This is a genomic window from Flaviflexus sp. (assembly GCF_041440645.1).
Lineage (GTDB): Bacteria > Actinomycetota > Actinomycetes > Actinomycetales > Actinomycetaceae > Flaviflexus.
Window position 1 is genome coordinate 31,626 of the sequence record NZ_JASDVN010000019.1, and the last position, 57,671, is coordinate 89,296.

A 57,671-nucleotide genomic window follows, 5' to 3' on the forward strand; every position below is an offset into this window, starting at 1 on the left:
TCCAAAAGTGGTCGCTTGGAACCCGAGCACAGTGGCCAGTCACGTGCCAGCCCTCGGTTGTCTCCCGTTGCACTCTGGCCTATAGACTACCCTCCCCACCCCGTTCCATTGCCCCCTTGGGACAGATGTTCACGATGGGAACTGTGACTCTTATCCACGTCAAAAGGACAATTCAGGGCACTCCGGTACACGCACAAGAACCGTTCTATTGGGAAGTAATGATCAGCACGCGAACGATGACAACGTCATGGGCGGGAGAGCACTGCGAAGAGCGTCATGCACGCGCCCGCCATCGAGCATCGTGCACGGTTCTTCTCGAGTTCGCTGCTCGCTGCGGGGATCAGCGGGCTCCGGTTGCTCGCGCGTGCCCGCCACTCGTCCGGGAACGCGGGGCGGGCACGTTGGTTAGGCGAGGACGGTGACGACCTCGATGTGGGCCGTGTGCGGGAAGAGATCGAAAGATGCGAGCGACATGACGTTTCGTCCCTCCGCGACCATGGTGCTGACGTCGCGGGCCATGGCGGCGGGGTCGCACGAGACCAGGGCGATGGCCTGAGCGCCGGAGTTGGCGATGGCCTTCGCTCCGGGAATACCAAGACCTGCTCGCGACGGGTCGGCGATGACGACATCGGCGCCCTTGGAGCCCTCGGCAAGTGTCTTGGCGTTAATCGCGGCATGCGTGATTCGAGCATCGGGAGCGTTGCGCTTCGCGTCCCTGACGGCGGCGGCGTTGCCTTCCCACATGCGGACAGAACGTGCCTCCTTCGTGAGGGGAAGGGTGAACAGTCCAGCACCGCCGTAGAACTCGGCCACGCGGTCCTTGCTTTCGAGGCGAACGCCCTTGAGGACGGCATCGAGCAGCGTGACGGGTGCCTTCTCGTGGGTCTGCCAGAAGCCGGTGGCGCTGACCTCCCACGAATATCCGGCGGCACGCTCGAGAACGCGGGTGGAGGTCTTCTCCCCCGGTGCCCGATAGACGTCCTTGCCGACGGCAACGACGGTACCCTGACCCGAGGGGTCGACGATGCGGACGCGGTCCCCGGGCCGCCATGTGCCGGCCCACTCGTCCTGGTTCTCGATGATGGCGTTGATGTTCTCGGTTGCGAGCGGCATCGACTCTATGGCGACGAGGTCGCTGGAGGCGTACCCGTGCATGGCAAGCCTGCCATCGCCGTCCACATCGAGGTCGAGGCGAGTTCTGGTGCCAAGGCCCGGTCCGACCTCGACAACGTTGATGCCGAGTCCGCGGTCCTTGAGGTGCTCACCGAGCTTGCCGCCAAGGTGGTTGATGGAGTCCTCGAGAACAGCGGTCTTCCAGGCAAGCTGGGCGGAACGCTTGAGGTAACCGAGCTCCGCTCCCCCCGCCTCATTCCATACGTGATCAACACGATCAGGGGACGGCTCGAGAACGTTTGTGACCGTGCCCTTCCAGGTCTTTTGACTGTCGTCGATCTCGACCTCGACACGTTCACCGGGGACTGCCCCGGTCACGAGGATGATGCGGCCGTCGTCCCGCGCCAGCGTATATCCACCATGGACGGGATTACCCGCCACCAACTCACGTTTCACTGCTCTTCACTATCTTCCAACTGGTAGGGAACTTCAGCCACGATAACACCCGGCTCCAACTTCAACTCAGACAGGAGCGCAGGTGTTGAATGCCTAACAAAGAAGCGCTTCCACATGGCGTGGGAGGAGACAACGCGGGGCGCGTAGATGATGACGATGTCTCGTGGCGCCGCCTTCCGGAGGGAACGCACGTGGTCGATGACGGGGCGGCGTGCCGCTCCCCTCGGGGTGCCGAGGATGCGGAGCTCGACGGGCAATTCAGCGGCCCGCCAGTCACGGGTCAGTGCCTCGGTGTTGCTCGGATCAACGTCAACGACGAGTCCTGTCAGTGTCGACGGCCTCGTTGCCCTTGCGTAGGAGATGGCCTGAAGGGTGGGGCGGTCGAGCCGCTCAACAAGGACGATAGCGTGCACGCGGGTGGGCAGGATCCTGCCCTGCGACAGGTCGCCTGCCGCCAGGGTCTCGACAACCTTGCCCCTGCCCCTGCGGAACAGGAGCAGGATGATCGAGGGGACGAGTAGAACAACGAAAGCAACGATCGTGTAGAAGGGCTGAACGAGTGCCGCCAGCACCAACACCGCCACCGCCAGGAGACCAAGGAGCAAGCCAACCCTGATCGAGATCTTGCCGTCCTTGCGTTCCTCGAGGATCGTCGAGTCCCTCATGATCTTCCGGCCACGAGCAATGAGCCCAATCATGACGAGCAGGTAGGCCACAAAAAGTACCACCACGAGGCCCGTGGAAACCCCGAGGGAGGTCTCCATGAGCAGCGAGGCGGCCGAGCAGGCAACCGCGATCGCGATGATGACGATCCTGCGGGGGCGGTGAGCATCGGCGGGGGCCATGTTCTTCGGCAGGATTCCGTCCGTTGCGAGGGCACGCAGGTAGAGGGCGACCTGCGAGTAGGCGGCGAAGCCGATCCCCACCGCAGCAACAAAGAAGGCAATGCCGATGATCGCGGCACCGGTTGTTCCGAAGAAGATCTCACCGAGTGCGAGAAGCGGGGAGAGCCGAACGTTCGTTGGCATCTCCACCAGGTGCATCAGATAGAGGCTGGCGGCAATAACCAGTGTCGTGGGAAGGAGGACCGCGAGAACGGATTGGACCGACACGCGGCGCACCGATGCCTCGCCGAAGGAACGCTCCGTCAGTAATCCCGTGAGAGCGGCAGGAAGGCACGCCCCGACGGCGGCAATCACGAGCGGCCACTCGAGTCCCGTGCCGGCTCGTCCTTCAATGGTGCCGCCCGTGATCGCGTTGCCAACATTGATTCCATCGATGAGTTCGAGGAACAGTCCCGTGACGATGATGGCGATCATCCCAACAGCTGCGGGCACCATGGCGTACTTCAGCAGCTTCGCGTTCGGCTGATGGGAGAAGATGGAAGGTAGCGCAAGCACGAGAATCAGGATCGAGGTAATGATCGGGGTCGAGACAATGCGCAGGTCCAGGATCGGGATGAGAGAGTTGACGGCGATGACGGCCGCGAGCACAACGACGAACACGTAGGCCACGAGCTTGGATGCTGCCGTCACGACGGAGGGCACGTCCGACACGTAGCGGGCCACGAGGCGGTGATCCGCCGTGCGGGACACCATGCGTGCCAACAGGCCGTACCCGAGGCAGGTCGCGGCAAGGACAACGACGCCGATCGCGAGCACCTCAACATAGTTCACGCTGTGACCAACACCCATGCCCGCACGCAGGATTGAGTGCGGGGTTTGGATGAGTGCTAGGAAGGCAAGGCCACCCGCGGTTACGATCCGCAGCTGCCGATATTCACCCGGTGCGTGTACGACATTCATAATGGATTCAGGCTACGCCACGGAGCGACTTGGGGTAGCGTAACGTTCCGTGCACTACGTCATTATGGGATGTGGGCGAGTGGGTGCCTCCCTCGCGGTCGAACTCAGTAATCGCGGCCACTCCGTTTCCATCATCGATCAGGATTCCGAGGCCTTCCGCAGGCTCCCGGATAGTTTCGAGGGGCAGCAGGTCACCGGTGTCGGATTCGACCGGGAGGCCCTCGAGGAGGCCGGCATCGCAGAGGCGGCCGGCTTTGCCGCCGTCTCCTCTGGCGACAACTCGAACATCATTGCCGCCAGGGTTGTGCGCGAAACGTTTGGTGTCTCCAATGTCGTGGCCCGCATCTACGATCCCGAGCGCGCCGCGATCTACGAACGCTTCGGTGTCCCAACGGTCCCGACCGTGTCGTGGACGACTGATCAGGTGATCCGCCGCCTCATTCCCCTTCCCGCTCAGGTGGAGCTGCGGAACTCGACTGCTGAGCTGTCGATCTATCACGTTCAGCTCGGCACTCCCTGGCTGGGCAGGTCTGTGGCGGAACTGGAGAACCTTCTCCCCCTGCGGGTCGCGTTCCTCATTCGCGGCGGCGAGGGTGTCATTCCCCGCTACGACACCGTCCTCCAAGAGGGCGATGAGGTGCGTGTTGTTGCCGCACCCACCAACATCCGTCAGATCGAAGCCGTTTTGGCCGAGGGTCCTCGGGAGGAGTCAGAGTGAAGGTCATCATCGCGGGCGCGGGATCGGTTGGTCGCTCGATCGCGCGAGAACTCTCGAGTAAGTCTCACGACATCACCCTCATCGACAAGGAAACCCAGGCCATGAGGGTCGCATCCGTTCCCGACGTGGACTGGTTGCTGGGCGACGCGTGCGATCCACAGGCGCTCGCCGAGGCCGGCATTGAGGACTGCGATGTCATTGTCGCGGCCACGGGTGACGACAAGGCCAATCTCGTAACCTCCATGCTTTCCAAGCTCGTCTACGGCGTTCCCCGCGTCATTGCTCGCATCAATAATCCCCGTAACGAGTGGCTGTTTGATGAGAACTGGGGCGTGGACGTTCCAGTATCGACCCCCCGCATCATGACCTCACTCGTTGAGGAGGCCGTGTCCGAGGGCGATCTCGTGCGTATGACGAGCTTCCACAGGTCCGGCACGTCCCTCTACCAGACCCACCTGACCGACTCAGCTCCCGTGGTTGGCATGTCGATTGGCGAGGTCATTCTGCCCGCGGGCGCAGTGGTGACGGCAATCGTGCGCGACGGCACCCCGCTCAACGCAGAACGCGACCTCACCCTCGAGGGTGGGGATCAGATCCTCCTGCTGCTCTCCGAGGAAGCGGAAGTCGATCTCGACCTCATCGGTCAGCTTATGGGAGCGGACGTCACCGAACAGGAGTAGCCAAGCAGATGTAGTCCAGCAGGAGTGATCCTAGGTTCGTCGATCGGTTCTCAAACCCCGATCGTGGTGCTTCGGTATGTCCAAAGGCCGTCGATAATTCCAAAGGCCACAGAGATTTCCAAAGGCCTCCGACATTTTCCAAGTCAGTCGACACTTTTCAAGGACAGTCGACACCTTTCAAGACAGTCGACACTTTTCAAGACAGTCGACACTTTTCAAGGATAGTCTTGTGCAACTGCTGAGAGCAATGTCGTTGCGACGCTCCACAACGACGTGTCGAGGGATTGAAATCTACTGCTCTGACCGTTTCGCGTCGTTGCCTTCGGCTAGCGCGCCGGCTTCGGACGTATCCTCCTCGGCGTGCTCGCCGACGATGATCTTCTTGCCCGGTACACGGCACAGGACCCAGGTCAACCACGCGACCACTGCGAAGAGAAACGGTCCCATAAGGACGCGCGCGATGCCGAGGACCTCAACCTGATCGTCAGCAAGGTAGAGGGGCAGCTGGATGGCAAGGCGGAGGGCGAACATGCCGGCCCAGAGCCACGAGGCAATGTAGTAGCGGCGCTTGAGACCCGCCTTGTCCGGGTCGGTACGCCATGACTGGTCCTCACCCTTGAGGACCGCCACGGCCACGCCGATCAACGGCCACGTGGCGATGATGGAGATGAGGAACGCTGCAAGGTAGGCTCCGTTGGTCCATAGCCCCATGGCGAAGTAGTTCTCGGCCTCACCCGAGCGCCACGCCCACACGGCAGAAATGAGCACACCTATAGCTCCGCTTAGTGCCGGGGTGATGTCGATGCGCTGGATGAGGCGCACGATGAGGCAGACAGCGAACGTACCCACCGCCGTCAGCACGGCGGGGACGGTTTCACCGGTGATGGTGAAGACCACGACGAACAGGACCGACGGCAGGACCGTTTCGATGAGTCCGCGCACGCCACCGACTGCCTCCCAGATGGAGAAGTCGTCGGCCACGACGGACGCGAGACCGCCCTTCTTGGGAATGTCCGTGGGATCTGGTGTGGTCATAAATCGTCTGCTTTCAGCCAGTAGATCGGGTTGTACATCACCTGACGGGTGCTTCGTAGGAGCTTACCCCGTGCCGTGAGGTTCCGGCCCACCCGGAAGCCGGGCAGGTGACGGTGACCTACAAAAACGAGTTCTACCAGGTCGTCATCGCTGACGACCTGGACCTTGAAAGTGGGATGGGCATTCACCGCGGGGAGGGTGAGCGCCTGGATGCGTCCGGTGAATTCGACTTCACCGGTGACGTTCATGCAAGCTCCGGCAGTTCCGGGCCGCGGGTCTTGCCGGCCGGGATCTTCCCCAACTTGGCCTCAACGCGCTCCTGCGCCGACTCCGGCATCTCCAGCTCAAGAAGGTCACGCACAGGGTGGGGTTCCGCGCCGCGGTCGACGACGATCTCATCGAAGTACTTGTAGACCGTTTCCCGCACCTCCGCGCTCGAGACTGCCTCGCCCTCCACGGTGGCGCGCAGGAACCAGCGGGGACCATCGAAGCCGACGTAGCGGACGTGACGGATCTCGTTCACGCCCTTCTTGGGAACCATGGCCTCGATCTCGGGGCCGAAGGGTCCTTCACGGAAATTGGCTGTGCCACCATCACCCATCACGGTCTCGGCAAGTTCGTCACGAACGTCGGGCCAGAGAGCGGTGTGCTTGGGCGCGGCATACACATTGAGGGTGACAGAGGTGCCGGCGAACTGAACGAGAGCGCCGATCGCTGCCCTCGTGCGCTTGTTAATGGTGAACTGGACGCGAACACCGGACTTCTTGGGTAGGTGAAGTACTCCGAAGTTGTGCATGCCCTCAACGGACTCCACCTCGGAAATATCACGTGGTCCGCGCTGAGCGGGAGCGTCCTCGCCCGCGACCTCGGTGGTCTCCTCGACTACGTCGGTGGGTTCGGATTCCTGCTTCTTGCGTCGCGAGAAGAATGCCAATTCTTGCGCCTTTCAATATTGATCGATACCACCCTACCAAGAGATAGGTTTGTTGGATGCGCGGTATTGATGGGATGCTACTAGGGTGACCTACTACTCGGAGAAGCTCACCCCGAAAGCTTCAGTTCTTATTTCAGCAGCGGTTTTGTGCGGCATGTTTGGGCTGCTGGGATTGCCATTTTCTCAGCTCGTCACGCTCGTCGCCGTCACCACCTTGGCGATCGTGGGACCGCTCGTCATGTGGGCGATGGCTCCGAAGGTCTCAATCACGAAGTCCGGCGCTGGACCATCTGGTATTGAACTGCATTGCGGCAGGGCACACATCGACCTCGCCTACTTGGGCGAGGCCAGGGGTCTTGACGAGGACGGTCTCCACAAAAAGCTCGGGGTGGAGTCATCCGGCCGGGATTTTGTCTGCTACTCGCCTTGGATCAAGACGGGGGTAGCGATTGACAACACTGACGACAGCGACCCAATTGCGACGTGGGTGGTCTGTTCCCGTCACCCCGGCCGGCTCGTTGACTCCCTTAAGAAGCACACTCCGAGCAGATAAGCATGCCGTCCTTCTCGTACGCCAGCTGGCTACGGTGGTGAACAAGGAAGCACTCAGAGCACGTAAATTCGTCTTCCTGTGCGGGAAGAACTGCGACAGACAGCTCAACGTTCGACAGGTCAGCTCCGGGGAGCTCAAAGGAATCTGCGGCCTCAGCTTCGTCGACATCCACTGAACCAGACTGATGATCAGAGCGCCTGGTCTTCAACTGCTCGAGAGAATCCTCCTCGATATCTTCGTCCCGCTTGCGAGGTGCATCGTAATCAGTCGCCATTATGTACGCTTCCATACCCTAGGTTCGCTACCTACCTGGTAGCGGGGACATTATTGCCCCATTCGTGCGAATTATGCAAGTCCCTGAATGCTCCCGTCAAGGAGGCCAGCTAAACTAGTGAACACTCCGAGAAGATTGCCGGCTTTTTGCGCTACAAGCTGGCACCCTTGGTAGGAGATGTCATCTAGGAGGACACACATGCTCGAGCTCGAGTTTCTTGGGGTACAGCCCGATGGAAACCACATGACGCTGAACGATTCAGACGGTAACCGGTACTCCCTACCCATTACTGATGAATTGCGTGCGGCACTGCGCCGCGACCGTGTCGTGAGCCCGACAGAGGACCCCAAACCCATGTCTCCGCGCGACATTCAGGCCCATTTCCGCGCCGGCCGCACCCTCGAAGAGCTCTCCGAACTGACCTCCATGCCGGCCTCCCAGCTCTCCCCCTACGAGTTCCCCATCCTTGCTGAACGCGAGTACGCAGCCACCCAGGCACGCTCCTATCGGATCGGCCACGAGATCGGCGCACTCACCGTGGAAGAACTCGTCACATCGAGGCTTAAGTCCCGAGATGTCGCATCTGACAGTATCGCGTGGAGCGCAATCCGAGAACCAGGCAAGAACTGGCAACTGACCGCTACCTACACCGTGGCCGGCCGCGAGACCGTCGCAAGCTGGAGCATCAACCAGCAGACCAGCTCGCTGACCGCATTGAACGATGAGGCACGTTGGCTGTCCGAAACCGAGATCCCGATCAAGGATTCGCCGTGGCGTCCACTCTCCGTCTCTCCCCTCCACTCAGCAGAGGAGGACGAGGTCGTTCTGCAGAGCGCAGTCAGCGCCACCGAGACTCACGCATCCTCAGCTACCGTCGCATCCGCACCGGAAGCCACGGATCCTGAGCCGCAGGAGAGCAACTCCAAGGACTCCGACAGCTCGATCGTCTCCATGCTCGACACGCTCTCCGCGCGCAGGGGCACGAAGCAGGCGATCAGCATCGACGATTCGGATGATATTCCGCCCGCTGCTCATCCCCCGGCATCCCGCCCCGAGGAAGCAACGGACGCGACAGTCCTCTCCCTTCCCCCGCGTCCCTCACGCACACCCAACTTGGACATGGGTGAGTTTGATGGACCGAAGATGGCAAGGCCAGCTAGCTCGTCGGCGCGCAGCGCGGAACCGACCGCGAAGCCAGAATACGCTCCCTCATCCAACTCCTCTGCCGCAGTGTCGGCCGCGTCCTCCGCTAGCCCCTCCTCCCCCGCTCAGGCCACCAACACTGACTCGACTTCCGCGGATGTTGAGAAGAACGAGGCCACCGAGGACGACGGGCTGTTCAAGGATCCGGAGTCCAAGGCCCCGAAGCGCCGCAAGCGCGGTAGCAACCGTCCGGCCATGCCGTCGTGGGACGAGATCGTCTTCGGACAGTCGAAGGACTAGATCCCAGACCCACGAACTCGCCAGAGTTCCACACTTGTGACGTTGTGCCCCGATCGCCTGTTGGAGATCGGGGCACAGTTCATGAGGACTAAGGCAGAACTGTCAGCGACTGATCATTCATCGCCGACGATCAGTCGCCGACAAACAATTGCTTTTGCCATCAAGAATCTTCGGAGCAGCGGACTTAGCTGTCGGTTTCTCCGAGGGGCAGAGCATCCTCGGTGATGGGGGCGGCCCCAACCAATGCTGCGGTCATGGAGCGCAGGTGGTGCTTGCGGCACAGAACCTCGTAGCCGGTTTCTTCCTGGCTGCCCGTGTCTCCGACGACGATCTGTTCACCCTCAGTCACCATGAGGCCACCAACGGTGCGTGCGTTGTGGGTTGCGCGGGCACCGCACCAGCACAGTGCCTCGACCTGGAGCCTTTCAACCCGGTCCGCCAGCTCCATCATTCGTGCCGAACCAGCAAAGAGTTTCGTCCGGAAGTCCGTGGTGATACCGAACCCGAAGACGTCGATCTCGATCTCGTCGACGATGCGGGCGAGCTGCTCGACCTGCTCCACGGAATAGAACTGGACCTCGTCGCACACGAGGAAGTCGACGCGTTCGCCCCTCATCCTCCGATCGGTGATGAGCTTCCAAATGTTGGTGTCGGACGTGACCTCGATGGCAGGTACGTCAAGTCCGAGGCGGGACGAGAGTCGGCCCTCTCCTGCGCGGTCGTTGCGGGAGAAGATGAGTCCTTCGAGTCCCCTCGCGTTCCGGTTGTATGCGAGCTGGAGGGCAAGGGTCGACTTGCCGCAGTCCATTGTTCCGGAAAAGAAAACGAGCTCGCTCAAGACGTGACCTCCACTAGGCAGGGAATGTGCATTTCCTCATCGGTCAGCGAGCCGTGCAGACCGATGATGCTGAGGACGCCCGCGCTCATGAAGCGCGAATCGCCGATGCCAAGTCTGCCATGAGAGAAGGCAATGACGTCACCAATCACGGAGCGGGTCTGCTCACTTGCTGGACCAAGAAGTCCCGATTCTACCCACTCGTCCTTCGCCATGATGGTTGCGCGATCACCCAGGTAGTCCCGCCACCTCGCGGCCACGTCATTCGGCTTGTCCGTGTAGATCTGCGCGGCGCGCTCCTCACCCGCCAGCAGGGTGATGTCCGCCGCCAGCTCGGGAACGTCCGCGACATCGATGCGTTCCTCAACATCGATCATGCCGTGATCGGCAGTGACGATGATCATCGTGTCGGCAGGCACCTGCCGGGATAGACGAGCCAACCCGCCATCCAGCAACTCCAGTTCAGCAATCCACCGGTCCGACTTCCAGCCCTGACCGTGTCCCACGTGATCGACCTCGCCCCAGTACAGGTACACGAGATCCGTTGTCTTGAGCGCCCCGAGGGCGGCGTCGACCCTGTCGTCCAGTGTTTCTCCCACGACCGGCCTGCCGCCTCGCCACGCGGCGTTCGTCAGTCCCGAGCCAAGGAACTTGGCTGGCTGGACGATAGCCAACTCGCGGTCCTGTTCCAGGAGCTTTTCCCCGATGGTTTCCTGGCGCTGCCAGTCCTCGGCCCGCAGATCCGTGTTCCACGAGATGAGGCTGAAGGACTGACCCGTCTTCGGGTCCCGCAGCGAGTACCCCGCCATCGCGGTCTGCCCCGGAGGAAGTCCCGTCCCAAGCCCCGTGACGGCAGCCGCGGTGGTCGATGGGGACACGGTCCAGATCGGGTCGGGCCGATCAGCTAGCCTACGCCTGAGGTAGGGGGCGTGCCCGGTGCGAGCAGACAGGTTGTGGAACCCGAGGCCGTCAACAAGGACCACAACGACCTTCGACGCATCAGGCAGTTCAAGGACCGTGCGGGATCGAGTCGTATCCAAACCAGGGAGGTCGTAGCCGAGGACACCGGCGGCGCCGGCAAGGACGTCTGTCACGCAGGGTCTGAAATCTGTCATGCGTACCAGCTTAGTGGGTGACCACCTCCACGCCCCGAAGCGGCTCTGCCTCACAGATTCCCAAGGTGCGCCATGGAATAATGGCCCAATGGCAAAACCCAAGAACACGAGCATTCCCACCGATATTGCTGAGCACATCGTCGATATTGACGTATCGGAGGAAATGAAGGGTTCATTCCTTGAGTACGCCTATTCGGTGATCTACTCCCGCGCACTGCCGGATGCGAGGGACGGTCTCAAGCCCGTGCAACGCCGCATCCTGTTCCAGATGGACCAGATGGGATTGCGTCCCGATCGCGGCCACGTGAAGTCCTCCCGCGTTGTCGGTGAGGTCATGGGCAAGCTCCACCCCCACGGCGATGCCGCCATCTACGACACCATGGTTCGCATGGCGCAGCCGTTCACCCAGCGCCTGCCCCTCATCGACGGTCACGGAAACTTCGGCTCCCTCGACGATGGTCCCGCAGCTTCTCGTTACACGGAGGCCCGCCTAACGGCGGCCGCCCTTGCCATGACCCGGGATCTCGACGAGGACACCGTCGACATGGTTCCGAACTACGACAACTCCTACATGCAGCCCGATGTCCTTCCCGCTGCCATCCCCAACCTGCTCGTCAATGGCGCCACCGGCATCGCCGTCGGCATGGCAACGAACATGCCTCCCCACAACCTTGGTGAGGTCATTTCGGGAGCCAAGCACCTGCTGGCGAACCCGGATGCCACCCTGGACGACATCATGCGGTTCATTCCCGGTCCGGACCTGCCCGAGGGCGGCAAGATCGTCGGTCTCAGCGGCATCCGCGAGGCCTACGAAACAGGCCGCGGCACCTTCAAGACCCGCGCCACCACCCGCATCGAGAACGTCACCTCCCGCAAGAAGGGAATCGTCGTGACCGAGCTCCCCTACCAGGTGGGTGCGGAGAAGGTCATTGAGCGCATCAAGACTGCCGTGCAGTCGAAGAAGATCCAGGGCATCACGTCCGTTCAGAACCTCACCGACCGTCACCACGGGCTCCGCCTCGTCATCGAGGTGAAGAACACGGTCAACCCGGACGCGATCCTCTCAAAGCTGTTCAAGTTGACTCCGATGGAGGACTCGTTCGGTATCAACAACGTGGCCCTGGTCGACGGCAAGCCGCAGACCCTCGGCCTGCTTCCCCTCCTCAAGGTCTTTGTCGACCATCGCGTGAACGTCACGAGGCGTCGCAGCAGCTTCCGCCTCGGCAAGGCCAAGGACAGGCTCCACCTCGTCGAGGGCCTCCTCATCGCCATCCTCGACATCGATGAGGTCATCGCGGTGATCCGAACCTCGGACGATACCGCCGCTGCACGTGATCGACTCATGCAGGTGTTCGACCTGTCTGAGTTGCAGGCCGAGTACATTCTCGAGCTACGCCTGCGCAGACTCACGAAGTTCTCTCGTCTCGAGCTCGAGTCCGAGCGGGATGACCTGCTCAAGACCATCGGCGAGCTTGAGGAGATTCTGGCCTCCGACAAGCGCCTCAAGGAGCTCGTGGCCGATGAACTGACGGAGATCTCCCGCCAGTTTGCTACCCCGCGTCGCACGATCCTGCTCGAGTCCGACGGCACCGAGCAGATCATTGCCGATGAGGACGTTGAGGTCAGCGACGAACCCTGCCACGTGGCACTCTCCGTCACGGGACTCATTGCTCGAGCATCAGAGGTTCCCGAGAACCTGGGTCGGCAGTCACACGATGCGATCGTCTCGTCCGTGCCGGCCACCACCCGCGGCCAGATCGGTGTCGTGACCGCGACCGGTGAGGTTCACCGCCTCGACGTTGTCGACACCCCTGCGCTCCCCAAGGGCACAACGTCGCTCGCAGGTGGCGTCCCCCTCAAGGAACTCCTACCTCCGGGAAGCGAACCGGTTGGGCTCATCTCACTCGAGGAGGATGCTACCCCGGTGACTCTTGCGACTGCCCAAGGCAAGATCAAGCGGGTCACGCCGGGATACCCGAAGGCCGACGAGTTCGCCATCATCTCTCTCTCGGAAGGCGACTCGATCGTCGGAGTGGGTCATGCCGGTGACGATGCTCAGCTGGTGCTTGTCACGTCGGATGCGTACCTGCTTCGCTTCGGCGCCGACGCCGTCCGCCCCCAGGGTCGCACCGGTCAGGGCATTGCCGGCATCAAGCTCGCACAAGACGCTGTGGTCCGTGCCTTCGGTGTGGTGCCAGGTGATCTGCTGGCAGAAGCCAAGGTCGTCACGATTACCGGATCCTTCGGGGCACTCCCCGGAACGGAGACCGGCTCGGTGAAGGTCAGCCCGCTCGACCGTTACCCGGCCAAGGGACGCGGCACCCTCGGTGTCCGCACCCACCGCTTCCTGCGCGGCGAGGATATGCTCTCCCTCGCCTGGGTCGGACTCGATCCTCGCGCTGTTGGTACCGGTGGTCAGCCCATCGACCTTCCCGAGGTCAACGAGAAGCGCGACGCATCCGGTACCCCGCTCACCACGATCGTGGGCGGCATCGGCTAAGAACGTGCGGCGCAGGTCGCACCACTTTAGTGCCCCACGCTGGTGTCGCAGCGTGGGGCACTATCCTCACTTGATCCGCCCACATGACGTGTTCAGCTCACTTACAAGTGGTAAGCCCGGAAGTGAAGGACTTAGATTTCGCGGACTTTTGATCCATTGATCAACGTGAAAGTTTGAGAACATGGCCCTATGACCTCAATAGTCTGGGACATGGGCGGGACGCTCTTTGACACGTATCCATCGATCGACAATGCGTTCCGTGAGCTCCTGCTCGAACACGGCGTCGATGTCGAGTTCTCCGAGATCTCTGCCCTCACGAGGGTGAGTCGCGATCACGCCATCGAAACATTATCCGAACGCTCCGGGATCGCTGTTTCCCTCTTTGAGGAGCGCTACGAGCGGGTCAAGCAGACGTGGGAGGTTCATCCCGCTCCCCTCATGGCGGGAGCCCTCGATGTTGCCGCTGCATGCACCAAGAGCGGCGGCAAGAACCTTGTCGTCACTCACCGCGATCGAGAGTCAGCTCAGCAACTGCTCGACACCACGGGGTTCATCGCGGACGACATGATCTGCGCCTCGGATGGTTACCCGCGCAAACCTGATCCGACGATGATTCAGGTGATTCTCTCCCGTAACGACATCGAGGCACGGGACTGCGTGGCCGTTGGGGATCGTGGGATCGACATGGAGGCGGCGCTCGCAACTGGGGTGACCCCCTACTTTCTGGTGACTGCGGGAATCTCAACCACCTACGAGGGAGCCCAGCCCATCGGTTCGCTCTTCGAACTCCTGCCCCACATTGAATAACTGATAAAGCAAGGACCGACTAGAGCCAAGACCGACCAAAGCCACTGGTAAAGCTACCTGGAATGACGACGCCGCCATTTTCCATGGCGGCGCTGCCCTTGACTCTTGCGAGGGTCTAGAAGATGTCTCCGGGTTCGGGCTGCGGAGCCTCCCCACCCGGGAACACGGGCCGGGAATAGAGGATCGTCTTACGGACCGGCTCGTAGCCGAAGTGGGTGAACAGGTCCAGCATTGGTGAGTTTCCCTCCGCGTCAACGCTGATGTCCATCCCCGCGTACTCCACGCCGGAGTCCTCGTAGGCGTCGGCAGCTGCATTGAGGAGGACAGTCGCAAGGCGGAGGCCGCGATAGTTGGGAAGGACCACGAGTTCCTCCGTGTAGCCCTCGGACCAACCGAAGGCCGACCAGTCCTGCTGATACTTGTGGGACAGCAGGTAGCCCGCGAGCTTCGCACGATCGGAGCGACCATCGACCACGATGAAGGACCACTCGGGTGTAAAGAACTGGGATTCGACAGCGTCGCTCAACTCGGCCAATTGAGAACGGAAGGTTGCACCGAGCTCGGTGTCCTTCACTTCCGACCACGGGTGCAGTCGGAAGAAACTGGGAAGCTCAACGTGGGAACGTGGTCTGGCGAGGTCCCTGCGGAACTGGACGTAGCCGCCACCGGGTTCGAAATCGGCCCGTTCCAGAAGATCGATGAGGCCGTCGCGTCCCTCATCGACATGAACCTCCATGCGAGCGTCCGGACGGCCCTTCGCCAGCTTGCGTGCGGAGGCGTCAAAGAACTGGATGACCTGCCTGCCGAGACCGTATCCGCGGTAGTCGGGATGGGTGCCACCGGAGCAGCGGAGCGGTCCACCATCATCCGGTACCCGGACCACGCCGTAGCCCGCGAGGACACCATTAACAACAAGTCCCAGCGACTCCGTGTCCATGCCGGAATCAAAGTAGTCTTCGAGTTCGGACGGGAGTGTACGGAACGGTGAACGGTCGTGCTGTTCAATGACGGCGACCATGCTGACGAGTTCGGGCAGACGATCCCGAGTTAGTTCAATCCGCATCACATCTCGATGGCGTAGACGATGTCGGTTGACCGCGGGAAAAAGTCCCAGCGCGTCACCCAGGACTTGGAAGACTCGTTGAGCTTGGTATCGACCGTCGTTCCGGTCGCGCGGATCCCAGCTACGCTGCAGGCTTGCAGGTGGGCGGACATGAGGGCGTCCGCGATTCCACGGTTGCGCCAGCCGCGCTCTGTTGCGAGGAAGACGATTCTGGACTCCGCGCCAAACTCCCCTTCGTCGACTCGCGCGAGCAGGAAACCCACAACGAGGGGATCCTCGTTTGTTACGGCCACGAAGGACAGGGCGGGATCCATCTGGCCGGCTTCCCGAGCGAAATCGAGTGATGGGATGAGCCTGCCACCGAGCCTGTGCGACTGGGAGCGGTTGAAGACCGTGCGGATCTCCTCGCCCAGGGAGGGATCGAATGGAATGAGGCCCACGCGGGCTTCATCGAGCTTTGTCTGAATCGCTGAGCTCGGTTCCTCGTTCCGCTCAACAGTGCGCACGAGGTACTCAATGGTGCGGTTGGGGCTGAATCCCGCGGCGGCCAGGAGCCGGCGGCGCTCAGTCAGGTGCGAGACAACCCGTGACTCGATGGAGACGGGGAGGTCCCGACCGTCGGCCGAGATGAGCTGGCGTGCCCTGCCGTCCTGCCAGTCGATGAGGGCGCGGCCAATGCCTCTCCCCCGCCATGGCGGATCAATGAAGGCCTCGAGTTGGCTGACGTGCTCCGAATCGACACCCGCGAGAAGAGCCACCTTTGCCACTGCGCGGAGCTCGCCGTGGGAGTCGCGACCGCCGAGCATCTCGTACGTGTGAGCCGTTAGCGCCGCGCCGAGGAGTGGTTCGAGGTCCTCTTTCCGACGAACAAGGGAGGGGCGATCGTTCGGCCGGCACCTCATGTCCAGTTCGTAAACTTCGTTCACATCGTCAGCTCCGAGATATGCCCACGAGAGCCCCAGGTGGGATCCTGGGAACTCGAGATTGACGGGCACTCGCAAACGCTGATCGAGGGATCCAGCGCGCGCAGTCACGCGGTTCGACTCCATGCTCGACAGTTTACCAGGGCTCAGATGTCGATTCGGGCCCGATCCACGTCGCTGGAACCGTCGATGATGAACTCCTTGCGCGGGGCGACGTCGTTGCCCATGAGAAGTTCGAAGACGCTTTCGGCTGCTTGGATCGATTCCTCGTCCGCCATCGACACTCTGCGCAGGGTGCGCTGGGACGGATCCATCGTCGTCTCAGCAAGCTGATCCGCATCCATTTCACCCAGACCCTTGTATCGCTGAATGGGTTCCTTGTACTTGCGTCCCTGCTTCTCCAGCTTCTTCAGCAGCGCGGTCAGTTCGGCTTCCGAGTACGTGTAGACGATCTCGTTCTTGGCCTTGCCCCGGCCGATCACATCGACTCGGTGGAGCGGAGGGACGGCGGCGTAGACGCGGCCAGCCTCGACGAGGGGACGCATGTAGCGGAAGAACAGGGTGAGCAGGAGGGTGCGGATGTGGGCGCCGTCGACGTCAGCATCGGTCATGAGAATGACCTTGCCGTAGCGCGCCGCCTCCAGGTCGAACGTGCGACCGGAACCGGCACCAACCACCTGGATGATCGAGGCGACCTCGGCGTTCTTCAGAATGTCGGCCGGGGATGCCTTCTGAACGTTGAGGATCTTTCCTCGGATTGGGAGCAGTGCCTGGAACTCGGAGTTGCGAGCAAGCTTCGCGGTACCCAGGGCCGAGTCACCCTCAACGATAAACAGTTCCGTGTTCTCAACGGCCTCGGAGCGGCAGTCGGAGAGCTTCGTCGGCATCGTCGAGGTCTCGAGCGCGTTCTTGCGTCGCGAGATTTCCTTGTGGAGGCGAGCGGCAACCCGCGCCCTCATCTCCGCCACGATCTTCTCAAGCAGGCGGTTCGTTTCGTCTCGCTGGGACCGGTTCGTTGACGACAGGATCTCGATCAGACCATCCCCCACGACCTTGTTGACAATGCCGCGGACGGGTCCGGTGCCGAGGATCTCCTTCGTCTGACCCTCGAACTGGGGTTCCGGAAGGGACACGGTGACGACGGCGGTGAGGCCGGCGAGAATGTCTTCCTTCTCGATCTTGGGGTCCTTGGCTGTCAGCTTCAGCCTGCGGGTGTTGCCCTCGATCAGCTTTCGGAGCGCGCGGGTGAGGCCGGCTTCAAAACCCTGGACGTGGGTGCCACCCACGGGGGTGGCAATGATGTTGACGAACGACTTCATGGTTGTCTCGTAGCCCTGCCCCCAGGCTAGAGCCACATCGACGGTGCACACGCGCTCAGTCTCGACCGGGACAAGGTGCCCTGTCTTCTTGTCGAGGGTCTGGACGGTCTCGGTAAAGGAACCGCTCCCCTGCACGTGGATCGTGCGGGTCACGGCAGCGTCGGGGGCAAGTTCCTCAACGAAGTCGACAACGCCGCCATCGAACCTGAACTCTTCCTCCACGGGTTCCTCACCCCGTTCGTCACGAATGACGAGGGTCAGTCCGGGAACGAGGAACGCGGTCTGCTTGGCGCGGCCAAGAATCTGGTCGAGCGACATCGAAGTCGACTCGGGGAAGATCTGCGGATCCGGCCAGAACCGGACGCGGGTACCGGTCTTCTTCTTCGCAACCTTGCCCGTGATCTCGAGAGACGAATCAGTCGTGAAGGGAGTGAACTCGTTGTCCGGGGACTTCTTACGCCCATCCTTGAAGACGCCGGGCTCACCGCGGCGGAACTTCATGGAGTGGGTCTTGCCGTCCCTATCGACCTCGACATCGAGGCGCTGGGACAGGGCGTTGACAACGGACGCACCGACGCCGTGCAAACCGCCCGAAGCCGCGTACGAGCCGCCGCCGAACTTACCGCCGGCGTGCAGCTTCGTGTAGACAACCTCCACACCGGACAGGCGCACACCGGGAACTTCGTCAACGGGGATGCCACGACCATTGTCCTCAACGATGACAGAACGGTCGGGAAGAAGTGTCACACCAATGCGGTCGGCGTGACCCTCGAGAGATTCGTCCACTGCGTTATCGATGATCTCCCACAGGCAGTGCATGAGGCCGCGAGAGTCCGTCGAGCCGATGTACATGCCGGGTCGCTTACGGACCGCCTCGAGGCCTTCGAGGACAGAGAGATGACGAGCGGTATATTCAGGCACCGTTCGATGGTAGTGGAGTTTGCCCCAATAACCGCATATTGCCTCGCCAATGTGAAAAAGTGCGGGCTAAATCAACATGTGATTTAAGCCCGCACTCGTGGAAAGATTGCGTTGTCAGTTCACGCTTTCTGCCGTGAGCTGTGACCTCTCGTCAATAATGTTCTTTGCCGTTGCCGACAACTTGTCGAGGTGCTGGTTGGCGTGGTGACCGCAGAAAAGCAACGAGCCGGACTCGAGCTCAACCTTGACGTACGCGCGTGCACCACAGGCGTCGCAGCGGTCTGTCGCGGTCAATGGCGTTGGTTCTACTACTGATGTACTCACATTTATATACAACCACAGTTCACTTCGTTTTCATCCCAACGTCCGTGTGAGTTCGCTTGCGGCCCAAAATACCTCCATTTCCCGAGATCGACGAGACCTCTACATCCCCGACCAGCGCACTCAGTATGACAAACCGGACAATGGGCGCATTCGTTTCGTGGTGGTGACGGATCTGGGGGAGAATCGGAGCGTGGAATTTGCAGTAGTCGATCTCGAGACAACGGGCCTTGATGCCCGGGTGGATCGCATCATCGAGATCGCCATCATCATCGCCGATAATGATGGCGACGTCGTGCAACGCTGGTCGAGCCTCGTCCAACCGCATCGGCCCGTCGACGCCACACACATCCACGGCCTCACGGACGAAGACCTGACTGACGCCCCCTCCTTCCACGACCTGATTCCCACCATCCACGAACTCATCACAGGGCGAGTCTTTGTCGCCCACAACGTGCGGTTCGACCTCGACTTCCTCAATGCTGAGTTTGAGAGGAACGGTTTCCCCCTCGACCTGCCACGAGAGATCGGGGTCTGCACGATGGAGCAGTCATACATTTACTTGCCCGAGGGCAGGCACAATCTGGTTGCCTGCCTCGAGCGCGCCGGGATCGCACGACCCGTCCATCATCGGAGCCTCGGCGATGCCGAGTGCGCGCGCGAACTTCTCCGCTTCTATCTGTACGCAGAGGAGACTCGCCAAAGGTACATGCATGTCGCGACCAACAGGTTCGGTGACGAGATCCTACCCCTCGAGTGGGAACGTGCAACTCGTGCAGTAGGCACCCAGGCACCGCGCCCCATCAGGACTCGTTCCTAACGCATCTCACGCGTTCTACTTCCCAAGTCCCCCTCCCCAGACACCTGTGATTCCCTGAAAGCTGCTTCCGGGTACGACTGAGGCCCTCCTACGAGGGCCTCATGTCAGTGCGTACTGGTTAGGACGTGCCTCTTAGTCGAGGTAGTCGCGCAGAACCTGGGAGCGGGACGGGTGGCGGAGCTTCGACATGGTCTTCGACTCGATCTGGCGAATGCGCTCACGGGTCACGCCGTACTTCTTACCAATCTCGTCCAGTGTCTTGGGCTGACCGTCGTTGATGCCGAAACGCATCGTGATGACGCCGGCCTCACGCTCGGACAGGGTGTCGAGAACCTGGTGGATCTGCTCCTGAAGAAGGATGTGCGCGACGCGGTCGGTCGGCACAACTGCCTCGGAGTCCTCAATGAGGTCACCGAACTCGGAGTCGCCGTCCTCACCGAGCGGGGTGTGGAGAGAGATGGGCTCGCGGCCGTACTTCTGAACCTCGATGACCTTCTCCTCGGTCATGTCGAGCTCCTTGGCGAGCTCCTCTGTCGTTGGTTCGCGACCAAGATCCTGGAGCATCTGACGCTGCACGCGAGCAAGCTTGTTGATGACCTCAACCATGTGGACCGGGATCCTGATAGTGCGGGCCTGGTCCGCCATGGCGCGGGTGATGGCCTGGCGGATCCACCAAGTTGCGTAGGTGGAGAACTTGAAGCCCTTCGTGTAGTCGAACTTCTCGACCGCACGAACAAGGCCTAGGTTGCCTTCCTGAATAAGGTCAAGGAAGAGCATGCCGCGGCCGGTGTAACGCTTCGCGAGAGAAACAACGAGACGCAGGTTCGCTTCGAGCAGGTGGTTCTTGGCGAGCTGACCGTCGCGCACCATCCACTTGAGGCGGCGCTCGTAAGCCTTGTCCTTGATCTTGTCTCGGTCCTCGGTCAGGATGTAGTTCGCGTAGAGGCCAACCTCGATGCGTCGAGCCAGCTCAACCTCTTCCTCTGCGGTGAGCAGAGCAACCTTACCGATCTGCTTGAGGTAGTCCTTGACGGGGTCAGCCGTAGCACCAGCGACGTGAATGCGCTGGGCAGGCTCGTCCGCACTATCGGAGTCCTTGACAACGAACTGTCCGGTGCGCTCCTCGGCGTGACGCATGGAGCGGCGGGTCGGGCTGTCCCCGGCCTCGGCCTTGTCTTTCTCGGTATCGTCGTCCTCATCGTCTTCGAGATCGACGTCGTCTTCTTCCTCGTCGAGGTCGACGTCCTCTTCCTCGATGTCTTCAGCATCAAGGTCGGGTGAGATAGCCGAATCGAGCTCGTCAGGGGACTCAACGTCCGGCTTGACGACCTCGTCCACCTCGGACTCAGCATGTGCGGCGGCCTTCTTGGTGGCAGGCTTCTTCGCGGCGGTCTTCTTCGCGGGCGCCTTCTTCGTCGGAGCCTTCGCGGTAGTCTTCGTCGCAGCCTTCTTCGTGGTACGGCGCGCAGACGTCTCGACATCCTCCTTCACGTCTGTGTCGGGGGTTCTAGTCTTAGTCGCTTCAGACACTGAATACCTTCCAAATTAGAGGACGGTCTTCCAAAAGAGAGGACCTGTAGATAGACAACGCCAGAAAGCAAAGATTTGTTCCCATACCCGACTTTTACCGAAATGGGAACAGTGATCTTGAACTTCTGGAACGGACTAACCCACTATAGGTACTCCGAGACCGGCGGGCACGAACAGGCGAGGTTGCGATCCCCATATGCCCCGTCGATCCGCCGAACAGGCGGCCAGTACTTTGACGCAACAAGAGCCGACAAAGCCCCAGGATTAGCCAAAGCCTCTGAGGAGACCGCGGGATAGACGGCCGTTTCCCTCAAGTACGGATGTGACCATTCACCCACGAGAGCCGATGCGGCAGTGTGGGGTGCGTTGACGAGAGGATTGTCTTTCGCGGGCCACTCCCCTTCCGACACCTTCCGTGCCTCGTCGTGGATGCTGAGCAGAGCATCGCAGAGACGATCGATTTCCCCAAGGTCCTCCGATTCGGTGGGCTCGATCATGAGCGTGCCGGGAACGGGGAACGACATCGTGGGCGCGTGGAAGCCGTAGTCGATGAGTCGCTTGGCCACATCCTCAACGGTGATTCCTGTTTCGGTTCGGAGTGGACGCAGGTCGATGATGCATTCGTGACCAACGAGCCCACCCGGGCCGCGGTAGAGAACGGGCAGGATTTTATCGAGGCGGGCCGCCACGTAGTTCGCGGCGAGGACAGCCGACTGCGTCGCAAGGCGGAGCCCCTCCCCTCCGAGGAGAAGGATGTAGGCGTAGGAGATGGGAAGGATGCCCGCGGAACCGTAGGGCGCCTGAGCGACAGCACCACGTCCCGGCATTAAAGCGGACTCGTTACCGGTCCTCTCGTTATCCCGGTATGGGTGAGACGGCAGGAACGGAACAAGGTGCTCACGTGCCGCAACCGGGCCGACTCCCGGACCGCCCCCGCCGTGCGGGATAGCGAATGTCTTGTGCAGATTGAGGTGCGAGACGTCGCCACCAACGTCTCCGGGACGCGCCACACCAACGAGTGCGTTGAGGTTCGCGCCGTCGATGTACACCTGGCCGCCGGCCTCGTGAACGCGCGAGCACACGGCTCTCACCGAGTCTTCGTAGATCCCGTGCGTCGACGGGTAGGTGATCATGATCGCGCCAAGCTCTTCTCGGTTTGCCTCGATCTTCGCATCGAGATCGTTGAGGTCGACCGAGCCGTCGGCGGCGGTCGCAACGACAACCACCCGGAATCCCGCAAGAACCGCGGAGGCCGCGTTCGTCCCGTGAGCCGAGGCCGGGATGAGGCAGACTCGTCGTCCTTCGTCGCCACGGGAGTCATGGTACTTGCGGATCGCAAGCAGACCGGCCAGCTCACCCTGCGAGCCGGCATTGGGTTGGAGGCTGACACCCGCGTACCCGGTGGCGGCACTCAGCCAATCCTCGAGCTCCTCGATTAATTCAAGGTAGCCCGCCCGATCAGCTGCTGGCGCGAACGGGTGAATCGCGGCGAACCCAGGCCACGTGATGGCGGACATTTCGATAGCGGAGTTCAACTTCATCGTGCACGACCCGAGCGGAATCATGCCCTGATCCAGCGCGTAGTCCTTGTCCGCCAACGTCTTCAGGTACCGCATGAGCTGAGTTTCTGTGCGGTAGCGGTGGAAGGTTGGATGAGTCAAGTATTCGTCGCTTCGTTCCAGGGATTGGGGTAGCCCAATCGACGACTGCTCATTCTGACGATCATCAACGTCCCCCACGAGGTCGTTCTCGGCGCCACAAAGGATGGCGACGATCGCATCGACGGTCTCTGGCGTCGTCTTCTCATCGCAGGAGAGCCTGATCGTTGTGTCATCGACCCGCCATCCCGTGATGTTGCTGGCGAGTAGCAGGTCGAGCGCACGATCGGCGCCGCCCGGAAGGGTGAGCTCCACGGTGTCGAAGAATGACGTTGAGGAGAGTCCGACTCCCCGCGCTGAAAGCTCGGTAGCAAGACGAACCGCGTGTTCGTGCACCGTGGTCGCGATGTGTCGCAGACCTTCGGGACCGTGGTAGACGGCGTAGCCGGCCGCCATGACGGCAAGAAGCACCTGGGCCGTGCAGATGTTGGAGGTGGCTTTCTCCCTGCGGATGTGCTGCTCTCTCGTTTGAAGGGCGAGTCGGTAGGAGGTGGCACCATCGACGTCCTTGGATACACCAACAAGACGCCCGGGCAGCTGCCGCTTGTGAGCATCCTTGACGGCGAGGTAGCCAGCGTGGGGACCGCCACCCGCCATGGGAACACCAAAGCGCTGGGACGAACCCGCAACGATGTCGGCGCCCCACGAGGCCGGCGAATCCAAGATCGTTAAGGCCAACAGGTCGGCGGCCACGATGACCTGAGCCCCGGCGTCGTGTGCGCGCTGGGTGATGGCCTCGAGCTCGGACCGGTCCGGCACGTGGCCGGAGGCCGCGGGGTACTGCAGGATGATTGCGGCAACGTCGTCCTCAACGGCGCTGAGGTCCGACTCGACGAGCTCAATGTCCACGGCCGTCGCCCGCGTGTGGAGCACGGCCTTCGTCGCATCGAAGATGTCCGGGGAGGCAAGGACCTTGCTCCGGTTCTTGACGACGCGGTTGGCGAGCAGCATGGCTTCGGCCACGGCGGTGGCCTCGTCGAGCATGGAGGAGCCGGCGATGTCCATTCCCGTCAGATCGGAGACGATCGTCTGGAAGTTCAGGAGCATCTCCAGCCTGCCCTGACTGATCTCGGGCTGGTACGGCGTGTACGCGGTGTACCAGGACGGGTTCTCTAGGATGTTGCGGCGGATCGCGGCCGGGGTCACGGTGTCGTAGTAGCCCTGCCCAATCATCGAGATGCGGACCGTGTTCTTGGAGCTCAGCTCCTCGAGCCTTGTCAGCACCCGCTGCTCGCTGTGAGCCTCGGGTAGCCCCTCGATGGCGGAGCGGGTGAGCCCACCGGGCAGAGTGATGTCGGAGAGCTCGTCGAGGCTCTTGACCCCGATAGTGGCGAGCATGTGGTCGCGGTCGCTCCCCCACGTGCCAACGTGCCGCCTATCAAACCCCGTCATTTGGACTCCGCGATAAGCGCCTCGTACGCACTGGAGTCCATGAGGTCATCAGCAGTCTCGGAGACCTCGACTTCGTAGAGCCAGCCCTCACCGTGGGGATCGTCGGTTGCAAGCTTCGGATCGGCGACCACGGCCTCGTTGATGGCAACGACGGTGCCGGAGGCGGGCGCAACGAGGTCGGACACGGACTTGACGGACTCGATCTCACCGCAGGGTTCACCAGCGGTCACGGTGTCACCAACCTCGGGAAGCTCAACGTAGACGGCCTCATCAAGCGACGTTGCCGCGAACTGGGTGATACCGACACGCGCGGGTGCCTGGTCGGTCAGCCACTCGTGGTCGGAACTGTACTTGCGATCATCGGGGTACATGGTGCCTCTTTTCCTAGTTGGTGCTCTTGTAGAACGGGAGTGACGTAATGGTCATCGGCTGGTCCTTGCCGCGAACGTTCGCGGTCACGGGCTGTCCTTCTTCCAGTCCTGGGGGAAGGATCGCGAGCGCAATCGGATATCCGAGAGTTGGGGACAGGACGCCGGAGGTGATGACACCCAGCTCGGTGCCATCGATGGAGAGGACGGAACCCGCACGGGCTGCTCGCCTGCCTTCACCCTTGAGCCCATAGAGCGCTGTTTCGGGCTCTCCGGCCTCCCGGATCGCGTCGCCTCCGACGAAATCGTGATCGAGTTTGACGACGCGGCCCTGCCCAACGTCTGCGGGCTTCTGGGCGGCGGTCAGTTCGTGACCGTAGAGGGGCATGCCCGCCTCGAGGCGGAGGGTGTCGCGTGCGGCGAGGCCACAGGGCTGCATCCGCTCGCCCCCAGCCTCCGTCAGGAGGTTCCAGAGCTTCTCTGCCCCGTTGGCGTCGGCCATGATCTCGTAGCCACACTCGCCCGTGTAGCCTGTGCGGGCGATGTGGACGGGCATTCCGGCGATGACGAATTGGTCGTGGCGGTAGTAGCCGAGCTCGAGGAGGCGTTCCCTGTCGTCGACCACGGAGGCGACGATGTCGGCGCTGAGTGGACCCTGGACGGCGATGAGGACGCGGGAGTGCGTGTTGTCCTGGATCGCGACCTGCATGCCGTTCGACCTGCTGGTGAGCTCATCGACGATGGTGAGGCGGTTCGCTGCGTTCGCGATGACGAGGAAATCGGTCTCGTCGTTGCGGTAGACGATGAGGTCGTCGAGGATCCCGCCGTCCTCGTTCACCATGAGTGAGTAGCGTGCCCGCCCGATTGGCATCTCGGACAGAACGTTGACGAGCGCGTAGTCGAGGAGCTTGCCGGCGTCCGGTCCTTCGACGCGGACCTGGCCCATGTGGGACAGGTCGAACATTCCTGCCCGGTTCCGCACGGCCTCGTGCTCTTCCCTGTCGGAGCTGTATCGCAGCGGCATGTTCCATCCCGCGAAGTCGGTCATCGTTGCACCGAGGGATAGATGGACACCTTCCAACGCAGTCGTTTCAAGAGTCATACGAGTATTATTCCCATTTTCTGTGTGTGGTGGGCTGGTTTGAACCGTTCACCCCTGGGCAGTGTGGGTGGTCTGCCCGGGGTGGTTCCTCTTGAAGGACACGCTATCTCATGTGACGTGTTTCATCATCCCCAATCGCGAGCGCACGAGCGGCTCAGAACCTCATCCAGGGCGGGGTGATGTTCTGAGTCATGGCGGTCCAGACAAGCTTGGCAAGCCTGCTTCTCTGCCCCGTTGCTCGAGCCCTGTAATAAAGGTGGGTGGCGAGCCTGTCGTAGCCGCTCCACCACGCGAGATAGCAGGCATACCCGAGAGCGTGAACGGTATCGGTGTTGCCGACCCTGTTCGCGAGAACGGTGAAGGCCGCGTTGATGCGGTCGGGATCAGGTGGCGTTGTCGGTGGAATGAAGGTGCCGCGGGGTCCGAGGGTGTCGTTCCCGTCCTGTCCCACTGCCCAGACGATGACGGTGTCGCGGATGGAGCCAGCCTCGAGGGTTCCGCGTTCGGGAGTGACCATCGGTGGCCTTCCTTCGAGGCTGTCTGTCAGGAGTGCCCGCCACTGGTGGTGCGCCTCTTCGAGGTCGTGGACGCTGAAGGGGCGTGGGAACGCCTTGGGCGCGAAGCCGGAGAATGCCGCGATGTGTCGGTCGAGCACCTCGTTGTTCATGCCGTCGAGTTCTGGTTCGTCGAGCCAGCCGTGGCTGGAGTAGATCCGGAACCGGACTCCCCCGTATGCGACCACCGTGTCCCATGGTCCAGCATCCGTGCCGCGGGACCTGCCGATCTGGTCGATGAGTTCCGCCTGCTCACGGAGGGTGGTGCTCTCCAGGTCATGACTGTCTGGGAAAAGCAGGGCAACCGTGGAGGATCTTGGGTTTCGTCCAACAATACCGGGTAGGTGATCGAACGGCAGGATGAGGACGTCGACGGGCTTTCCCTCCTCGATTTCAACGAGTGCGAGCTTGCCATCTGTCTTGTAGTTGGCCGATTCAACGGCGATGTGTGCGAGTGTTGCGAGGGGCATGAGTCCATGAGTGACGTTGTTCATGAGCCGATCCAACACCGAACCTGCCCGCCATTTTCTCGGAGGAACCGAAGCTGTGGATGGAGCGGGCCCACAACTGCTCTGTGCTTTCAAGATAGAGTGAGGGCATGCATGAGTCGTTGCCCCAGATCATTTCCGAACGCGCCATCAACATCATTGATGGCTTCAGTTTTCCGGATGCTGATCGAGAACTTCTTCGTTCTTTCGTCGACCCGACTCGTTCCCTTCTGGGTGGCGGCAAGAGGGTACGCGGCCTCCTGTCTCTCGCCGGCGCCATGACCGCAACCGGTGAGGCGCCCTCCTCCGACTCTTTTGAGGTCGCTGCCGCCATTGAAGTGTTCCAGGGTGCGGCCCTCGTGCACGACGACATCATGGATGATTCTCCGACCCGCCGCGGGCAGCCTGCCGTCCACATCCAGTTCGCCAGCAACTTCAACGACTCCGAACTCGTGGGCAACTCCGCACTCTTTGGTCGGGATGCTGGCATCTGCTCCGGTGACTTCCTCCTCGCTGTAGCCTCGGCTCACATGCTCAAGCACGCCTCTCTCGAAGCCAACAGTCGCTTCCAGACCATGTGCGCTGAAGTGGCCTTCGGCCAATTCCTTGATATCAGGGCTGAGAACATCGACCTTCTCACGCTACTGAACGGACCGAACCCGCGTGAGGCGCTCCTGGCGGCCCGCGAGGATGCCTTCTCCGTTATCAGGCACAAGTCCGCCCGCTACTCTGTGCGCGACCCTCTCCTCATCGGTGCGGAGGCCGCGGGTGCGGATGCGGAGCTCCTTGTCCTGCTCTCCCGCATCGGCTCCCCGCTGGGCGAGGCATTCCAGATGAGGGACGATGCGCTTGGTGTCGCCGGCGATCCCTCGACGACCGGCAAGCCAACCGGTGGCGACCTCAAGGAAGGCAAGCGCACCGTTCTCATTCTGACCGCTCTCGCTCGCACCGCGGGAACGGATGATGCCCTCCTCATCGCTAACTCACTCGGCACGCCACTCACAGATGACGACGTCCGCCAGGTCACCGACATCATCACATCAAGTGGCGCCTGGGATGAGCACGAGGAACTCATTGCGGAGCGCGAGCAGGAGGCACTTGCCGCCTGGGAGGAACTACCCGAAGGCCCGGGCAAGGAGATCCTAGATGCGCTCATGGCTCGCCTGACCGACCGGCAGCACTGAACCGCCCCATCAGTAGAGGCCCCACGTCTACTAGGACCCGACGCCGTAGAGGCTTGCGGGAATGTGTGAAGGCTCCTTCGGGAGCCTTCATCCCTTTTCCCCAGTGCATCCCTCGGTCGCGGCTATCCATGTAGTTCCGGACTGTTCGGCTAATTGCCGCTAGCGGGCCTGCCTCGACGGGTGAGGTCGCTCCGGACAGCTCGTCGTCCACATACCTTGGTCACCCTGAAAAGAGCCCTCCCTTGTTCCCATTCGAGTGCCGGCGCGGCTGACCTGTAGGTCGCAACCTGGGGACGGCGCAGGTGCCCGATAAAGACGAATCGCACCAAACGTGTTGGTGCGATTTCGATTGGTCTTGTCGAAAAGCCGGAAGCTCAGTAGGCCAGACTGGAGGCGATGCGGCGGACGGCGCGGTGCTCACCGTTGCGCAGCGCTTCCATGGGTGTCTTGCCCAGCTCGGCGTCTTCACGGTGGAGCCAATTGTGCGCCTCGTCGTCGCTGAAGCCACTATCGGCTAGCAGGATGAGCGTTCCGCGCAGGTTGCCCAGCACCTTCCACTGACCGTCTTCTTCAATGAGCTGATCGCTGGTCACAACAAGAGGACCCACGGGACGGGTGGCCAGGAGCTTGTGTTCAGAGATGAGGGTGCGGACGTCACGAAGTCGAATATTGAGGGCTTCTGCGACTTCTGGAAGGGAAAGATTCTCAGGTAAGACAGAGTTCACGAAAAAATAGTAGGACCAATTTTTGATTTTGGTTGGCGACACGCCGCAATACCGACTAGTGTCACACTTGAACCATCTGTCACAAATACATCACGATTAACAACAGGATCATTAAAACCATTGTTCACGTGATTCCCATTCGGAGGATTAATGGCCTACTCGCGTCGTTCCATCAGCGCTTCAGTTGCCGTCACCGCAACCGCTGCCGTGGGCGTACTGGCACCCGTACCTGCCTCAGCATCCGACCTACCCCAGAGCCCGGCAGTCAAACTGCCCTCCGCCACCTATCAGGTGACTGGTGGCGACACGATCTGGGACATCGCTCAGCGTTTCGGCGTTTCGATGAGCTCGATCATGAGCGCAAACAACCTGGGTAACAATGCTGTGATCTACCCGGGCCAGCGCCTCGAGATCCCGAGCTCCAACTCAACCCCCGCGCAGTCGAATAGCTCGAGTTCATCCTCGACCAAGTCCAGCTCCTCGACCTCGTCCAGCTCGTCATCCGCGACCTACACTGTGGTCCGCGGCGACACCCTCTCGGGTATCGCCATCAAGAACGGCACGACTGTGGCGGCGATCAAGTCGGCGAACAACCTGTCCTCGGACCTTATCTTCCCCGGCCAGAAGCTCAACCTTCGTGGCGGATCCTCATCCGCGCCGGCATCCTCCTCCTCGAGCTCCAGCTCCTCCTCGTCGAGCTCCTCCTCTAGCTCGTCTGCCACCACCTACACGGTCCAGCGTGGCGACACCCTGTCCGGCATCGCCGCCAAGCACGGCACTACGGTTTCTGCGATCGTCTCGGCCTCCGGACTGTCGAACGCGAACATCATTTACCCCGGTCAGAAGCTGACGCTGAGCGGCGCGCCTGCCTCCTCGTCTTCGTCGTCGACCCCGGCTCCGTCCACTCCTGCGGCTTCGTCCTCGAACACCACGTACACGGTTCAGCGTGGCGACACTCTCTCGGGCATTGCCACCAAGCACGGCACCTCCGTGTCGGCGATCATGCAGGCCTCGGGCCTCTCCTCGACCGTCATCTACCCTGGCCAGAAGCTGACCGTGGCAGGGACCGCGAGCGCCCCCTCCAGCTCGACCGACCAGAACCTGGTCCCGAACACGTTCCTGCACTACACGTACCCGGATGCAACGGTTCGTTCCGCAAACGAGAACAAGGCGTACCTCAACTCGATTGCCGTTCCGTCCCGCGCCGAGACCCAGGCCATGGTTCGCGAGATCGCCATCCAGTACGGTGTCGATCCGGCCCTCGCTCAGGCTCACGCATTCCGCGAGTCCGGCTTCGACGCTCGCGCGGTGTCCCCCGCGAACGCGATCGGCACCATGCAGGTGATCCCGTCCTCGGGCGAGTGGGCTTCCGACCTTGTCGGCTACGATCTCAACCTCCTGAACCCCCGTGACAACATCATTGCCGGCGTTGTCATCATCCGTCAGCTCCAGTCCATGTCGGGCTCCCTTGACGTTGGCATTGCTGGCTACTACCAGGGACTCGGTTCGGTCCGCAGGTACGGCATGTTCTCCGACACTCAGGCCTACGTGCAGCGCGTCAAGTCCTCCATGGCGCAGTTCCGCTAAACATCACAGGTCAGCGCTCCCCAGCCCCGCTTCAGAGTGGGACTGGGGAGCGTCGTCTAGGCTAGATACGTGAATTCTGTGCCAGATCCTCTTCTCGGTACCGTCATTGAAGGGCGGTACCGTATTCGTGCACGCATCGCCCGCGGTGGAATGGCGACCGTTTACAAGGCGCAGGACGAGAAGCTGGACCGGGATGTTGCCCTCAAGGTCATGCATCCGCACCTGGCGGATCAGACGGAGTTCGTTGATCGCTTTCACCGCGAGGCCCTGTCCGCGGCAAAACTCTCCCACCCGAATGTGGTCTCGGTTTATGACGAGGGCACCTTTGAACTATCCGGTTCCGACAGGTCCGCCTACCTGGTCATGGAGTACATCAACGGGGACGATCTGCGGACCGCCCTGTCGCGCCGCGGTTCCTTCCCGCTCGGCATGGCACTGGAGATCACCCGTCAGGTTCTGTCCGGTCTCGGCAATGCTCATCAAGCCGGTCTTGTACACCGCGATGTGAAGCCCGAGAACGTCATGCTGGCACAGGGTGAGGAACTGACCGCAAAGGTCACCGACTTTGGTCTCGTGCGTGCCATGGCGGCGGCGCGAGCAACGAACTCCGGAACGGTCCTCGGCACTGTTGCCTACCTTGCCCCCGAGGTCCTCCAAGAAGAAATCTCTTCCCGCTCCGACGTGTACGCGGCCGGCATCATGCTCTACGAGCTCATCGCGGGTGACGTTCCGTTCCGCGGCGAGACCGCCATCGCCGTCGCCTACAAGCACGTGAACGACAACATGCCGCGGCTCTCGACGATCGCGCCATGGATCCCCTCCTCCGTCGACTCCCTCATTGGACTGCTGACGGCGAAGGATCCCGAGCAGCGTCCCGCGAACGGCAACGTGGCCCGCGACAGGGTTCAGGAGGTCCTGAGCAACCTCGACGACATCGTTGCCAAGCGCCGCATCGCCGTTACCCCCACGAATCTCGAGAAACGCCACTCGTCGCCTGGGCAACAGAGCCCCGAGGGTGCGCACGACACGCGCGCCTTCACTCCCGCCCACAAAACTGCCCTGCTCACGGCTCCCCCGGAGACGAAGCGCAAGCACTCCCGCGGTCACGAACTGGCGCGGCAGCGCTCCGGGTCGAACGAGGTCGACTCATCGACGTCGTCGAAGTTGTGGCGCTGGCTCATCATTCTGCTTCTGGTTGCCGCCTCAGCGGCGGGCATCTTCTGGTACTTCACGGCCGGTCCCGGCATGAGAATCTCCCTCCCCGATGTCACTGGCCGTCAGGAGCAGGCCGCGGTCGAGATCCTGGAGGAGCTCGAGCTCACTCCCGTTGTTGAGAGAGATTACTCCGACGACGTCCGGGAAGGTTTCGTCATCTCGACAGACCCAGCTGTTCCTGCGGAGATGGCGAGGGACGAGGAAGTGACGGTCACGGTCTCCCTTGGTATTGAACAGGTCGAGGTCCCGAGCGTCATTGGGCTCCCCCGCGACACCGCGGCCGACCTGCTCTCGGGTAGCCGCCTCGAGGCAGAATTCGAGGAAGACTATTCGGATACTGTTCCCGAAGGCAATGTCATTGAGCAGTCGATTCCTCCCACCACCGAGGTTGATCATTCCACGGTCGTGGTCCTCACCGTGTCGCTGGGTCGCGAACCGGTCCAGATCCCCAATGTCAGCAACCAAACTGCCGACGAGGCAACGCAGACCCTGACAGATCAGGGCATCGAGGTTGATATCGAGGAAGCGTACTCGGATGACGTTCCCGAAGGTGTCGTCATTTCCCAGTCCTCCCTCGGTTCCGGCTATCGCGGAGATACGGTCACACTGACCGTCTCGCTTGGGCCAGAACTCTTCGAGGTCCCAGACGTCTATGGCATGAACCGGGATGAGGCCACGCGTATTCTGAACGATGCTGGCTTCGAGGTTGAGTACGACAACTTCCTCGGCGGAGTGTTCCACCAGGTGCGAGACCAGTCCATCCCCGCGGGTGAAATGCATCCACGTGGCACAGTCATCACCCTCATCGTCGTCTAGTAGGCCAACCGAAAGAACTCACGGCTTCCGCCACGACTACCCCCACGACTACCGTTGCGCAGCTCTACTCACATCGCATCTTGTCGCACGCGAGTCAGAGCCATCCAGGTTGCGCGCCCCTGCCCGGGCTTTTCCTCAATCCCTTAGAACAGCACTGCGCCCCACCGAGGTGGGGCGCAGTGCCATGTGTTCAATAATTGCTTGAGCTCACGACTCTTAGTCGTTGTCCCTCAGCATCTGGGAAACAAGGAAGGCCAGTTCGAGTGACTGGCGGTGGTTGAGGCGCGGGTCCACGAGGGTCTCGTAGCGCTGGGAGAGGATCTCCTCGGAGAGCTCCTCGGAGCCACCGAGAACCTCGGTCACCGAATCACCCGTGAGCTCGATGTGCACGCCGCCGGGGATCGTGCCCTGCGCGATGTGAACGTCGAAGAAGCCACGGACCTCATCGATGATATCCTCCATGCGCCTCGTCTTGTAACCATTGGAGGCGGTAATGGTGTTGCCGTGCATCGGGTCCGTCATCCACGTGACCGGACGACCGTCCTTCGCGACGCCCTCGACGAGTGCGGGAAGAATGTCGCGGATCTTCGAGGCACCCATGCGGGTGATGAAGGTGAGGCGACCCTCCTCGCCCTCCGGGTTCAGCTTGTCCATGAGCCGCAGAGCCGTGTCCACGGTCGTCGTCGGGCCAAGCTTGACGCCGATGGGGTTGCGCACGTGCGAGAGGAGCTCAACGTGAGCACCATCAAGATCGCGGGTACGTTCACCGATCCACAGGAAGTGGGCCGACGTGTTGTACGGCTGGGTCGTGCGCTGGTCGATGCGTGTCATGGCGGTCTCGTACTCGAGCAGCAGCGCCTCGTGCGAGGAGTACATGTCGACGGTCCGCAGGGTCGGGGAATCGATTCCCGCGGCCTTCATGAACCGCAGAGCCCAATCGATGTCCTCGGCCATCTTCTCGTACTTCTTGTACGCCGGGTTCTCTGTGAAGCCCTTGTTCCACTCGTGAACCTTCGACATGTCGGCAAAGCCGCCGGAAGTGAAGGCACGAATGAGGTTGAGGGTCGTGGCCGAACGATGGTAGGCATCCACCATGCGCTCCGGATCCGGGATCCTCTGCTCCGGGGTGAAGTCGTGCCCGTTGACCGCGTCACCCATGTACGAGGGCAGTTCCACACCGTCGCGAGTCTCGAGCGGGTTGGAGCGGGGCTTCGCGTACTGGCCTGCCATGCGACCAATCTTCACGACGGGCAGTGCTGCACCGTAGGTGAGGATGATGGCCATCTGCAAGATGGTCTGGATCTTCGCGCGGATGCGTGCGGCGGAAATGGAGTCCGCAAACGTCTCTGCACAGTCCCCGCCCTGGAGGATGAAAGCTTCGCCGCGGCCTGCCTTGGCGATCTGCTCCTTCAGGGTGTCTGCTTCGCCAGCAAACACGAGGGGAGGCATCGAGCGCAGATAGTCCCCGACGCTCCGCACCTGGTTGGCATCAGGCCACGCGGGCTGATGCTTAGCGGGCAGTTCCCGCCAGTGCTCAAGCGACTGGTATATCTCATTCACTGATTGCGATTCCACGACACGATCCTATACAGAAGTGACCACGTGGCGGAATCTGTCCGGCACGTGGTCACTTTGGGGTAGTTTTGCCGGGGTAACGGAACGAGTGCTAGCGGTCCCGTGACCCCGTTTGACAGCCGTACCAACGGATTCGTTGGCACAGCCAATTGGTTGTTAGTCGGCCTTGAGGGGCTGACCGATGGTGTCCATAACATCCTCGAACCACTTGACGTTCATGTTGAACGCCTTGTGGCCGGCAATGCGCTTGAAGTCGATCGACTTCAGCTTGTTGTCGTCTTCCTCGTCGTGACCAACAACGCCGGAGTCGCCACGGAGAGCAGATTCGACAGCGAAATCAACGAGACCCTTGATAAGGCGGAGGTCTTCGTCGCGTGCACGAGCGGCGCGACTGTAGTAGCCGGACTTCTGGACCATGACCTTGGCGGCGCCGAGGCGGGCCGCGAACTTCTCGGCGAACCACTGTCCGGGGTTGATCTGGTCGAGCTTGACGTGGCCGAAGGGGTCGCGGGGAACCTCTTCGCCAGCGGCCTCCATCTCCTCGATGATCTCGTCGACGCCAGCGCCCTCGGAGAGGAAGATGTTGACGTTGCCGTTCTCATCCATGATGCTCTTGAGACGCTCAGCCTCGGTGTCGAGATTGATGTCCATCTCCGGCAGGTACACGGCGTGGATGTCCCAGCGTTCCTTCGACAGACCTGCGGAGGGCAGCCATTCCTGCTGATCGACCCAGCGACGGTAGTCGGCCGCGGCGCGTGCCGTCAGGTAGCCACAGTTGCGGCCCATGACCTCGTGGATGATGAGCATGCGGGGCGAGGAGCGGTGTTCGCCAATGATGTTGACGGCAAACTCTGCTGCCTCTTCGGCCGCGGTGAGGGCACCCATGGACTGTGCGATCGGAACGATGTCGTTGTCGATGGTCTTGGGCAGGCCAACAACGGTCAGTTCGTACTGGTGATCGTGCAGGTAGGCGGCGAGGTCAGCTGCGGTCGTGTTCGTGTCATCGCCACCGATGGTGTGGAGGACATCGACGCCGTCGGCGCGGAGCTGCTCTGCTGCGACCTCGAGCGGGTTCTCGCCTTCCTTGACGAGACCGCGCTTGACGCAGTCCTCAACGTTGGTGAGCTTGACGCGCGAGTTGCCAATCGGAGAGCCACCGAAGTTCTGCAGAATGCGAGCGTTTTCGCGTGCTTCCTTGTCGAACACGATCTTGTCGCCGGTCAGCAGGCCGTGGTAGCCGTACTGGTAGGCAATGATCTCAATCTCGGGGTCCAGTTCGCTGTAGCGCTCGATGAGACCGCCAACGGCGGACGACAGACAGGGGGCGAATCCGCCCGCCGTCAGGAGTGCAACACGGTTCAGAGCCATGGGTAACCTTCCTTATGTGGAACAATACGAAAAACATTCTATCTGGCCTACCATTTTATTTATGGGTCCAAGGAATGAAGATGACGGAACTGATGGCACCGATTGGGACAAGTACGCGGCGGAGCTCGAGGACGCATTCGACGGAACCGATTGGCCCATTTCTGCTGTTCCCCCTGGTGCTCGGCCCGTTGATCCGCGCAACTGGTCGCAACCGGACCTTGACGACGAGCAGCCGGAGGCCGCGGACGAGGTCTTAGACGCCACATATCGGGCAATGGGATAACGATCACTCTCAACACTTGAGAAGACCCTCCTCGCCGTGGCCGGTATCGGGCTCCTTCTCATCATCCTGTCCGAGATTTCCGTCATCAGTCTGTCCCCCACCCTCTTTATCGTTGTTGTCATCGCCTCGGTCGGGGCGCTCGTTGCGTGGGTCATTTCTTTCGCTACGGGTAAGGACAATGACGACGGGATGAGAATTTAGTGGCTGGTCGGCTGGTCTTAGAGGATGATCGCAGGGCACCCGAGGGCACCGAGGTGCAGCTCGCCTTCTCCGACCTGGGAACCGACCTCCGAGACGTCACCTTCATCGTTGTCGACCTGGAAACCACGGGCGGCGCGCCCGGTGCCGAGGAGATCACCGAGATCGGCGCCGTGAAGTCGATCGGTGGTGAGGTGGTTGGCACGTTCGCGACACTCGTGAACCCGAACCAACCGATCCCGCCCTCCATCACCGTCCTCACCGGCATCACCACCGCCATGGTCATGGACGCGCCACGAATCGCCCAGGTCCTACCCGCCTTCTTCGAGTTCGTCGGCAACTCCCCCGACACGGTTCTCGTCGCCCACAACGCACGCTTCGATGTTGGTCACCTCAAGGCCGCGGCGCAGGCCCTTGACCTGCCCTTCCCGAAGGTCATGACCCTCGACACGGTCCAGTTGGCACGTCGCACCATCTCCAAGGACGAGACACCCAACTACAAGCTCGGGACCCTGGCCCGGGTCATTGGCACCACCGTCTCCCCCACCCATCGCGCCCTCGATGATGCGAAGGCAACGGAGGAACTCCTCCAGTTCATGCTGGGCAGGCTCGGTCCCCTCGGGGTGAGCCACATGGAGGACCTGCGGACCGTCACGGACACCGTTCCCTACAAGCGGAGGGTGCGGGCCAATCTCGCGGACGGACTCCCCCGCACTCCCGGGGTGTATCGGTTCATTGGACCCAACGAGCAAGTTCTCTACGTCGGCACCTCCGTCAACGTCTACAAGCGGGTCCGCCAGTACTTCACGGCCGCCGAGAAGCGGTCCCGTATCGGCGAGATGGTGGACCTGTCGGTCCGCGTGGAGGCAACCTCGACGAAGACCAGGCTCGAGGCACAAGTGCTGGAGCTGCGCGACATCCAGATCTACGACCCGCCCTACAACCGCAGGTCGAAAAAACCCGAGAAGCGGCCCTGGCTCGTCCTCACGAACGAACCCCACCCGCGCCTCTCGATCGTCCGCACCTTAACCAACGATCAGTTCGCGTCAGCACTTGGGCCGTTCACAACCGCAAAGGCCGCGAAGCTGGTTAAGGAGCTTCTTGAACGCACCACGAACATCCGCACGTGCACAACCAACCTCCCCCTCGTTCCCAAGGCGAACGCCAGGGCCTGCTCGCTGGCAGAAATGGGCAGGTGTTCAGCCCCCTGCCTCACCGGCACTCGTCAAGGCGCCGTGCTCGAGACCGGCACCATCCTGCGTGGCCTCATCGATGACGCCGTGGAAAGGGCCATGGAGTCACTGAAGGAAATGTCGGAACGGGAAGAGTTTGAGAGAGCCGCGGAAGAGCGGGACAGGCTTGCCGCCCTTATCCGCGCCGCCACCCGCAAGGAACACCTCCAACTACTAACGAACATTCCCGAGCTGAGGGCCTCCCGTCCCGTAGTCAAGGGCTGGGACATCATCGTCGTCCGCTACGGCAGGTTGACAGGTAGCACCACCGCCACCTCGATGCACCAGGTCATGGGCCTGGCCGAGACACTCTCGGCCACCACTCCCCCTGTACAAAGGCCAGAGCAGGCATGTGGCGCGGCACCCGTGGAAGAAACGGAACTCCTCTTCTCGTGGCTGTTCAGCCCCGGCACCCGCCTCCTCAATAGCCCCGACGAGCCCGTTGCCGTGTCCCGCTATTCCCCGCAGAGATTTACGTTTGAAGAACCAGCGGAGCGCACGAGAACATCCCGGGAAGCGTAAACTGAAGCCATTAACGGTTGCGAAAGGATTCCAGAATGCTCACCGCCATTGTGCTCATTGATGCCGACAGCGCACGCGTCCCCGAGGTCGCGGAAGAAATCACCCAGATCAAGGGCGTGTCCGAGGTCTACTCAACGACGGGTGACCGGGACCTGATCGCAGTCGTGCGCGTGTCCGACCACGACAAGCTGGCAGACGTCATCGCCGACAAGATGGGCAAGGTTGAGGGCGTCATCGACACCGTCACCTACATTGCGTTCCGCGCCTACTCCCAGCACGACCTCGAGGCGGCCTTCCACATCGGCCTCGACTAGGACCCCAAGTCGCGACTAAAGCTTCATCAAGGACTAGATGAGTGAACCCCAACCCAAACGGTTGGGGTTCACTTTTTCCTATAATTGGCGGCTGTGAAGGAGGCCTTAGCTTTCCGAGTGGGACAGTGCCACCCAGCGACCAAGCAGGTCCTCTGCCTTGCCGGAGTCGATGGTCTCCTTGGCGATTTCGATGCCGGCGCGCAGGCGCTCAACGAGTGTGCCCGATTCGCGATCAACACCGGGAGCCTCGCCGTAGGCAACGAGAGCGCCGGCGGTGTTGAGCAGGACGGCCTCTCGGCCCGGGCCCGCCTCACCGGCGAGAACCTTGCGTGCGACGTTGGCGTTGTAGACGGCGTCCTGACCACGCAGGTCATCCACGGTTGCGGGGTTCAGTCCCAGGTCCTCCGCCGCATCCACGACGCTGTACTCAACGGTCCCGTTGTGTACTTCCCAGATGTGGTTGACGGAGACGGCGTTCAGCTCATCCATGCCGTTGTCACCACGGAACACGAGAGCATCGTTCCCGCGCTCCGCGAGCACGCCGGCCACGAGCGGCGCGTGGTGTGCGGAGGCAACGCCGATGGCTCCCGCCCTCGGGCGTGCCGGGTTGGTCAGCGGGCCGAGAACATTGAACGCGGTGCCGACCGCGAGCTCCTTGCGTGCGACACCCGCGTGACGCATCGAGGGGTGGAACAGGTTCGCGAACAGGAAGGTGATGCCGAGCTCGTTGAAGTTCTCAATGACGCGATCAATCGGGAGGTTGAGGTCGACACCCAGAGCCTCGAGACAGTCGGCCGAACCGGAGGACGACGAGGACGCACGGTTACCGTGCTTGACGACCTTGACCCCGGCTGCCGCGATGACGATCGAGGACATGGTGGAGATGTTAATGGTCTTGAGTCGGTCACCACCGGTACCCACAATGTCGAGGGTGTTTCGGTCGAGTTCGATCGGGGTTGCGTGCTCGAGCATCGCGTCCGCAAGACCCTTGAGCTCAGGTGTCGTCTCGCCCTTCGTGGCGAGTGCGGTCAGAAATCCGGCAAGGACAACGGGAGACGTCTGCCCGGACATGACCTCGTCCATTGCCCAGCGGGTGTCCTCAACATCGAGGTCTTCGCGGCGAATAACGCGGGAAGTCAGGTCGGGCCAGGTCCACGCGCTCATCGCGCCGGAGTGTCCAGCAGGAGCTTCGTGACCTTCTGTTGGATGTCTCGAGGGTTGATGGGGAAGGCGGTGGTCTCCTCGGCGAGCGACCAGCGTGCAAGCCACTCGTCCTGAGGGCGTGCAATGAGCAGGAGAACCGGCGGGCATGCCTCAACTTCGTCCTTCAGCTGCTTGGCGATACCCATGCCGCCAACCTTCGCCGTCTCGCCATCAAGAATCAGAAGATCGAACGTCTCCTTCTCCAGCAGGTCTTCGATACCAAATTGGGTGGCTGCCTCGTACCACTCGATCGTGGGTGCTCCCTTGCCGGGGCGACGCCCCACAGCGGTCCGCACCTCGTCACGGGTTGCTCGATCATCGCTGTACACCATGACCTTGGCGGTGGCTTTCGCGGTGGCCAGTCCCGCTTCTTGGGATCGTACGAGATCCGACATTCTGTCCTCCATCCGAACTGTATTGGTTCAGGGGTTATCCTATCCCGTCCTAGGTAAACCTGTGTCATTCGTCCAGGCTTTCGTTTGACAAGACACACGTTGTGCAACTCGCCCACCTTTCGCCCCGACTATGGTGTAGGACTCATTTGGTGGAGAATTGCCACGGTACGGCGTGAAATGCGCGTCACTATTGGGACATTTCACGCCGATATGGGACTTTCATCCCAGGAAATGCACATGTTCAGGAGTTTTTAAGACATAATGACGACTGTGAGTACAGCATCTTCGGCTGCCAATCGTGCGCCACACGTTACGCGTCCAAATGTCCTGTCAGTGGGCATCATTGTCTGGCTGTCTAGCGAGGTCATGTTCTTCGCCGGACTGTTCGCCATGTACTTCACGCACCGTTCCGTCGCTGGAAGCGCTGCGTGGAGCGAAGCCGCGGACGTGTTGAACGTACCGTTCGCTGCAGTCAACACAGCAATCCTGATGATTTCGTCCATCACCTGTCAGCTTGGCGTGTGGAAGGCAGAGAAGCTCATTGCCCGCTGCCAAGGCTCGATCTTCCAGGTGAACAAGTGGGGCATGACCGAGTGGTACCTGCTCAGCTTCATCCTGGGCGCGATCTTCGTCAGCCTTCAGATCTTCGAATACTCCGAGCTTGTTGCCCACGGCGTGACCGTGTCCAGCTCCAGCTACGGATCGGTGTTCTACATTACGACCGGCTTCCACGCACTGCACGTCACCGGTGGCCTCGTCGCGTTCCTCCTCATCATCTGGAGGACCCAGATCACCAAGAAGTTTGGCCACCGTGAGGCGTCGACCGCGGTCGTGACGTCCTACTACTGGCACTTCGTTGACGTCATCTGGATTGCACTCTTCTTCATCATTTACGTTCTCAAGTGATGATTACTCTTACCCGACTCAACCCCAACTTTGAAGAAGCGAGGCCATCATCGTGAAGATCACAGCCCTAGCAAGAAGAAGCCGGTACGCACCGGTCGTTCTTCTGTTACTTGCCCTGTTCTTTACGGCCGGAATCTACTCACTGGTTGCACCCCAGGGCGCAACCGCTACCCAGGGATCATCCGAAGCCAACGTCCAAGAGGGCGAATTCATCTTTGAGGCGAACTGCGCATCCTGCCACGGGCCGGATGGTGCGGGCACCGACATTGCACCGTCACTCACCGGTGTAGGCGCCGCCTCCGTGCACTTCCAGATGATCACCGGTCGCATGCCGATGGCCAACAACTCGCCCCAGGCTGAAGTGAAGCCCGCTCAGTTCTCAGAGGAACAGATTTACGACGTCGCAGCGTACGTTGCGACCCTCGGCCCCGGCCCCTCGATCCCCTCCGCCGACATGGTTGATCCCACCCAGGGCGACCCCGCTTCCGGCATGGAGCTCTTCCGTACCAACTGCTCGATGTGCCACAACGCCGTTGGCGCCGGTGGCGCGCTGTCCGAAGGTAAGGTCGCTCCCTCGCTCATGGACTCAACTCCGACCGAGATCTACGAGGCCATGGTGACGGGTCCGCAGTCGATGCCTGTCTTCAACGACGCGAACATTACCCCCGAGGGTAAGCAGGACATTATTTCCTATGTCATTCACCAGCAGGACGCCGAGTCCGTTGGTGGCAACAACCTGGGTTCTGTCGGCCCCGTTGTTGAAGGCATGTGGATTTGGGTTATCGGCATTGGCGGACTCTGCCTCATCGCCGTGTGGATTGGAGCGAAGAAGTCTTGAGCAACGAGATTCAGCCGTACGGGTCGACGGTCAGCAACGACCCCGAGGAGAGGTTTGAGAACCCAGGTCTGCCCCCGCACAAGCCTCGCAAGAACGACTCCAAGCCCGGCCTGAAGAAGCTGGACTCCGCGATCGTCACCGGCGTGTTCAGCCTGTCGGCACTCGCCTCCATCGCGGCAGTCGTGCTTTTCTTCGTGCTTCCCGACTACACGACCCTGGGCAACATTCGCCTCGGCAACCTCATCCTGGGTCTGGGCATGGCCATCGGCTTCGGTGGTATCGGCTTCGCCGCCATCTACTGGGCCAAGGCGCTCATGAACGACGAGGAGATGGTCGAGGAGCGTCACACCTCCCGCACCTCCCCCGACGCGCAGGCTGAGGCCGTGGCGATCATGCGTCAGGGCATCGCCGATTCGGGCGTGGCCCGCCGCCCCTTCATCACCGCGGCACTCGGTGGCGCTCTCGCCCTCGTTCCGCTCCCCTTCCTTGTTCCCCTCGTTGCGAACTTGGGTGAGGAAGATGGTTGGAACATCGGCAAGCTGAAGAAGACCATGTGGGGCACCGGTACGCGCCTGATGACGGACGGTCCGCACGACATGTCCCGTCCCATCAAGAAGGACGACGTCACCATCGGTTCCGTGTTCCACGTGATCCCCGAGGGACTCAACGATCTTTCGCACGAGGAAGGCTACGCAGACGAGAAGGCGAAGGCCGTTGTGCTGCTCATCCGTCTCGACGAGGCCGATCTCAAGCACCCCGAGAACTCCCTCGACGGCATTGTCGCGTTCTCGAAGATCTGTACTCATGTGGGTTGCCCCGTTGCTCTGTACGAGCAGCAGACCCACCACCTGCTCTGCCCCTGCCACCAGTCGACCTTCGATGTGTCCGACGGTGCGAAGGTGGTCTTCGGTCCCGCGAAGCGTCCGCTTCCCCAGCTGCCGATCACCGTTGACGAAGAGGGCTACCTTGTCGCGGAAGGTGACTTCCCCGAGCCTGTTGGACCGAGCTACTGGGAGCGTAAGAAGTGACCACTCCAAAGTATTCACAGAAGCCGAAGCAGTCTGGCGGCGCCCTCAACTACGTTGATGAGCGCGTTGGTCTGTCCGGTCTTGTCAAGGGATTTGCTCGTAAGCTGTTCCCCGACCACTGGTCCTTCCTGCTCGGTGAGATCGCGCTCTACTCGTTCATCACCCTGATCCTCACGGGTATCTTCCTCGCCATGTTCTTCGTTCCGTCGATGGCGACGACCACGTACCCGCTGGATGCTCTTCCTGTGACGGAGCAGGGCAATCAGGTGACTGAAGCCTATGCATCGACCCTGAAGATTTCCTTCGAGGTTAAGGGTGGTTTGCTGATCAGGCAGATGCACCACTGGGCGGCTCTGCTGTTCATGGCCTCCATCGTGGCCCACATGTTCCGCATCTTCTTCACCGGTGCGTTCCGCAAGCCTCGTGAGCTCAACTGGCTCGTTGGCTTCTCGCTCCTCATCCTCGGCCTGCTCGCCGGCTTCACCGGCTACTCGCTGCCCGACGACGTGCTCTCCGGTAACGGCCTGAGAATCGCCGACGGTGTCGCGAAGTCGATACCAATCGTTGGTTCGTGGGCGTCGTTTGCGCTGTTCGGTGGCGAGTTCCCCGGAACCGACATCATCCCGAGGCTCTTCACGCTTCACATCCTTGTTGTTCCCGGCCTCATCCTTGCGCTCGTGGGCCTCCACCTGCTCATGGTGGTTGTTCACAAGCACACCCAGTACCCCGGCCCCGGCCGCAAGGAAGACAACGTCGTTGGCTTCCCTGTCTTCCCGGTTTACGCAGCGAAGGCCGGTGGCTTCTTCTTCATCGTGTTCGGCTTCATTGCCCTGCTCGGTGCGACGCTATCGATCAACAACGTGTGGAACTACGGCGGATACGACCCGTCCCCCGTCTCGGCTGGTGCGCAGCCTGACTGGTACATGCTCTTCATGGAGGGCGCACTTCGTCTCATGCCGGGCTGGGAGTTCGAGTGGCTCGGGTTCACGTTCTCCTTGAACATCCTGATCCCCGGTCTTGTCATCCCCGGCATTCTCTTCGGTGCGCTGGCCATGTACCCGTTCATCGAGGCCTGGGTGACTGGCGACAAGCGCGAGCACCACATCCTGGATCGCCCCCGCAACGTCCCCGTCCGCACCGCGATCGGCTACATCCTCATTGTCGAGTTCTTCATCCTCGTTCTCGCGGGCTCGAACGACATCATGGCAACGCACTTCCACCTGTCGCTCAACGGCATCACGTGGACCCTGCGGATCCTACTCCTCATCGCCCCGTTCATCACGTTCTGGATCGTCAAGCGCGTCTGCCTGTCGCTCCAGCGCCGCGATCGCGAGCTGGCCATGCACGGACGGTCCACGGGCCGCGTCGTCCAGACCGCCGATGGTGCGTTCCACTCGGTGCACCGTCCCCTCGACGAGTACGAGCTGTGGACCCTCGTCCAGCACGATGTCTACCGCCCGATCGAGCACGGCTCCCCCAACGACGCCGACGGCCACACGCGTTCCGACTACAAGAAGCTCAAGAGGCGCTCAAAGGTCTCCCGCTTCTTCTTCGAGGATCGTGTCGAGCCGGTGACGAAGAGTGAGCTGAAGGCAGCTCAGGCTTCGCACCATCACCTTGAGGACGGCAAGCCGTCGACATCCGTCGCACAGCTCGAGCGTCCCACCGACGAAATCGGTTCATAATTTCGCCAAGAGCGGGTTTGCTAGCAGCAAGCCCGCTCTTCAGCGAGACTAGTAACACAGACGTCCCGGCACTTGTCATCCCGGGCAAACATGGAGGAATTACAAATGGCACACTACACACTGCCCGAACTTCCCTACGATTACGCTGCTCTTGAGCCGCACATCTCCGGCAAGATCATGGAGCTGCACCACAGCAAGCACCACAACGCCTACGTGACCGGCGCTAACACCGCTCTCGAGAAGATCGCTGCCGCTCAGGAAGCCGGTGACTTCGGTGCACTCAACCAGTACCAGAGGGACCTGACCTTCAACCTTGGTGGTCACACCAACCACTCCATCTTCTGGAAGAACCTCTCCCCCAACGGCGGCGGTGAGCCCGAGGGCGAGCTGCTCGAGGCCATCAAGGACGCATTCGGTTCGTTCGAGGGCTTCGTCAAGCAGTTCACCGCTGTTGCCACCGGCATCCAGGGCTCCGGCTGGTCCGTCCTTGCCTACGACACTGTCGCTGGCAAGCTCACCACCTTCCAGCTCTACGATCAGGCAAACAACGTTCCCGTTGGCACCCTCCCCGTCCTCATGCTCGACATGTGGGAGCACGCTTTCTACCTCGACTACCTCAACGTCAAGGCTGACTACGTGAAGGCATTCTGGAACCTCGTCAACTGGGAAGACGTCGCTGCACGTCTCCAGGACGCCAAGAAGACCGTCATCGTGAAGTAGTTATCTTCTTCTGTGCGGGTGGTGAGCTGATGCTTACCACCCGCATTTTTTGTGTTCGCGTGGACCCACAACACCATCGGCCACTACCCTGGCCATAACGGATACCCACCACGCACCGAGGGCCCGAATATGGGTCCGTCGGACCATAAGTAGCGACCCGGAAGGGCACCATGACTGACGGACACGTTCCACCACGCAACGGCGAAGGCCGAGATCCTCGGCAGCTGCCTCCCGCCGATCCCGCGCCCATGACCGCCCCTTCAGCGCCCGAGAATGGATCCGTGCCCGCACCGGGGCTACCCTACCCGGATCCCGGTCATCAAGCCCCTCCTACATGGCAGTGGCAGCAGGGCTACCAGGGCCAGCCCCATCCGGGGCAACCGTTTCCGCCACAGCCCTACCAGCAGGCAGCCGGGCAGAACCGACAACTTCAGGGTCAGTGCTCTCCTCCAGAACAGAATCCCCAGGCACCGGGACCGCACCAGTGGGCTCCTGGTACGCAATCGCAATTCTCGGGTCAGCACCCTCAGGCTTCCGGGCAACCAAACCAGGGTCAGTACAGCCAGCAATCTCATGGGCAGATGAACCACCAGGGCTACGGTCAGTACCCACAAAATCCCGGTCACCAGCCACGGGACCCGGGACAGTTTCAGCAGGGTGGCCAGCAACAGGTCCCTCCTCACCAGCAGCAGAATCCGGTCCCGGGTCCACAAGGCTTCAACCCGTCCTTCCAAACCCAGCAGCCGCAGGCAGACGCCGCGTGGAATGCTCCTCGTGGTGGGCAACAGTTCCGCGCTCCTCAGGAAACCCAAAACACGTCTCCTCGTGACGTGGACGAGGACTTCTCTCCACACGTCGCCTCCCCGCAGCATGAGGCTGAGCAGTACCCACCAACTCTCGTCGCACCCATCTCCTCTCCCCCATTCGAATCCCCGTTTTCAGCACCGTCGCCTGCCGCGGAGTCGAACTCGACCGCGGAGTCCGCACCGTCCGCTCATAGCTCGGAGGAATCCGCCTTCGCTTCTCTCGGATCCCTTGACGAGGATGACAGTGCAGAACAAGGTACGGCTGAACAGAACACCGCAGAAGACTCTAAGCCGCAGGAGCCCGCAGAGCAGGACAACCCGGCACAGGCGGTCAATCACGTGCCTCCTCGTCCCACTGAGCCGGATCCCGGTCCGCAGGAGAGGGCCGATGGTGCTCCCGAGCAACACCGGTTCGATCAAGGATCTCATACGGCTTCCGCCAATCAGGCAAGCGTCACACCACAGGGAAGCCCCACGACACAGGACAGGCAACCGTCCACTGCGCCTCAGGGCTTGAACCAGCCTCTGGGTTCAGGCAAGCCTCAAGGCTCGGGTCGGGCCCAGTACCAGCAGAGCGATCAGGACCACTTTGCCCATCAGCCATCCGTTTCGTCGAACCAGGTGGGCTACGGTCAGCAAGCATTCGCGCAGGGCGGGCAGGGACAACATCCCGGGAACAGGGCTAGTTACGTACAGGGACCGGGCTCCAGTTATCAGCCTTACCGGGATCAGGGAGCCCAGCCTGCTATGGGGCAGGCACCCTATGGTCAGCGTGGCTACGGTGGCGGATACTCCCAGCCTCAGAAGAGCAAGAAAGGACTGTGGATCGGTCTCGGGGTCGTTGCGCTCGTTCTCGTGGTCGCAGTGATTCTCTTCTTCGCACTTGGCGGTGAGGACAAGTTCCGTGATGGCATGAAAACGATGTTTGAGGAATCCGAAGTCACTGCCGCTTCGGCCTCGGCGGAGGGCATCATGACGGAGGAGGAGTACAACGCCTGGTTCGACTGCGTTGTCGAGACCGGCCGTGACGAGTTCCCTGACTCTCTCATTGAGAAGATCGAGGAACACGACTTCGATGTTTCGCCGTCGGAACAGCAGGAGATGAGCGCGGTCTTCGCCCAGTGCCTTCCCGACTAGAGAAAATTAGTTCAGCAGTCTTTCGTACCGATTCGTTCCGGAGTCACTCCGTGACGGAAGAACGCCTCTCGTAGCTGTTGGGGACAGGTCCTCAGGAAGCCTCGATAGGCGCTTTCTCTGGTGTTTCAACGGTTTTATCATGCCTCTCGTGCTTGGGGTACCAAACCCCACGAGCGGCACTTCCCTTTCATTTTCAGGCTGTTAGGTTGTCAATCAAGCTCTCTCTGCGAGCTTCGTGATGAAAGGGAAGGCATCATGAATTCAAGACAGCATTGGCAAGGCTATGCGGGCAACGCCGGGCAGGTCGGCTACGCGCAGAATGGCAGTCAGCCGCCATACGCGAACCGCGACCCCTACGCTCATCAAGACCCGTACAGCTACCAGTCCCCCACCTATCAGCAGCCCTATCCGGGTGACTACGGCTACGGCGTGCCGCCAAAGAAGTCCAACTCCACCATCTGGATCGTTCTCGTCGCCATCGTCACCCTCGTTGCTGGCGGCCCGGGCCTGTGGTTCTTCCTCGGCAGTGACGACGACCAGGGAGGCGATGGCAGGCCGAGTCGTGCGGAGGTTCGCGAAGGGCTCGAGGAGCTCCTCACCAAGCAGTTTGAGAGTAGCGGTACAATTCCCGAGGACTATGGTTTCCGCTCATCCTTCAGCCTCGATGAGTACTACGACTGCATCGTCGACGGTCTTTACGATGATGCCTCGGATGAGAGCCTGAGACTGATCGCCGCCGGCGATCCCACGGTTCCCGTTCCGGACAAGGATGCAACCCTCATGACGACCGTCAGCAATCAGTGCGCAACGGACCAGCTCTCCTAGATTGTGCAATCTGGGATTGGCAGGTTCGTCCACGAACGCCACTCCCACGCACGTTCACCCGCTCCACTGGGTTTCAATACCCTAATGTCTATATCAGGTGTCACAACCACAAGGTAGGCGGCATGACGTCGAACTGGCAGAACCACGACAACTATCAGGGCTACGGGAGCTCTCCGTTCCTTGGCGGTGATCGGGACAAGCCGTGGCGGGGTGGACGCTCCGAGCGGGCACCGGAGCCACGACGTTACGACAGGGAGCCTCCCCGGCAGGGCAACGGAGCTTCACCAAACAGGGTTAGGCACGGGCTCCTCATTGTCGTCGTTGCCCTCTTGATCATGTTTTCTGTCATCGGAATTGTCGTAGGTCTCCTCATCGGCGCGAGCGACGAGGATTCAAGCGACGGTCGACCTAGCCAGGAAGAAGTCGAGAACGGCCGCGCAGGCCTCCTCCAGATGCAAACCGAGGGGCTTGGGCTCTCCACCGAGGAAGTGAGTTACCCCGCCAATTTCGACTTCGATGAGTACTACTCCTGTGTCGCCGTTCGCATCATGGAGACCATTTCGGTCGATGGTCTCACCATCATTGCCACTGCCGATGCTGAGGCAACCATGTCCGAAGAAGACGCAGGGCTCCTCAAGACCTCAACCATCCATTGCTCGAACCTGCAACTCTAAACCTCCACCATAGCGCTCCTCATACGTACAACCCGAGGAAAGCTCAATCACCGCAGCACCACGTGTTGAAAAACGACCACACGCACCACATTGATCCGACCACTCACCCTGATTGAGAGGCAAACCGCGATGACTTCGGGAAACAACGAGGACTGGAACAATTCTCAGTTCCAGCAGGGCTACCCCAATCAGAGAGGCTTCCAGCACACCTCCCCGCAACAGTCTTACTCGGGCGCTCCCTACGCCCAGCCGGACGGTACCCCTGACCAGCCGTACGGCAATCTCCACCAGGGGCAAACTACTACCAGGGCTACGACGGCTACCAGCAACCTACACAGTCCAAGGCGTGGCTGTGGATCATCATCGCTGTCGTAGCGGTTACTGTCCTGGGTGTCGTACTCTGGCTCGTCTTGGGCCGAGGGGACGGTAAACCCAGCCGTGACGAGGTTCGTGATGGTTACGAGCAGGTCCTTATCGAGCGATACGCGGACGATACCTACGGTCTCGAAACTCCCGTCTACCCGGAAGGTTTCGATATTGACGCGTACTACGAGTGCGTGGTCGATGGAATCTACGACAATATGACGACTGAGTCTCTCGAGATCATCGCCTCGGGAGATTCTGAACTGCCGCTTCCCCATGACCAGTTGAGCATCCTTGTCGACTACGACACCGGCTGCTACCAGGGCATATGGTGATCGAGGCTGCTCCCCCGCCTGCTGACTAGCCCTGAATCAAAACCAGCTTTCACGCACCTCCAACCGCTCCTAAAACCATCGAGGTTGAGCATGGGTCTTTCCACGAAACCGTAGGAAAATTGAGGCAATGAGGCATTGGTGAGTCCTTGGGGATTACACCCCTCCAAGGAGCTGTACTCGCGGATTCTGCCGGTGTTAGGTTGATATGCGTAACGGAACTCCGACTAGCTTCGGACCGGCCACGGGCCAGTTCGAACAAAGGTAGATGAAAATGACAACTGGGAATAACAATCAGAACTATGGTCCCCACGACGGTCAGGGCAACTGCGAAGGCGATCAACTCCGCCAAAGTCTTGCCGGATGGTCCCCACGACGGTCAGGGCAACTGGAACCAGCCCCCGTCGGCTCCCTCCGGCTCCCATGCGGGCTACCAGCAGGGTGGCTACGACCAGGGCCAGTACAGCCAGGCTCCGTACGGACAGCCCCAGTACGATCAGCAGGGTTACGGCGGTCAGCCGCCCTACGGTCAGCCCCCTCAGGGCGGTGGCGGCTCCAAGACCGCACTGATCATCGGCGGCATCGTCGTTGCTCTTCTCGCGATTGGCGCGGCAGTTTACTTCTTCTTCTTTGCTGGCGACGACGAGACCGACGCTGACGAGGATCAGACGACAATCGAAGAGACCACCGAGGGTGGCGACACGACGACCGATTCCGAGGAGAACACCACTCCCGAAGACGACATATTCACGACCGATCCAGAGGACGACATTACGACCGACGGTGGCTTGACCGACGATGAGACCAACGGTGAAGAAACCTACGGCGACCCAAATGGTGACCCCGCCCAGTTCCGTCAGGGCATGGAGGACATCCTCGCAGCAAGTGGCCTGACCGAGGAAACCGCCGCCCAGGCTGGAATCACCTCCGACCAGTGGGACAGCTACCTCAACTGCATCACCGATGAGTCCCTCCAGCGACTCGCCCCCGACGCCATCGAGTCCATCTCTAACGGTGTTGACGTCTATGACGAGCACTCCGTGAACGAGATTTCCGACATCGCAATCCAGTGTGGCGCGGACGCCGGAATCGGCTGATCAACTGAATGAGAACGAACGAAGACTGACATGGGGTTGGGCGGTAGCGGAAGCTGCCGCCCAACCCCTTACCTCATTGCCCCAGAGACTGCTCGGGCACGTGCTTCTGCGCCTGCTGAACCTACTACACCTTGAACCACCACGACCAACACCAGCTCCCTTCGTGGCGCCGTGCGGCTACTATTCCGTGGGGTTCACCGCCTCGCAACGACCGATGAACCCAAGACTGTAAACATTGTTAACTTAATCTGAATGTTGCCTGTAAGGACCGTCGAGAAGTACCGATTTGTTCGGTTTATCTAGAGCATTATCAGCCGCCCCGGTGTAGTGTGTTAGGCACCCCATCCAGGTAAGGAGGACACCATGTCCGAGAAGAATCACGATCACGAGAACGTCAAGGACAACGCGCCTTACAACCCGCTGTCACCGCACGCTGAGGATCCCGATTTCGAATCCCAGCCTACCCACGAGCCCGCTGTGGGCCACGGCGGAGAATACGATCAGAAGCCGTACACTGATCAAACAGAGGACTCTCATGACACCGATGGTCATGGAGAATATGATCAGAAGAACTACCGCGATCACGCTGAGGGACGGCCGAAGCATCACGATAGTTAACTGAAACGAGGGACGTGACAGCAACACAATCTAAGAACCGCGGCATCTATCAGGTTGCCGCGGCTCTTCTTGTCTCCATTGTCGGCATCAACCTCTTCTTTATCACCGGTGTGACTGCCAACGAAGTCAGTCAATCCGAGTACCGTGAGGCTCTTCTGGACCAGCTGGACTACGATGATCGCCTCATTCGCCCCAGTGATGCCACAGACGCCGAGAACCAGTTCTACGACATGTGCCTAACGAACGGGACCTACAACCGCATCACGGCCCGCGGAAGGGACGTCGTCGCCCATGCGGACAACCTTGGCAAGCTCCACGACAACGACTTCGAGATCATTGTCTTCAGAGCCCGAGATTGCCGCAGAGAGGTCTACGACGACAGAGACCAGTAAGCAGTGAAGGGGGAAGCAGACGATCTGCTTCCCCCTTCCGCATTCGTCAGCGCTGTCTCAACCGCGCTGATCGCGATGATGCTGAGACAGCGCATGCGTTGATTTGTCACCCCATACCCGACCCTTAGTCTTTCGGTCCCCTACTCTCACGGGCACATTCAGCAGGTCGCGCGCAGGTCTTGCACATCGGGTTCCGCAGTCCGCTACGGTCGCAAGGATCCTCATGACCCACCAGGAGGTCACGGGAATTGTCAGGGACGTTCAGTGGCCGTTGCCTCGTTCCTCAAAGGGCCGCTCTGGGTCCTCTGAGTGGCCGCTCTAGGGCCCCTGAGTGCCCGAGGATCCGTGCACCCACCGGATTGGTATCTGAGGGCGATGCGACGCGACGGCGGAGTATGCGGCGGGCGTTGATCACTTGTGCCTGGATAGTCGAATGCCCCGACCGAGTCGGGGCATTCGTGAGTAGCTGCTACGCCTTAGTGAGAGTAGTGTCCACGGTTGTTCTCGAGGGCATATCCGACGGCTCCGATGGCGGAGACGACCAGGCCGAGGCCGAACATCCACCAGCCAACTGCGAAACCTGCGGCGACGAGGGCCGAAGCAACGCCGACGACGAGGGGCCACCACGAGGACGAGTTGAACTCGCCGTACTCGCCCTCAGCCTCATCGATGTTGCCTTCCTCGTTGTCCGAGGGACGGAAGTCGACGCGACGGGATGTCAGCCAGAGGAATCCGGAGACGAAGAAGAACATGAAGCCAAGTCCCACAAAGACCATCGTTCCGATGGGTTCTGCATCGGCGACGAGCGCGTATGCGACCGCAACGATCCAGAAGAAGATGCCGGGAAAGAGGAAGAGCCCAGTCTCGCTGACGAGTCCGCGACGTTCCTTAGTCTGATTCTGCGTCACTTCTTTTCCTCCACGCTAGATGCCGATACTGGTTCGGGTTCGATGCGGTCCATGGCCGCGACCTCGGGATGATGGAGGTCGAAGGCGGGACGCTCGGAACGGATCCGCGGCAGCGACGTGAAGTTGTGTGCCGGGAAGGGCGTTGCGGTTGCCCACTCGAGGGAGCCGCCGTAACCCCACGGATCGTCCGGGAGCGGAGCGGGCTTCGGACCGGTGTGGGTCTTGAGCACGTTCCACAGGAACACGAGGGTGGAGATGGCGAGGACCGCAGCACCGACCGTGGAGATCTGGTTGTAGGTCTGGAAGCCATCCTCTGGCATGTAGTCCGGAATACGACGTTGCATGCCCTGAACACCAAGCCAGTGCTGAATCATGAAGGTCAGGTGGAAGCCAATGAAGGTTAGCCAGAAGTGAATCTTGCCCAGCCTCTCGTTGAGCCTGCGACCAGTGAACTTGGGCCACCAGAAGTAGAAGCCCGCGTACATGGCGAACACGACCGTGCCGAAGAGGACGTAGTGGAAGTGCGCAACCACGAAGTAGGTGTCGTGGATGTGGAAGTCCATAGCCGGGGAGGACAGGATGACGCCCGTGACACCGCCGAGAACGAAGGTCAGGAGGAAGCCGATTGCCCACAGCATCGGCGTTTCAAACGAGAGTTTTCCTCGCCACATCGTGCCGATCCAGTTGAAGAACTTCACGCCAGTCGGGACCGAAATCGCCATCGTAAGCAGGGAGAAGAAGCTCAGCATGACGCCACCGGTCGTGAACATGTGGTGCGCCCACACGGTCACGGACAGAGCTGCAATCGCGATGGTCGCGTAGATGAGGCCCTTGTAGCCGAAGATCGGCTTGCGGGAGAAGACGGGGATGATCTCGGAAATGATGCCGAAGAACGGCAGGGCGAGAACGTAGACCTCGGGGTGCCCAAAGAACCAGAAGAGGTGCTGCCACAGGAGCGCGCCACCGGCCTCGGGGTTGTAGATCTGACCGCCCAGGATGCGGTCGAAGGCGAGGCCAAACAGGGCGGCCGCGAGGACTGGGAAGGCCATGAGGACCAGCAGCGAGGTCACGAGAATCGTCCAGGTGAGGATCGGCATGCGGAACATGGTCATGCCCGGTGCGCGCATCGTAATGATGGTCGCAATGAAGTTGACGGCACCGAAGATCGTGCCGAAGCCGGTCATGGCGAGACCCATGATCCACAGGTCACCACCCAGGCCCGGCGAGAACGCGTTCGACGATAGTGGCACGTACGCGGTCCATCCGAACGAGGCGGCACCCTTCGGGGTGAGGAAGCCAGCGATCGTGATGAGGCCACCGAAGAGGAACAGCCAGTAACCGAACATGTTCAGGCGCGGGAAGGCCACATCGGGGGCGCCGATCTGAATCGGGACAAGTACGTTACCGAATGCGGTGAACATCGGGGTTGCGAACAGGAACAGCATGATTGTTCCGTGCATCGTGAAGAACTGGTTGTACTGTTCCTTCGACTGGAGCAGCATACCGGGTTCCCACAGCTCGGCCCTGATGACGAGGGCGAGAACGCCACCGATCAGGAAGAACGCGAACGCGGTAATGAAGTACATGTAACCGATCGTCTTGTGATCGGTCGAGGTGATCCACGAAATGAACACCTTACCGAGGGACTGCTTCTTGGGCTTGAGGCCCGGAACGAACTCTCCCTCGACGATTGCTTGATCGACGTCAGTGGTCGCCATTATCTGCTCCCTCTAGTGCGTACTGCCTGTTGTACTCATCGCCACGGGTTCCGGTGTTGCCGGCCTCGCGGAGCTTTTCCATCTCAGCATCGTAGGTTTCACGGTCAACGACCGCGACGTTAAAGACCATTTCTGCGTGGTACTCGCCGCACAGCTCTGCACACTTACCGGAGTAGACGCCCTCTTCGTGGGGCGTGACCTGGAAGGTGTTGACGCGGCCGGGGATCATGTCGATCTTGTACAGGAAGGCGGGGATCCAGAAGGAGTGGATCACGTCGCGCGACTTCACGGTAAACTCGACCGTCTCGTCGACCGGGAGGTACAGGGTCGGGAGCGTCTCCTCAGCGCCAACCTCACCGTCGTTGAAGGATATGCGGTCACCGGAGAAGTACACGTCATCCGAGGTGTAGTTGAAGTCCCAGCTCCACTGCTTGCCGTAAACCTCGATCTCGACGTCGGGTTCTGCGGACACGTCGTTCATCTCTGCCGTAGCGCGGGTGGAGAACACGAAGAGAACGCCGACCATGATGATCGGAACGATCGTGTAGAGAATCTCGAGCGGAACGTGATAGCGAAGCTGCACGGGGAGCGCGTTGTCGTTCTTACGCTTGCGGTAGGCGATCACGCACCACAGGACCAGCACCCAGACCAGAACGCCGACCGCGATGGCAGCAAACCATGCGCCATTCCACAGGTCGATCAACTGACTGGTCCTGTCAGTCATTCCCCTTGTCGAGGGGAGGAATCCAACATCGATGCCCTTACCGGGTTCGCTCGGAGAATGATCCGTCGAACAGCCGGCGGCCAGTGCTACGACACCGAGGAGCGCACCGAAGCGGGCCAATCCCCTACGCCGTTGCTGTGTTTCACGCACGGTAGTGTACCTTCCTTCACGTTTCCCACTCCGCGAATCCTGGGCAGAGATAGGGACTATCGTCCTAAGACTCTACTGTACATAGTTTTTTCAGGATTGAGTGCCATTGAAAGGGCGAAACCGTACGTGTTTCTTGTAAATACGGACATTTCCCCGCACCGAAATGGTGCGGGGAAATGTTTCTGAGAGAATTACTCTTCGGCTCTCTTGTTTCCGGGGCCCTACTCGGAGTCCTCGACGGCCGGGATCTGCGCGACAACATCGACGAGAGCGGCCATGGCGGGCGCTTCTTCATCACCGGGAACGAGGATCAGGACCCTCGAACCAACCGGAACGCCTTCGAGAACGTCAAAGGCTGATCCGGCACCGATTGTGGTGTTCTGCACACCACCGAAATCGATCGATGCCTCTGTCTGCGAGTTTTCCCACGTGGCTGCCGAATACTGGAAGTACACGACCGAGCCGGGTCCGCCAACCTCTTCACCATCGGACTCTGCCACGACGATGGACTCGAGCTCCTCGGGTTCGTCGGCGCCGTCCTTGACGGTGACGGTCGACAGTTCGCCAAGCCCTCCCTCGATGTCGACGGGGAGCTCATCCAGCGGAGTGACTTCTGTTGCCTCGGGGTCGCCCACCTCGTCATCGGAGATGGCGTCGTGGATTTCGACAATGAAGACGATCGTGTCGGACTCACCGATGCCGGCGGTCTCGTTACCACCCATGGGGCCGTAACCAAGATCCGCGGGAACGGAGATGATGACGGTGGAGCCGATCTTCTGGCCGGCAAGACCATCGCGCCAACCCTGAACGACACCGCTCAGCGGGAAGGCTGTTTCCTGGCCGCGCTCGTAGGACGAGTCGAACGTCGTGTCGCTCCCCCAGACCATGCCCGAGTAGTCGACAAAGACGAAGTCGTCGCGAGTGATCTCGCGGCCATCTCCCTCTTCCACGACGGAGACCTGGAGCTGATCCGGTTCCGTGGCGGCCTCGAACTCGAGGAACTTCAGACCGTCCTCTTCAACGATGGTCGGCATCCCCTCATCGGAGATCAGCGGCTCAACCTCGGCCGGGGTGGTCTCCTCCTCGGTTGTGCCTTCCTCGGGGGTTGTCACATCCTCGGTGGCGATCGTTTCTTCTCCGGTGGTCGACTGCTCGTCGTCGTTCGAAGAACATCCTGCAAGTACCAGGCTCGCTACTGCGGCGAGCGCGACGAACTGTCGCTTCACTCGCATCAGTGGAAGGAGTCGCCGCAAGCGCAGGAACCCGTGGCGTTCGGGTTGTCGATGGTGAAGCCCTGACGCTCAATGGTGTCAGCGAAATCGATGGTTGCACCATCGAGGTACGGGGATGACATCTGGTCGACAACGACACCAACGCCGTCGAAGTCACGGACGAGGTCGCCATCGAGCTCGCGCTCATCGAAGTACAGCTGGTACATGAGGCCAGAACATCCGCCCGGCTGGACTGCTACGCGGAGGCGCAGGTCGTCACGACCTTCTTGGGCGAGCAGGCTACGAACCTTGTTCGCTGCGACATCAGTGAGTTCTACACCGTGGACTGCGAGTGTTTCAGTCATGAGTTTCTCCTTAAAACTTTAGCCAGAAGGCTAGTACAAGATTACGTCCATCTCCCAGGCTTTCCAAGGACCCTCCTGGAACCTTGCTGGATGCGTTACCAAATTTCACCGTTTTTTACCGTGCCCAGGTTTGGGCGATTGTGGCCATGGCGTGTCGCAATCCAGAGATGTCCCCGCCGTCCGGTTCGTACGAATAGGAACCGGACAGCCCGAAGCGCGCGAGTTCGTGCCGTTGTAGGCGGCCGGAGCCGTACACGACGAGAACGGGGATCGCGTGCTCCTCAGCAACCTGAGCAAGAACGAACAGGGATCTCGGCAGGTCAAGGCCGATTTCGCCCGTAACAAACACCACAAGGTCGGAGCGCTCAATCTCGCCGGACAGTTTCCGCGCAACGAGGTCACCGGCCCACGCGAAACGCGCCCCCACCGCCTCGAAGAGCAGGCCAACGCCTCCGCCGATGCCGCTGGTCGGGCTTCTCGCATCGAGTCCGCCACTCAGCAGTGACCGCCTGACCGGACTCGGCAGGTTCGCGCCAAGGTGACGTTCCAGTTCCTGAGCCTCGAGCGGGCTAAGGAGCCCGCGCCGGTCGAGCCAGCGCGGCAAGCCATTGACGCCAAGGAGTGGCTGCTCGGATGAGGACGTCACGAGGACATCGGTGCCCGCGAGCAGCTCCGCGAGTCCCGAAGCATCATCAACATCAAGCGCATCGAGCATGCCCCGACCAAGGTCGGGATGTACCCTACACGGCAGGTTGATGGTGATGCTCGAGGGCTTCTCGGCAAGGACGGAAGCCAGCACGTGACCGAGGGTGGAGGAATCCTCACCCCACGAGTGGGACGCGTCAATCGTCCAGCGATACCCCTGGGTGAGGACCGGGACGGGCACTCCCCCAGCGTCAACGACACCGAGTTCGCCGCCTCGGAGTTCGGCAAGGACGTCACACAGATCGCCCTCACCGTCACTCATGGGTACGGCCTTGACCTCGGCACGCTCCCGCCACGCGGGGAGGGCCGCCTCAAGGGCAACTCCCGCCGGTGCGGTCTCGATCCTCGTTGCGGTGAGAAGGACCCTCACTGACCTAGCCTTGAGAGTAGGAGCGCCTCGGCGAGGATCGCGTTGCGGAACACTCCCAGATCGAGTGACTCGTTGCCGGAGTGGGCACGAGTATCGGGATCCTCAATGCCGGTCACGAGGATCTTGGCCTCGGGGAAGACCTTCGAGAGGTCGGAGATAAAGGGAATGGAGCCACCCACGCCGATGTCGACGGGTTCGGAGCCCCACGCATCTCGCAGAGAGTCGCGTGCGATGTCCATGACGTCGTTGTTGACGGCTTGGAAGGCGGGGCCGAGTTCGCCGGCACCGAAGGTGAGTCGCGCACCGAACGGCACGTGCTCTTCGAGGTGCTTTTTCAGTGCCTCAAACGCATCGGCGGGTTCCTGCCCGGGCGCAATGCGGAGCGACAGCTGGAAGCGGCAGGACGGAATCATCGTGTTGGAGGACTTCTCAACCGACGTCACGTCCATGCCAATCACCGACAGCGCGGGCTGGGTCCAGAGGCGGGATGCGATGGAGCCGGTACCGGTCAGTTCCACGCCATCGAGGATCCCCATGTCCTGGCGGAGCTGTTCTTCAGGATAGTCGGCCTGAGTATCGTCGTATCCGGCGAGGCCCGCCACGGCAACGGAGCCGTTCTCGTCGTGCAGGGTCGCAATGAGCCTGGAGGCAACGGTGACGGCATCGAGCATGGGGCCGCCGTACATGCCCGAGTGAAGGGCGTGGTCGAGCACATCAACTGTGACATCGAGGCCAACGATGCCGCGCAGGGAGGT

Annotated in this window: 55 protein-coding genes (1 of these 55 only partly in view); 26 read left to right on the forward strand and 29 right to left on the reverse strand. The window is 61.1% G+C overall.

Going from position 1 to position 57,671, the window contains the following annotated elements:
* Window positions 1-405 precede the first annotated feature (405 nt).
* Entirely contained in the window at window positions 406-1,569 is a 1,164-nt protein-coding gene (locus tag QMB98_RS02565) for a class I SAM-dependent RNA methyltransferase (RefSeq protein WP_371684078.1), read from the reverse strand.
* Window positions 1,566-3,374 (reverse strand): amino acid permease, encoded by a 1,809-nt coding sequence (locus QMB98_RS02570; protein ID WP_371684079.1) that lies wholly within the window; start codon window positions 3,372-3,374, stop codon window positions 1,566-1,568. Before QMB98_RS02570 ends, QMB98_RS02565 begins: the two co-directional genes overlap by 4 nt.
* A gap of 49 nt (window positions 3,375-3,423) precedes the next feature.
* On the opposite strand from QMB98_RS02570, the gene QMB98_RS02575 reads away from it, so the two are divergent.
* A complete protein-coding gene (locus QMB98_RS02575) occupies window positions 3,424-4,092 on the forward strand; it encodes a TrkA family potassium uptake protein (protein ID WP_371684080.1) in 669 nt (222 codons plus the stop codon).
* Window positions 4,089-4,772 carry a TrkA family potassium uptake protein gene (locus QMB98_RS02580; protein WP_371684081.1) on the forward strand — a complete coding sequence of 228 codons (684 nt, stop codon included), beginning with the start codon at window positions 4,089-4,091 and terminating at the stop codon, window positions 4,770-4,772. Before QMB98_RS02575 ends, QMB98_RS02580 begins: the two co-directional genes overlap by 4 nt.
* A gap of 291 nt (window positions 4,773-5,063) precedes the next feature.
* Here QMB98_RS02580 and QMB98_RS02585 read toward each other — a convergent pair whose 3' ends face one another.
* From QMB98_RS02585 to QMB98_RS02595, 3 genes are read right to left on the reverse strand one after another with little or no spacing between them, the layout of a single operon-like run.
* Entirely contained in the window at window positions 5,064-5,807 is a 744-nt protein-coding gene (locus QMB98_RS02585; protein WP_371684082.1) for a DUF3159 domain-containing protein, read from the reverse strand.
* Complete coding sequence (locus tag QMB98_RS02590; RefSeq protein WP_371684083.1) at window positions 5,804-6,055, reverse strand: hypothetical protein; 252 nt, start codon at window positions 6,053-6,055, stop codon at window positions 5,804-5,806. The genes QMB98_RS02585 and QMB98_RS02590 overlap by 4 nt, the downstream gene beginning before the upstream one ends.
* On the reverse strand, window positions 6,052-6,741 hold the full coding sequence (locus QMB98_RS02595) for a DUF3710 domain-containing protein (RefSeq protein WP_371684084.1): 690 nt from the start codon (window positions 6,739-6,741) through the stop codon (window positions 6,052-6,054). The genes QMB98_RS02590 and QMB98_RS02595 overlap by 4 nt, the downstream gene beginning before the upstream one ends.
* Window positions 6,742-6,826: 85 nt before the next feature.
* Between QMB98_RS02595 and QMB98_RS02600 the strand changes: the two genes are divergently transcribed.
* On the forward strand, window positions 6,827-7,294 hold the full coding sequence (locus QMB98_RS02600; protein ID WP_371684085.1) for a DUF3093 domain-containing protein: 468 nt from the start codon (window positions 6,827-6,829) through the stop codon (window positions 7,292-7,294).
* On the opposite strand, the gene QMB98_RS02605 is transcribed toward QMB98_RS02600, so the two are convergent.
* Entirely contained in the window at window positions 7,269-7,568 is a 300-nt protein-coding gene (locus QMB98_RS02605; RefSeq protein ID WP_371684086.1) for a DUF4193 domain-containing protein, read from the reverse strand. The two genes, QMB98_RS02600 and QMB98_RS02605, sit on opposite strands and share 26 nt — an antisense overlap.
* A 198-nt stretch (window positions 7,569-7,766) precedes the next feature.
* Here QMB98_RS02605 and sepH point away from each other — a divergent pair, with 198 nt between their 5' ends.
* The gene (gene sepH, locus QMB98_RS02610) at window positions 7,767-9,011 is read left to right on the forward strand and encodes a septation protein SepH (RefSeq protein ID WP_371684087.1); all 1,245 of its coding nucleotides are present in this window, start codon (window positions 7,767-7,769) and stop codon (window positions 9,009-9,011) included.
* A 184-nt stretch (window positions 9,012-9,195) separates the two neighbouring features.
* On the opposite strand, the gene QMB98_RS02615 is transcribed toward sepH, so the two are convergent.
* Complete coding sequence (locus tag QMB98_RS02615; RefSeq protein WP_371684088.1) at window positions 9,196-9,849, reverse strand: thymidine kinase; 654 nt, start codon at window positions 9,847-9,849, stop codon at window positions 9,196-9,198.
* On the reverse strand, window positions 9,846-10,961 hold the full coding sequence (locus QMB98_RS02620) for an alkaline phosphatase family protein (protein WP_371684089.1): 1,116 nt from the start codon (window positions 10,959-10,961) through the stop codon (window positions 9,846-9,848). The genes QMB98_RS02615 and QMB98_RS02620 overlap by 4 nt, the downstream gene beginning before the upstream one ends.
* 88 nt (window positions 10,962-11,049) lie before the next feature.
* On the opposite strand from QMB98_RS02620, the gene QMB98_RS02625 reads away from it, so the two are divergent.
* Entirely contained in the window at window positions 11,050-13,461 is a 2,412-nt protein-coding gene (locus QMB98_RS02625) for a DNA topoisomerase (ATP-hydrolyzing) subunit A (RefSeq protein WP_371684090.1), read from the forward strand.
* Between the two features lie 189 nt (window positions 13,462-13,650).
* Window positions 13,651-14,268: an HAD-IA family hydrolase gene (locus tag QMB98_RS02630; RefSeq protein ID WP_371684091.1), complete on the forward strand. Its 618-nt coding sequence runs from the start codon at window positions 13,651-13,653 to the stop codon at window positions 14,266-14,268.
* Window positions 14,269-14,383: 115 nt separating this feature from the next.
* On the opposite strand, the gene QMB98_RS02635 is transcribed toward QMB98_RS02630, so the two are convergent.
* From QMB98_RS02635 to QMB98_RS02650, 4 genes are all read right to left on the reverse strand, one after another.
* On the reverse strand, window positions 14,384-15,331 hold the full coding sequence (locus tag QMB98_RS02635) for a GNAT family N-acetyltransferase (RefSeq protein ID WP_371684093.1): 948 nt from the start codon (window positions 15,329-15,331) through the stop codon (window positions 14,384-14,386).
* Window positions 15,331-16,380 carry a GNAT family N-acetyltransferase gene (locus tag QMB98_RS02640; RefSeq protein ID WP_371684094.1) on the reverse strand — a complete coding sequence of 350 codons (1,050 nt, stop codon included), beginning with the start codon at window positions 16,378-16,380 and terminating at the stop codon, window positions 15,331-15,333. Before QMB98_RS02640 ends, QMB98_RS02635 begins: the two co-directional genes overlap by 1 nt.
* Window positions 16,381-16,400: 20 nt before the next feature.
* On the reverse strand, window positions 16,401-18,494 hold the full coding sequence (locus QMB98_RS02645; protein WP_371684095.1) for a type IIA DNA topoisomerase subunit B: 2,094 nt from the start codon (window positions 18,492-18,494) through the stop codon (window positions 16,401-16,403).
* Between the two features lie 114 nt (window positions 18,495-18,608).
* Complete coding sequence (locus QMB98_RS02650) at window positions 18,609-18,788, reverse strand: hypothetical protein (RefSeq protein ID WP_371684096.1); 180 nt, start codon at window positions 18,786-18,788, stop codon at window positions 18,609-18,611.
* A 220-nt stretch (window positions 18,789-19,008) separates the two neighbouring features.
* Here QMB98_RS02650 and QMB98_RS02655 point away from each other — a divergent pair, with 220 nt between their 5' ends.
* Window positions 19,009-19,635, forward strand: a complete 627-nt coding sequence (locus QMB98_RS02655; protein WP_371684097.1) for a PolC-type DNA polymerase III — start codon at window positions 19,009-19,011, stop codon at window positions 19,633-19,635.
* A 132-nt stretch (window positions 19,636-19,767) separates the two neighbouring features.
* Here the strand turns inward: QMB98_RS02655 and QMB98_RS02660 are convergent, their stop codons facing one another.
* From QMB98_RS02660 to QMB98_RS02680, 5 genes are all read right to left on the reverse strand, one after another.
* On the reverse strand, window positions 19,768-21,165 hold the full coding sequence (locus QMB98_RS02660; protein WP_371684098.1) for an RNA polymerase sigma factor: 1,398 nt from the start codon (window positions 21,163-21,165) through the stop codon (window positions 19,768-19,770).
* 143 nt (window positions 21,166-21,308) lie between these two features.
* Complete coding sequence (gcvP, locus tag QMB98_RS02665; protein ID WP_371684099.1) at window positions 21,309-24,215, reverse strand: aminomethyl-transferring glycine dehydrogenase; 2,907 nt, start codon at window positions 24,213-24,215, stop codon at window positions 21,309-21,311.
* Entirely contained in the window at window positions 24,212-24,586 is a 375-nt protein-coding gene (gcvH, locus tag QMB98_RS02670; RefSeq protein ID WP_371684100.1) for a glycine cleavage system protein GcvH, read from the reverse strand. The genes gcvP and gcvH overlap by 4 nt, the downstream gene beginning before the upstream one ends.
* 13 nt (window positions 24,587-24,599) lie before the next feature.
* Window positions 24,600-25,685, reverse strand: a complete 1,086-nt coding sequence (gcvT, locus tag QMB98_RS02675; protein WP_371684101.1) for a glycine cleavage system aminomethyltransferase GcvT — start codon at window positions 25,683-25,685, stop codon at window positions 24,600-24,602.
* Between the two features lie 154 nt (window positions 25,686-25,839).
* The gene (locus QMB98_RS02680; protein WP_371684102.1) at window positions 25,840-26,733 is read right to left on the reverse strand and encodes a hypothetical protein; all 894 of its coding nucleotides are present in this window, start codon (window positions 26,731-26,733) and stop codon (window positions 25,840-25,842) included.
* 104 nt (window positions 26,734-26,837) lie between these two features.
* Here QMB98_RS02680 and QMB98_RS02685 point away from each other — a divergent pair, with 104 nt between their 5' ends.
* Complete coding sequence (locus QMB98_RS02685) at window positions 26,838-27,911, forward strand: polyprenyl synthetase family protein (RefSeq protein ID WP_371684104.1); 1,074 nt, start codon at window positions 26,838-26,840, stop codon at window positions 27,909-27,911.
* 374 nt (window positions 27,912-28,285) lie between these two features.
* Here the strand turns inward: QMB98_RS02685 and QMB98_RS02690 are convergent, their stop codons facing one another.
* Window positions 28,286-28,636, reverse strand: a complete 351-nt coding sequence (locus tag QMB98_RS02690) for an Rv2175c family DNA-binding protein (RefSeq protein WP_371684105.1) — start codon at window positions 28,634-28,636, stop codon at window positions 28,286-28,288.
* A 150-nt stretch (window positions 28,637-28,786) separates the two neighbouring features.
* Here QMB98_RS02690 and QMB98_RS02695 point away from each other — a divergent pair, with 150 nt between their 5' ends.
* The gene (locus QMB98_RS02695) at window positions 28,787-30,223 is read left to right on the forward strand and encodes a LysM peptidoglycan-binding domain-containing protein (RefSeq protein ID WP_371684106.1); all 1,437 of its coding nucleotides are present in this window, start codon (window positions 28,787-28,789) and stop codon (window positions 30,221-30,223) included.
* A gap of 69 nt (window positions 30,224-30,292) precedes the next feature.
* Entirely contained in the window at window positions 30,293-32,254 is a 1,962-nt protein-coding gene (pknB, locus tag QMB98_RS02700; RefSeq protein ID WP_371684107.1) for a Stk1 family PASTA domain-containing Ser/Thr kinase, read from the forward strand.
* Between the two features lie 216 nt (window positions 32,255-32,470).
* Here pknB and QMB98_RS02705 read toward each other — a convergent pair whose 3' ends face one another.
* Window positions 32,471-33,814 carry a class II 3-deoxy-7-phosphoheptulonate synthase gene (locus tag QMB98_RS02705; RefSeq protein ID WP_371684108.1) on the reverse strand — a complete coding sequence of 448 codons (1,344 nt, stop codon included), beginning with the start codon at window positions 33,812-33,814 and terminating at the stop codon, window positions 32,471-32,473.
* Between the two features lie 171 nt (window positions 33,815-33,985).
* Window positions 33,986-35,197 carry a pyrophosphate--fructose-6-phosphate 1-phosphotransferase gene (locus tag QMB98_RS02710; protein WP_371684109.1) on the reverse strand — a complete coding sequence of 404 codons (1,212 nt, stop codon included), beginning with the start codon at window positions 35,195-35,197 and terminating at the stop codon, window positions 33,986-33,988.
* A 61-nt stretch (window positions 35,198-35,258) separates the two neighbouring features.
* Between QMB98_RS02710 and QMB98_RS02715 the strand changes: the two genes are divergently transcribed.
* From QMB98_RS02715 to QMB98_RS02730, 4 genes are read left to right on the forward strand one after another with little or no spacing between them, the layout of a single operon-like run.
* Window positions 35,259-35,480: a hypothetical protein gene (locus QMB98_RS02715; RefSeq protein ID WP_371684110.1), complete on the forward strand. Its 222-nt coding sequence runs from the start codon at window positions 35,259-35,261 to the stop codon at window positions 35,478-35,480.
* 36 nt (window positions 35,481-35,516) lie between these two features.
* A complete protein-coding gene (locus tag QMB98_RS02720; RefSeq protein ID WP_371684111.1) occupies window positions 35,517-35,681 on the forward strand; it encodes a hypothetical protein in 165 nt (54 codons plus the stop codon).
* The gene (locus QMB98_RS02725; protein WP_371684112.1) at window positions 35,681-37,432 is read left to right on the forward strand and encodes a DEDD exonuclease domain-containing protein; all 1,752 of its coding nucleotides are present in this window, start codon (window positions 35,681-35,683) and stop codon (window positions 37,430-37,432) included. The genes QMB98_RS02720 and QMB98_RS02725 overlap by 1 nt, the downstream gene beginning before the upstream one ends.
* Window positions 37,433-37,467: 35 nt before the next feature.
* Window positions 37,468-37,746: an Lrp/AsnC family transcriptional regulator gene (locus QMB98_RS02730; RefSeq protein ID WP_371684113.1), complete on the forward strand. Its 279-nt coding sequence runs from the start codon at window positions 37,468-37,470 to the stop codon at window positions 37,744-37,746.
* Window positions 37,747-37,851: 105 nt separating this feature from the next.
* Here the strand turns inward: QMB98_RS02730 and trpD are convergent, their stop codons facing one another.
* Together trpD and QMB98_RS02740 are read right to left on the reverse strand one after the other, a co-directional pair.
* Window positions 37,852-38,910: an anthranilate phosphoribosyltransferase gene (gene trpD / locus QMB98_RS02735; protein WP_371684114.1), complete on the reverse strand. Its 1,059-nt coding sequence runs from the start codon at window positions 38,908-38,910 to the stop codon at window positions 37,852-37,854.
* On the reverse strand, window positions 38,907-39,344 hold the full coding sequence (locus QMB98_RS02740; protein WP_371684115.1) for a hypothetical protein: 438 nt from the start codon (window positions 39,342-39,344) through the stop codon (window positions 38,907-38,909). The genes trpD and QMB98_RS02740 overlap by 4 nt, the downstream gene beginning before the upstream one ends.
* A gap of 333 nt (window positions 39,345-39,677) precedes the next feature.
* On the opposite strand from QMB98_RS02740, the gene QMB98_RS02745 reads away from it, so the two are divergent.
* The 12 genes from QMB98_RS02745 to QMB98_RS02800 all read left to right on the forward strand — a co-directional run bounded on the left by QMB98_RS02745 (window position 39,678) and on the right by QMB98_RS02800 (window position 50,765).
* A complete protein-coding gene (locus QMB98_RS02745) occupies window positions 39,678-40,250 on the forward strand; it encodes a heme-copper oxidase subunit III (protein ID WP_371684116.1) in 573 nt (190 codons plus the stop codon).
* Window positions 40,251-40,302: 52 nt separating this feature from the next.
* Window positions 40,303-41,088, forward strand: coding sequence for a cytochrome c (locus tag QMB98_RS02750; RefSeq protein WP_371684117.1), 786 nt, complete (start codon window positions 40,303-40,305; stop codon window positions 41,086-41,088).
* Window positions 41,085-42,116: a Rieske 2Fe-2S domain-containing protein gene (locus QMB98_RS02755; RefSeq protein WP_371684118.1), complete on the forward strand. Its 1,032-nt coding sequence runs from the start codon at window positions 41,085-41,087 to the stop codon at window positions 42,114-42,116. The genes QMB98_RS02750 and QMB98_RS02755 overlap by 4 nt, the downstream gene beginning before the upstream one ends.
* Window positions 42,113-43,801 carry a cytochrome bc complex cytochrome b subunit gene (locus tag QMB98_RS02760; protein ID WP_371684119.1) on the forward strand — a complete coding sequence of 563 codons (1,689 nt, stop codon included), beginning with the start codon at window positions 42,113-42,115 and terminating at the stop codon, window positions 43,799-43,801. The genes QMB98_RS02755 and QMB98_RS02760 overlap by 4 nt, the downstream gene beginning before the upstream one ends.
* Window positions 43,802-43,906: 105 nt before the next feature.
* Window positions 43,907-44,521, forward strand: coding sequence for a superoxide dismutase (locus QMB98_RS02765; protein ID WP_371684120.1), 615 nt, complete (start codon window positions 43,907-43,909; stop codon window positions 44,519-44,521).
* A 581-nt stretch (window positions 44,522-45,102) separates the two neighbouring features.
* Window positions 45,103-46,464 (forward strand): hypothetical protein, encoded by a 1,362-nt coding sequence (locus tag QMB98_RS02770; protein WP_371684121.1) that lies wholly within the window; start codon window positions 45,103-45,105, stop codon window positions 46,462-46,464.
* 255 nt (window positions 46,465-46,719) lie between these two features.
* Window positions 46,720-47,289, forward strand: coding sequence for a hypothetical protein (locus tag QMB98_RS02775; RefSeq protein WP_371684122.1), 570 nt, complete (start codon window positions 46,720-46,722; stop codon window positions 47,287-47,289).
* A 122-nt stretch (window positions 47,290-47,411) separates the two neighbouring features.
* Window positions 47,412-47,963: a hypothetical protein gene (locus QMB98_RS02780; RefSeq protein ID WP_371684123.1), complete on the forward strand. Its 552-nt coding sequence runs from the start codon at window positions 47,412-47,414 to the stop codon at window positions 47,961-47,963.
* Between the two features lie 410 nt (window positions 47,964-48,373).
* The gene (locus QMB98_RS02785) at window positions 48,374-48,661 is read left to right on the forward strand and encodes a hypothetical protein (protein ID WP_371684124.1); all 288 of its coding nucleotides are present in this window, start codon (window positions 48,374-48,376) and stop codon (window positions 48,659-48,661) included.
* 299 nt (window positions 48,662-48,960) lie between these two features.
* Window positions 48,961-49,755: a hypothetical protein gene (locus QMB98_RS02790; RefSeq protein WP_371684125.1), complete on the forward strand. Its 795-nt coding sequence runs from the start codon at window positions 48,961-48,963 to the stop codon at window positions 49,753-49,755.
* A 363-nt stretch (window positions 49,756-50,118) separates the two neighbouring features.
* Window positions 50,119-50,373 carry a hypothetical protein gene (locus tag QMB98_RS02795; RefSeq protein ID WP_371684126.1) on the forward strand — a complete coding sequence of 85 codons (255 nt, stop codon included), beginning with the start codon at window positions 50,119-50,121 and terminating at the stop codon, window positions 50,371-50,373.
* A 14-nt stretch (window positions 50,374-50,387) separates the two neighbouring features.
* Entirely contained in the window at window positions 50,388-50,765 is a 378-nt protein-coding gene (locus QMB98_RS02800; RefSeq protein ID WP_371684127.1) for a hypothetical protein, read from the forward strand.
* A 476-nt stretch (window positions 50,766-51,241) separates the two neighbouring features.
* Here QMB98_RS02800 and QMB98_RS02805 read toward each other — a convergent pair whose 3' ends face one another.
* From QMB98_RS02805 to QMB98_RS02835, 7 genes are all read right to left on the reverse strand, one after another.
* A complete protein-coding gene (locus QMB98_RS02805) occupies window positions 51,242-51,673 on the reverse strand; it encodes a cytochrome c oxidase subunit 4 (protein WP_371684128.1) in 432 nt (143 codons plus the stop codon).
* A complete protein-coding gene (gene ctaD / locus QMB98_RS02810) occupies window positions 51,670-53,391 on the reverse strand; it encodes a cytochrome c oxidase subunit I (protein ID WP_371684129.1) in 1,722 nt (573 codons plus the stop codon). Before ctaD ends, QMB98_RS02805 begins: the two co-directional genes overlap by 4 nt.
* Window positions 53,378-54,265 (reverse strand): cytochrome c oxidase subunit II, encoded by an 888-nt coding sequence (coxB, locus tag QMB98_RS02815; protein ID WP_371684131.1) that lies wholly within the window; start codon window positions 54,263-54,265, stop codon window positions 53,378-53,380. The genes ctaD and coxB overlap by 14 nt, the downstream gene beginning before the upstream one ends.
* 221 nt (window positions 54,266-54,486) lie before the next feature.
* Complete coding sequence (locus tag QMB98_RS02820; RefSeq protein ID WP_371684132.1) at window positions 54,487-55,491, reverse strand: FKBP-type peptidyl-prolyl cis-trans isomerase; 1,005 nt, start codon at window positions 55,489-55,491, stop codon at window positions 54,487-54,489.
* 5 nt (window positions 55,492-55,496) lie between these two features.
* Window positions 55,497-55,841 carry a HesB/IscA family protein gene (locus tag QMB98_RS02825; protein ID WP_371684133.1) on the reverse strand — a complete coding sequence of 115 codons (345 nt, stop codon included), beginning with the start codon at window positions 55,839-55,841 and terminating at the stop codon, window positions 55,497-55,499.
* A gap of 115 nt (window positions 55,842-55,956) precedes the next feature.
* A complete protein-coding gene (locus QMB98_RS02830) occupies window positions 55,957-56,916 on the reverse strand; it encodes a glycerate kinase (RefSeq protein WP_371684134.1) in 960 nt (319 codons plus the stop codon).
* On the reverse strand, window positions 56,913-57,671 hold the 3' portion of the coding sequence (locus tag QMB98_RS02835) for a dipeptidase (RefSeq protein ID WP_371684135.1). It continues 597 nt past the right edge of the window; the window shows 759 of its 1,356 coding nt (coding positions 598-1,356); its start codon lies beyond the right edge, outside the window; the stop codon is at window positions 56,913-56,915. The genes QMB98_RS02830 and QMB98_RS02835 overlap by 4 nt, the downstream gene beginning before the upstream one ends.

Excerpts from the sequence above, each read along its gene's own strand:
- QMB98_RS02790 (WP_371684125.1), top strand. The coding sequence starts at position 48,961 with ATGGTCCCCACGACGGTCAGGGCAACTGCGAAGGCGATCAACTCCGCC.
- QMB98_RS02775 (WP_371684122.1), top strand. The coding sequence starts at position 46,720 with ATGAATTCAAGACAGCATTGGCAAGGCTATGCGGGCAACGCCGGGCAG.
- gcvH (WP_371684100.1), bottom strand. The coding sequence starts at position 24,586 with ATGTACCCCGATGATCGCAAGTACAGTTCCGACCACGAGTGGCTGACC.
- QMB98_RS02570 (WP_371684079.1), bottom strand. The coding sequence starts at position 3,374 with ATGAATGTCGTACACGCACCGGGTGAATATCGGCAGCTGCGGATCGTA.
- QMB98_RS02710 (WP_371684109.1), bottom strand. The coding sequence starts at position 35,197 with ATGGCTCTGAACCGTGTTGCACTCCTGACGGCGGGCGGATTCGCCCCC.
- QMB98_RS02620 (WP_371684089.1), bottom strand. The coding sequence starts at position 10,961 with ATGACAGATTTCAGACCCTGCGTGACAGACGTCCTTGCCGGCGCCGCC.
- gcvT (WP_371684101.1), bottom strand. The coding sequence starts at position 25,685 with ATGACTCTTGAAACGACTGCGTTGGAAGGTGTCCATCTATCCCTCGGT.
- QMB98_RS02715 (WP_371684110.1), top strand. The coding sequence starts at position 35,259 with ATGGGTCCAAGGAATGAAGATGACGGAACTGATGGCACCGATTGGGAC.
- QMB98_RS02780 (WP_371684123.1), top strand. The coding sequence starts at position 47,412 with ATGACGTCGAACTGGCAGAACCACGACAACTATCAGGGCTACGGGAGC.
- QMB98_RS02795 (WP_371684126.1), top strand. The coding sequence starts at position 50,119 with ATGTCCGAGAAGAATCACGATCACGAGAACGTCAAGGACAACGCGCCT.
- trpD (WP_371684114.1), bottom strand. The coding sequence starts at position 38,910 with ATGAGCGCGTGGACCTGGCCCGACCTGACTTCCCGCGTTATTCGCCGC.
- QMB98_RS02770 (WP_371684121.1), top strand. The coding sequence starts at position 45,103 with ATGAACCACCAGGGCTACGGTCAGTACCCACAAAATCCCGGTCACCAG.
- QMB98_RS02685 (WP_371684104.1), top strand. The coding sequence starts at position 26,838 with ATGCATGAGTCGTTGCCCCAGATCATTTCCGAACGCGCCATCAACATC.
- QMB98_RS02730 (WP_371684113.1), top strand. The coding sequence starts at position 37,468 with ATGCTCACCGCCATTGTGCTCATTGATGCCGACAGCGCACGCGTCCCC.
- QMB98_RS02695 (WP_371684106.1), top strand. The coding sequence starts at position 28,787 with ATGGCCTACTCGCGTCGTTCCATCAGCGCTTCAGTTGCCGTCACCGCA.
- QMB98_RS02590 (WP_371684083.1), bottom strand. The coding sequence starts at position 6,055 with ATGAACGTCACCGGTGAAGTCGAATTCACCGGACGCATCCAGGCGCTC.
- QMB98_RS02605 (WP_371684086.1), bottom strand. The coding sequence starts at position 7,568 with ATGGCGACTGATTACGATGCACCTCGCAAGCGGGACGAAGATATCGAG.
- ctaD (WP_371684129.1), bottom strand. The coding sequence starts at position 53,391 with ATGGCGACCACTGACGTCGATCAAGCAATCGTCGAGGGAGAGTTCGTT.
- QMB98_RS02585 (WP_371684082.1), bottom strand. The coding sequence starts at position 5,807 with ATGACCACACCAGATCCCACGGACATTCCCAAGAAGGGCGGTCTCGCG.
- QMB98_RS02640 (WP_371684094.1), bottom strand. The coding sequence starts at position 16,380 with ATGGAGTCGAACCGCGTGACTGCGCGCGCTGGATCCCTCGATCAGCGT.
- QMB98_RS02740 (WP_371684115.1), bottom strand. The coding sequence starts at position 39,344 with ATGTCGGATCTCGTACGATCCCAAGAAGCGGGACTGGCCACCGCGAAA.
- QMB98_RS02625 (WP_371684090.1), top strand. The coding sequence starts at position 11,050 with ATGGCAAAACCCAAGAACACGAGCATTCCCACCGATATTGCTGAGCAC.
- QMB98_RS02630 (WP_371684091.1), top strand. The coding sequence starts at position 13,651 with ATGACCTCAATAGTCTGGGACATGGGCGGGACGCTCTTTGACACGTAT.
- QMB98_RS02765 (WP_371684120.1), top strand. The coding sequence starts at position 43,907 with ATGGCACACTACACACTGCCCGAACTTCCCTACGATTACGCTGCTCTT.
- QMB98_RS02635 (WP_371684093.1), bottom strand. The coding sequence starts at position 15,331 with ATGCGGATTGAACTAACTCGGGATCGTCTGCCCGAACTCGTCAGCATG.
- gcvP (WP_371684099.1), bottom strand. The coding sequence starts at position 24,215 with ATGACGGGGTTTGATAGGCGGCACGTTGGCACGTGGGGGAGCGACCGC.
- sepH (WP_371684087.1), top strand. The coding sequence starts at position 7,767 with ATGCTCGAGCTCGAGTTTCTTGGGGTACAGCCCGATGGAAACCACATG.
- QMB98_RS02680 (WP_371684102.1), bottom strand. The coding sequence starts at position 26,733 with ATGAACAACGTCACTCATGGACTCATGCCCCTCGCAACACTCGCACAC.
- QMB98_RS02825 (WP_371684133.1), bottom strand. The coding sequence starts at position 55,841 with ATGACTGAAACACTCGCAGTCCACGGTGTAGAACTCACTGATGTCGCA.